We start from the raw sequence: 57,671 nt of genomic DNA, 5'->3' as shown, positions 1-57,671 counted from the left end.
TCGGGCTGGATATTGGTGGAGTCTGGCGTCATACTCATTGTTGCATGCCCGATAAGAGTACAAGTCAAAAGGCGTAGAATGCTATGAGCAGTGTAGAGTTGGTAAATAAGATTGATCACAAGGACGTCAAAGTCATTACGCGCCGGGCCGAAGAGCTCGGTGACAACGTCATGCTGGTGCAGACCTTCCCTCTGGAGCTGCGCTATATTCAGCCACATTACCCCATTGTGTTTCAAAAAGTCCGAGATTCCGACCGGTTTATTGTTGTCGCCCTTTTTGGCCTGGAGGACGGTGAAAACCTGTTTCTCGAAGAGGCCGGCTGGAACGCGGGTTACATCCCTTTGATGATGCAAAGACAACCCTTTCAGATAGGCTTTCAGAAAGGGCAGGACGGTGTCGTTCGCGTGCTGCATATCGACATGAGCAGCCCTCGCGTGAGCAAGACCGATGGTAGCAGCCTGTTCTCGGAGTTTGGTGAACAAACCGAATTTCTGGATTATATGGCCTCGGCACTCGAAACCATTCACTTGTGGGGCGAGCAGGGCGAGAATTTTGATAAGGTGTTGAACAAGTACAACTTGCTCGAACCCGTGACCTTTGACATCACGCTTGAAACAGGTCGTCAAGCCCAGCTCCTCGGCTTTCACACCATTAACGAGGAGGTCCTTGCCGGTTTGAGCGGCGAGGCTCTGGATGAGCTTAACAAGCTCGGTTACCTGCTGCCTATTTACATGGCGGTGGCCTCTCTGGCCAATGTGAAAAAGCTCATTAAGCTCAAGAGTCAGCGCGAAGCCATCGACTATCAGGAGGCTTGATCTTCAGGCGCTTGTTATGAATACAGTAAAGTCGGTGAGCGCATCTACCGCGGGTGTTATTCCTGACTGGGTGCTCTCGTCACGCGAGCCGGTATTGCTTCGGGGGCTGGTAAGTCACTGGCCCGTAGTTGAGGCTGGCTTGCAGTCGGACGCACAGGTGAGCGCATACCTTGAAAGGTTTTATCAGGGGCGGCCAGTTACTTACTACCAGTGTGATCCTTCGGCGCAGGGAAAAATATTTTATAACGATAACTACAGTGGTTTTAATTTCAAACGCTCAGAGGCAAACCTGTCACAAGTTTTGCGTTTGCTTGAGCAGGGTCGGGGTGCTGCTGAGGCACCTGTTTACTATATAGGCTCGACGCTTGTAGATGAGTGGTTGCCGGGTTTTCAGGAGGATAACCGACTCACGCTAGAAGGAGTCTCGGAACCTTTGGTCAGTGTTTGGCTGGGCAATCAAAGCGTGGTGTCTGCACACTATGACTGCCCCAACAATATTGTCTGCAATGTGGCGGGGCGGCGACGCTTCAGTTTGTTTCCACCCGATCAGCTGGAGAATCTATACGTTGGCCCCTTGGATGTTACGCCCTCAGGCCGGCCAATCAGCCTTGTGGATATCGACAATCCGGATTTGGAAAAATTTCCCAAATACCAAATAGCGGAGCAGCAAAAGCGAGTAGTGGAGCTCGGCGCGGGGGATGCGCTGTTTATTCCAGGTATGTGGTGGCATCACGTAAGGGCACTTGAAAACCTGAATGTGTTGGTGAACTACTGGTGGCGGAGTCAACCCGATTATATGAGCAATCCAGAGTATGTTTTGCACCATGCGCTGTTGAGCTTACGGGGCCTGCCGCAGGAGCAGCGCGAAATATGGAAAAATATTTTTAATCACTACATTTTTGACTATCAGGAAGACAATCACCGGCATATTCCGCCTCAAGTTCTCGGCGTCCTGGCGCCGGCGCATCGCAGTCTGGCAAAGAGAATCCGGGCCCATTTGGCGTCCATTTTCAACAGACCCTAGTATCCTGTAAAGCAGATTGTTGGGAGAGAGTTTTGAACAATACAAGAATAAAGAAAGTAGTCATCGCCGGTGGCGGAACGGCGGGGTGGATGGCTGCCGCCCTGATCTCCAAATCTTTGGGCCGGGGGGTTGAGCTGACCTTGGTTGAGTCCGATGCTATCCCCACCGTTGGGGTCGGCGAGGCGACGATTCCGCCCATTATCAACTTTCACAAAGTTCTTGATTTGGGAGAAAAAGAGTTCTTGTCCCGGGTCAACGGCACCTTCAAGCTGGGTATCTCGTTTGAGGGCTGGCACGATTTAGGCAAAGACTACGTACACTCGTTTGGTTTTGCGGGAAAGAGCAACTGGGCGGCCGAGTTTCATCACTTCTGGGTGGGAGCTAAAAAGCGCGGTATTGACGTGTCCCAATACGGTGACTACTGCGCCGAGCACCTCGCGGCCAGAATGAAGAAATTTGCCGTAGTGCCTAAAAACGGCGTTAACTATGCGTACCATTTGGACGCCGGCTTGTACGCGAAATTTCTTCGCGAAGTGAGTGAAAAGTACGGCGCTGTACGCAAAGAGGGCACCATCGCCAAAGTTAATCTCGATCAAGATGATGGCTCTATAAAGTCTATTCTTCTGGAGTCAGGGGAGACGGTAGAGGGCGATCTGTTCGTGGATTGTACCGGTTTTCGCGCACTCTTGATTGGTGAGGCGCTCGGTACCGGCTACGACGACTGGTCACACTGGCTGCCATGCAACAGCGCTGTTGCCGCGCAAACAGAACTAACGGCGCCTCCCTTACCCTACACACGCTCTATTGCCAGGCCCTTTGGCTGGCAGTGGCGAATCCCTTTGCAGAACCGTGCAGGCAACGGGCTAGTTTTCTCCAGTGATTATTTGTCTGACGAGGATGCCAAAACGTTTCTTGCCGAGAATGTGGATGGAAAGCTGTTAACCGACCCGAGGGTGATAAAATTCACCACCGGCTCGCGCAAAGTCCACTGGAAGAAAAACTGTGTCGCCATTGGTCTTTCCAGTGGTTTCCTGGAGCCTTTGGAGTCAACCAGCATTCACTTGATTCAGCGCTCAATCACCCGCCTTGTTCAGCTTTTCCCTTCCAATGGCATAAAGCAAAGCCAAGTGGATGAGTTTAACCAGCAGTGTCGTGATGAGATTGAGAGCATCAGAGACTTTATTATTTTGCACTATCATGTGACGGATCGGGATGACAGTGACTTTTGGCGCTATTGCCGCACCATGGATGTGCCGGATTCGCTAAGCCATCGCATTAAACTGTTCAAAGAAACCGGAAAGATTTTTAAAAAGGACCTAGATTTGTTTGCCGAGGAGTCCTGGGTGCAGGTGATGATGGGGCAGGGCCTAATGCCCGATGCCTATCACCCCGTGGTCGACACTATGGCCGACGATTCGCTGGGTGAGTTTTTAAAAGACACATTGATGTCGACAAAGCAAAAGGTAGAGCGCTTACCCGAGCATCATGAGTTTATCGAGTATTACTGTAAATCGACTGTGGTGTGACACGTGCTGGCAAGCAAGCCCTCGGCTAATGTGAAAGTCTATGGTATCGGATCAGATGATGCCAAAATTCTGGTTGTTGACGATTTTTCTGACAGCCTTGCCGACATACAGAAAGTCGCATGCGGCAATCTCGATTACAGACCGGATGGTAAGACCAGCTACCCAGGTCTTCGGGCTTGCCTGCCGGATGATTATGTCCATCACGTGCTCGCCTTTTGCGAGCCGTTGTTGAGAAGTGAGTTTTCTATTCCGCAAGCGCGTCGCCCGGAGGTTTCCATGGCTTACTTCTCCTTACTGACGACCAATGAGAGTGAGCTGTCGGTGATGCAGAGGCTGCCTCATTTTGATACCACCAAGCGGCATTACTACGCCGTTTTGCACTACCTGAACGAGGGCGAATTCGGAGGAACTGGATTTTTTCGACATTTGCCTACCGGATTCGAGGCGATTTCGACAGAGAAAAGGGAATTGTATCAACAGTCCGTATTGTCTTTTATGGCCGTAAAGGGATTTCCGCAGCCCGGTTATATGGGCGAGTCGTCGCGTCAGTTCCAGTGCTACGAAAAAGTTGATTACCGATGCAATCGGCTGGTGATGTATCCCGGCCGCTTACTTCACAGCGGTTTGGTGTCGCAGCAACGGGATGTCTGTAGTGATCCGGCGCGTGGCCGGCTGACCGCCAATGTATTTATTGATTTTGAAACAAGTTGAGTTTACCCGGGCATAAACGCTCGCAGATTAGGATAAAGAATAATGGCAGAGTTACTTTTTTATAACAAACCCGCGCCTCTGGCGCGGGATAAGCATCAGGCGCTGCGGTTTAATGCGCAGCAGGGGTATGGCTATGCCTCAGGCGTAAACGCGGTTCCACTGTCTGGCAACGAATTTTTCCCAGCCAGCCGTGATTATCCTGTGATGTTCACCGAGTCGGGCAGTAGTTTCCTGCCAGTTGCGCTCTTGTCCCTGACTTCGGGTGGCCATCAGCTGGGACAGTCGTGGCAGGGGTTTTACGTCCCGGAATTTGTCAAACGCTATCCTTTTGCGCTGGCAGAGGATAAAAGTGTGGTGATGATCGATGAGTCGGCGCCCCATTTTTCCGAGACAGAAGGTGATCGACTGTTCGATGATGCGGGTAATCCTTCAGAATTTCTTCAGGGCATACTGCAGTATTTAAATCAGCTCGAAACCATGCACCGTATGACCCTCGAGTATACCTTTGCACTAAAGGTGAAAGGCCTGCTGGTAAGATCCGACGTTGAAGTAAAAATGAAAGGTTCCAGCCTTAAGCTGGACGACTTTTTCGTTGTCGACACTAACGAGTTTCATAGTGCGCTGACCGAGGAAGAAATCGTCGATTGGTACCACAAAGGGTGGCTCGGCTGGACCTACGCTCATCTTCACTCTATTGGTGCGGTCAGTAATCTGGCCAGACGAATGGTGACCGCAAAAGGCTAAGCATGAACCCCATTGCAGAGCTTGACGCACTGGACGATGTCAAAAGTCTTCAAAGGGATAATCAGCCGGCGGTTATCCGCGGTATGGTGTCCGACTGGACGTTGGTTAAAAAGGCCGCTTCAGGCTTGCCAGCGCTGGCGGACTATCTTCGCTCGTTTGATGTTGGTCACCCATTTCAGGCGATGATCGCCCCCTCGTCCCAAGGCGGGAGACTGTTCTATAAGCCGGACTTAAGCGGCTTTAACTTTGATCGGTTAAACGGCGATCTCGCCGAGGCCCTTAAAATACTCGAGGCGCTGAGTGACAAGCCCAATCCGCCGACTTTTTATGTGGGTTCAAAAAAAATAGAAGAGTATTTGCCGGGCCTGGAAGTAGAAACGCCCATGCGGGTGCTGCCTTCCTCCGTCGCTCCCAGTATCTGGTTTGGCAATGCCTCCGTGGTGGCCACTCACAATGACGATTCTGAGAATCTTGCCTGTGTGGCGGCAGGAAGTAGAAAGTTTGTCCTGTTTCCCCCGGATGAAGAGGAAAATCTTTATCTAGGGCCACCAGATCTTACACCCGCTGGACGCGTAGTGAGCCTTGTGGATCTGCAGGCGCCGAATCTCAAAGCCTTTCCGCGTTTCGAGCGGGCCTTACGCAATGCCCAGTGCGCGACCTTGCGGCCGGGCGATGTAATTTACATTCCAACCAATTGGTGGCACAACGTTGAGGCGCTGGGCTCTGTCAACGTACTGGTGAATTTTTGGTGGCGAGACTGATCGCCATGGATTTGGTATTAGTTTTTATCCGATGCCGGGTATTGCGGCGGAAAAAGCTGGTCTGGTCGTCAGTGTTGCAAGCCGGACGCTGCCTTCGCGAAAGCGTGTGAGCCTGTAGGCATTTGCTTGCGACCCGTTTAATTACAATAGAAAAGGCAGGGCGCTTTTCTCCGGCACCGGTTGGCTGGATGCTCACGGATGGTTTCAATATGCCTTATTAATAATAAAGAGATGCATAGGTGGAAGATCGAATTTTTAACCTGCATGATCTGTTTTTGATCATCACCATTTTCGAAGTCTTACTCTTGGCTGCCTACCGCTCGGTGTTGACCGGCGCGAACAAAAGCGCTAATGGCTGGTTGGCGTTGTTTCTGCTGGTGGTGGCCATTGATATGCTTACTAATCTGATTATGTGGAATCCGGCGTTCCCGGTCAGTGGCTGGCCAAGGGAGCGATTGTTGGCCCTCACCTTTACTTTTAGCCATTTTGCCCGCGGTCCTTTGTTTTATCTGTATGTCTCCTCTTTGCTTCGTGGTTCATCTCCCAGAGGGTGGTGGCATTGGTGTCATGCCTTGCCTGCCGTGGTGGCAGTGGTCTTGGCTTGGTGGGTCGGTGTGAGCTCTGCCGATTTACAATCGCGCTTTGATGAAACCGCCCCCGACCGGTTGGCCAGCAACATCTGGTATCTGTCGAGTTTGGTTTCGGTGGGCTATGCGCTTTGGTCTGTGGTTGCGCTCAATCAGCATATGCGCCGGGCAAAGCAGCGCTTGTCATCTCTGCCTTCTTCGGAAATGACATGGTTGGCGGTGCTGAGCATTTGCTTTTTGGTGAGTTGGGCCTGGTCGTTTTTGGTGATTTTTGTGGCCGATACTGTGGGTGGGCCGGTCGCCGATCGTGTAGGAACTTCACACAATTTTATTCGGTTTTTATTGATGAACGGCCTGATTTTCTACAACTTGGCTTACACCTGGAGTCTTGGCGACGACGACAATGCCGAGGAAGACGCCCCCGACTTGCCGCTGGTTTCGGAGGATGTGCTCCAGGCCATCAGAACCGGCATAGATGTGCATAAGTTGCATTTGCAACCGAGTATTAATATCGACCAGTTTTCCGAGCGTGTCGGTGTGCCACCGCGCCTGGTCTCGCAAGCTATCAATCGGGAATTGGGGACCCGCTTTTTCGAGTTCATCAATCACCATCGAGTGGAACATGCCAAACAGCTTTTGGCTGATCCCAAGAGTGCAAGAATGACCATCCTCGATATATTGCTTGCCTCGGGCTTTAACAATAAGTCCTCTTTCCACCGTTTTTTCAACCGTATGGTCGGGCAGTCCCCTACTGAATACCGCCGGGAGAATATGCACAGTGATTGAGCATCCGCCAAAGGTTTGGCGGCCAACCCATTTTTTGCGTGTTCCACTTCTGTTATCCCAGTTTTTTTGACTCAAATAGCAAGGTGGGAAGGTGTGACTTTCGCTAATTGGCATCTATTTCTGCTGCTTCGCAGGCCACGCGCTGTCTGGCCTGCAGCCAAGTACGGTAAAAATGTCGGTCACAGATTGCGCCTTTCGCGAAAAGGTGACGAATTCTCAAGGCGTAAGCGCTAGCTTGTAATGCTCAAAGCAGGTGCGGGTGGCGGATTTGCTCCCCATAAAGCGTCATAAGTGAGTCCAGAGTACGCCCTGTGTTTGTGCATAAGGAAACGCAATCGCGCCCACGATGGTGGAGGCGCAACCCGATATCCCAAGGGAACTTTAAAAATAATCAACCCTGGAGTAGAGCTATGTTAACGCGCAAATCGCGTCATACTGGTCGGCACACGCTGATAGGTATTGCCGCATTCAGTGCAGCCGTAACAGCCGTACCTTCCCACGCCCAGCAAGTCGGCCAACTGCTGTGGGAAGACAACTTTAATTCACTCAATACCGAGCATTGGAACGTCATTGAAGGCAATGGTTGCCAGTTGGGCCCGAACCTGTGCGGTTGGGGTAACCAGGAGCTGGAATACTACCAGGGCGACAATGTTTCCATCGAAGCGGTACCCGGTGAGCCGGGTAACTCGGCTCTGGTGTTTGAGGCCCGCGCCGAAAACGTCGGCGGCAGCGCCTTTACTTCGGGCAAGCTGGATAGCCAGAACGCGGTGGCCGTGCAGTACGGTATGATCGAAACCCGCATACGCGTCCCCAACCTCGATACGGGCCTGTGGCCGGCTTTCTGGCTGCTGGGCACCAGCACCGCCAGCTGGCCTGCCAAGGGCGAGATCGATATGATGGAGATGGGGCACCGGCAGGAAGAGATTGACAAGCTCTACCCGGGCACCAGCGTCAATAACTTTGTCGGTGGTAATGCCATCTTTTACGCTGAGGGTGCCTGCGTTGAGGGCAACCCAACCTGTGCGGCCATGTCGGCCTGGGAGACGGATAACGCCTACGTTTCCTCAACCCCCATGAACGACCGCTTTATTACTTACCGCCTGTACTGGACGGAAGATTCCCTGCGCTTTACCGCGGTGGATAACGGTGTTGAGTACGATATGTACGACGCGCCTATCGGCATCACTGAAGAGTCCGAAGAGTTCCGCGCGCCTTTCTACCTGCTGATGAACCTGGCCGTGGGCGGTAACTTTACCGATGCGCTGCAAAACAGCCAGGTGACTGCGCCTTTACCGGCAAAAATGTACATCGACTATGTACGCGTCTACGAGTATGACGGCCAGGGCGAGGTGATCCTCGGCAACAGCTCCCAGCCTGAAGTGGGCACCTTTGGTGTCTTTACCGACAACACGCCCACCAGCAACAAACTGGAAGCTGGCTCCAGCTCAGACGTCTATATCTGGAGCACTGGCTCTCTGGTCGGTGGCAATGAAGCGCCCGCAGAGGGCGGCAATGTCATCAGCTGGGACTACACAGCGCCAGGCCAGTGGTTTGGCGGCGGTATCCAGGCGCGCCAAGCGGTAAACCTAAGCAACTTTGAAGACGGTCAGCTCAAGTTCCGCATCAAGGTGCCGGCCAATGTTTCCTTTAAAGTGGGCATTACCGATACCTACACCAACGAGCATTACATTAACTTCCCGGCCGGAGAGAGCAAGTATGGTCTGGTGCGCAACGGCGATTGGGGCACGGTTACCATTCCCGTGGCCGACCTTCGCGGTTCGCTGGTAGCCATGCAATCGCTCTCATACCCCTTTGTGATCCTCAACGGCGACGATGGCACACCCTCTGCCAACTTCTCCCTCGCCATTGATGACATCGTTTACGAAGGTGGTGGTGATGCGGCGGACGACGATGGCGACGGCGTGCCCAATCAGAACGACGCCTGCCCCAACACGCCTGCCGGCACCAGCGTGGATAGCAATGGCTGCGCGGTCAGCACACCCACCGACTCCGACAACGACGGTGTGCTCGATGCCAACGACGCCTGCCCCAACACCCCGGCAGGTACAAGTGTTAATGCCTTGGGCTGCGCCACCAACAGTGTGCGCCTGCAGGCTGAGGACTACGAGAGCTACTCCGACGCCGACGCCGGTAACAGTGGCGGCGCCTACCGCTCTGATAACGTGGATATTGAGGCGACCACCGATACCGATGGCGGTTACAACGTCGGCTGGACAGCCGCCGGCGAGTGGCTGGAGTATTCGGCGGATCTGGCGGCCGGAACCTACGAGATCACCGCTCGGGTGGCCTCGCAAGACGGTGGCGGCGCTTTAAGTGTTGGCATCAACGGCGCTTACACCGCCAGTGCACCGGTCAATAGCACCGGCGGCTGGCAGAGCTGGACCAGCGTCAGCCTCGGTACCCTCGATGTCGCAGCGGGCAATGCTGCTGTGCGTGTCAACGTGGATGCCGCGGGTTTCAATCTCAACTGGATCGGCCTCGAGCGAGTGGTCGTCGACACTGACGGCGACGGTATTGGCGATGCCAGTGACCTCTGCCCCGCGACCGCCGCTGGCAGCAGTGTCAATAGCGCTGGCTGCGCCACCGGTGGCGTACAGTTGCAGGCTGAGGACTACATCAACTACTACGACACCACCGCCGGCAACGACGGCAGTGCCTACCGCAGTGACGATGTGGACATCGAGGCGACCACCGACACCGGTGGCGGCTACAACGTCGGCTGGACGGCGCCCGGTGAGTGGCTCGAGTTCAGCGCTGAGCTGGCGGCCGGCACCTACGATGTCACCGCCCGAGTGGCCTCACAGGGCGCTGGCGGCAGCATCAGCGTGACCGCTGGCGGGGCCAGTACAGGCACGGCAGCCGTTGGTGATACTGGCGGTTGGCAGAGCTGGACGACCCGGAACCTGGGTACTCTTACCGTGGGTAACGGCACCGCGACCATCCGCCTGAACGCCGACAGTGTACCCTTCAACATCAACTGGTTGGCACTCTCACCCACAACCGGTGTGTCCGACAGCGACGGGGATGGCGTGGCCGATGGCCAGGATCAGTGCCCCGGTACCGCAGGTGGCACCCAGGTGGATGGCAACGGTTGCCCGGTAGTGCTGGACGGCGATAACGACGGTGTCAGCGACGGTGCCGATGCCTGCCCCAACACGCCTGCAGGCGCGAACGTCGATGCCAATGGCTGTCAGGTGTTTGGCGACAGTGACGGCGATGGCGTAAGCGATAATCTCGATCAGTGCCCCGGCACTGCCGCCGGTGCCCAGGTGGACGCCAACGGCTGTGCGCTTATCAGCAACAATGACGGCAGCTATGGCGTGACCGAAACCGGCGCCGGTAGTGTTGAGTTCTACCTGAACACCAGTGACTGGGCGGACCTCCACTACACCGTCAATGGCGGCGGCCAGGTGAATGTGGCCATGCTGCAAAATGCCGGCCGCAACACCTATAGCGTCAGCGGCCTGAGCAGTGGCGATGTGGTGGAGTACAGCTTCACTTACTGGAACGCTAATCTGGGCGGCGCCGTGGACTCTCCCTGGGCCAGCTATACCTTGGGTGGCGGCTCTAACCCGGATCCTGATCCGACCCCGACCGACAGTGATGGCGACGGTGTCAGCGATGCGCAGGATCAGTGCCCGGGCACTGCACCAGGCACGAACGTGGACGGCAATGGCTGCCCGGTCAGTGTTCCGCCCGGAGCCAATGTGGTGCCTTTGTACGATGAAAACACCGCTTTGGAGCCGGTCATTCAGTACGACCGCGGCGATGCGCTGGTGACGCGCTTTGCCGATCGTGCCCGCGATCGTCACGCCAAGGAAAACCACTTCCAGGCCTACGATCACTATCTGACCTTTTACTGGGAAGACCGTACCGCGGCCATCGAGATCATCGACTATGTGGCCAAAGGCGGCGACACCATTCGCATGAACGTGCGCACTGAGTTCAAGCTCTCAGACACCGAGGCGGAAAACCGCTGGTGGTACGAGGGCCTGAATACCCTGGCGCAGTACTGCGGCAACGGTGTGATGCAAACCAACGACAATGTGAACTACTGGAAAGAAGAGAGCTGGAACTGCCGTGAAGGTCGTCCGATTCAGGTGGGCGATAAGCTGGAGTTTGAGATCAGCCAGTTCCTCGACGGCTCGGTACCGCGTGGTCGTGCCAATTACTACGGCACCACCTACCTGTACATCGTCGGGCAGGGCATGGTGCCCTGGGATGTGACCGATAAGGTGGCCTTCCAGTCGGGCAACTATCTGCAGCGCGATTCTATCCCGGTACCGGAAAAAGCCCGCATGGGTGGTGATACCACCCTGCACGTGCAGATGACCGCCGAACCCGATGGTCACTTCCAGCAAATGGCGACCAACCTCGGTTACGAGAACGGCCAGCCGTTTGTGCTTGGTCGCCGGGTGCACCACACCTCCTTTGTCGATGGTTCTCACGACGAGAATCCCGAAAACGGGATCTTCGGACCCATGGTGGGCAAGTCGAGTACGCACTACATCAATGAGCGCTGCTCGGGCTGTCACGAGCGCAATGGTCGTGCCCCGGTCGCCCCCAATGGTGAGAATCTGGATCGCTGGGTGTTCAAAATTGGCGATGCCAATGGCAACCCGGATCCGCTGCGCGGTCGCGTTCTGCAGCCGGCGAACTCCGGTGGTGTGATCGGTGAAGGCAGCGTTGCGATCGACTTCTGGAGCGAAGCCAACGGTCTGCGCTCGCCCAACTACACCTTTGCAACCGGCACGCCCGAGACTTTCTCCGCGCGTCTGGCGCCCAACCTCAATGGTATCGGCTTGCTTGAAGCCATTCCCGAGGCCGCCATTCTCGCGCTGGAAGATCCCAACGACGCCGATGGCGATGGTATCTCCGGTCGTGCGAACCGTGTGACCGATCCGGAAACCGGCGCAACGCGTCTGGGGCGCTTTGGCTACAAAGCAGCGACTGCCAGTGTGAAGCATCAGGTGGTGCAGGCGTTTAACACCGATATGGGTGTAATGACCAACGCCATGCCCAACCCGGATTGCGGTCCCCAGCAAACCGATTGCGGCCCCTCGGGCGCCGAGATTGCGGACAGTGAAGTGGACCATCTGGTGAAATACGTCTCACTGCTGGGTGTGCGTCCGCAGCGTGATTACAACGATCCGGCCGTGTTGGCGGGCGAGCAAACCTTCAGCCAGATTGGTTGTGCCGACTGTCATACGCCCACGCATCAGACCAGTCAGTACCACCCGCTGGCGGAGCTGCGCGATCAGACCATTCGCCCCTATACCGATATGCTATTGCACGATATGGGTCCCGGTCTGGCCGACAACCTCGGTGAAGGCGAGGCCAGCGGCAGCGAGTGGCGCACCGCACCTCTGTGGGGCGTAGGGCTGTCTGCCTGTGTCACCGGTGGTGTGGCCGGTGGCCGCGGTTGGGATGCCTTTGGCCTGGATGGCTACGAGTACTGCACGCCAGATGCGAACTTCCTGCACGATGGGCGCGCGCGTACCATCGACGAGGCGATTCGCTGGCACGGCGGCGAGGCCCTGGCCTCCAAGCAGGCTTACGATGGTCTCTCCAGTGGGGCGCGCAACAACCTGCTGCGCTTTATCGAATCGCTCTAGCGGCTCATAGTTCCACTGAATCAACGGCGCCTGCGGGCGCCGTTTTTGTTGGTGCGCTAGCCAATCGCGGCGTGAGTCCCACTTCGCGAGCACGGGAAAGTGGTTCTTCTGCAAAAAGGCCTTAACGGACAGGGTTGTTTGCAGGCCAGTGCTGGCGTGGGTCGGGCAAAGCTCCCATCTTAAGGGATTTCAAGAACTGGGACGAAAGCGGCAAAACAGCAGGCCACACTCTATGCTGTGGGTGTAAGGGCAACCGGTTCTCCGGGTTACTCCCACGCTACAGGTGGCAGGTCAGGTGGCCGCCTGTATGAGTCTGGCGAATATGCAAATATTTAACTGACTCTCCTTAATTATGTGATTGGCCCCTCCCGCAAGGGAGGGGATTTTTTCACCGCGATAATAATAGCGACAGTCCATTCCTGATGTTCTCCGGGGTTCATATAATAATTGAGGTAAGAACCATGACCAGATATACCCAAGGCCTGCTTGTGCTGGCCGTCGCCGCGCTGTCCGGTTGCGGTGGCAGCGATAGCGATTCTTCTCCCTCCTCCTCTTCCAGCAGTTCCAGCTCATCCTCCTCCAGTGTCAGCTCCAGCAGCAGTTCAGTAGCGCTTAATGAAAACTGGGAGCTGATTTGGTCCGATGAGTTTGACGGCGATAGCATTGATAGCGAAAAGTGGAGCTTTGAGGTCAATTGCACCGGCGGTGGCAACAACGAGCTGCAGTGCTATACCGACCGCGAAGACAACGCCTATGTGGCCGACGGGCGCCTGCACATAGTGGCCCGCGAAGAGAGCTTTGCCGGCCCCAACACTTGGGACGACGACCCGAGCTACGACCCCAATGACACCTCCGCACAGCGCGATTACACCTCGGCGCGGCTGCGCAGTAAAAACAAAGGTGACTTCACCTACGGCCGTATGGAAATGCGGGCCAAGCTGCCTCAAGGCCAGGGTATATGGCCCGCCTTCTGGATGTTGCCCACCGAGAGCGTCTACGGTGGCTGGCCGCGCAGCGGCGAGATCGATATTCTCGAGGCCGTTAATAACAATGCCGCTGGTGAAAACCAGGTGCATGGCACTTTGCACTACGGCGCCGAATGGCCCGGTAACAAATTCACCGGCACCTCCTATACACCTACTGAGAACGTTTGGGAGACATTCCATACCTACGCGGTGGAGTGGAGTGAAGGTGCTATTCACTGGTTTGTGGACGATGTGCACTACGCCACCCAGACCTCCGATGGCTGGTACAACTACTACGATGCCGGTAACGGCGAGGGTTACAAAATCGGTGAGGGCGCAGCGCCTTTTGATCGGGCTTTTCACCTGATTATGAATCTCGCCGTGGGCGGCAACTGGCCGGGCAACCCCGATACTAGCACCGTGTTTCCGCAAACGCTGGAGGTGGAGTATGTGCGCGTGTATCAGTGCGCTCTCGACGTAGAGGCCGGCAAGGGTTGCTCCGATAACCTCAGCGATGACGTCGAGCCGCTCGATGGTGTGCCTGCGCCTGCCTTGCAGAGCGATTCGCTGTACAGCGATGGAGCGGCCAGCCTGACGCTGCAGGGCCCAGAGGGCGAGCTGCAGCACACACTGACCCCGGCTTTTTATCAGGCCACCCCCGGCAACCTGGTGGCGGACCCGGCCTTTATGCAAGATGGCAATACGCTTTGGCACGCCCAGTTTTTTGGTGTGGCCAACATCTTCTTGACGACCGATAGCATGGCTGGTGTCAGCGGGGTGGACGGCGGCTTGAACCTGTCCTCCATGGTCAATACCGGCCAATTGGCCTTTGATATCTTCGTGCAGAGTAAAGCCGAGAGCGCCGAGCTGCTTGTGAAGCTCGACAGTGGCTGGCCCAATGTCAGCTACGCGGAAATTGATCCGCCGGTTGGTGAGTGGACCCGCATCGCCGTGCCGCTGCGCAGCCTGCAGCCGAATAATATTGAAGCCGGCCAAGTGGATTTTGCCAAAGTCACCAACGCCTTTGTGCTGGAAGTCTCCGGTGGCGCTGCGGATATTCTGCTGAACAATATTGCCCTGGAATGCGCGGGCGATTGCGGCCCGCAGGCCATTCTCGCGGGTCAGTCGCCGGTGATAGAACCGCCCCATACCGTGTTTGACGATGCCATTGATGTGAACTGGGATTTTGGCCTCGGGATCTACGAGACCGCCGCGGGCCAGGTGACTGCCAGCATTATCGACAGCGACGAAGCCGAAAGGGGCCAGGTACTGGATGTACAGTTTGGTGATACCGGCGGCAGCGGCCTGGCGTTTATTCAGGCCACCAGCACCAAGGATATGTCAGCTTTTGCCGGCGGCACCCTGAACTTTGATGTCAAAGTGCTGGACTACGCCAGTGCCTCCGAGCTGATCATCAAGGCCGACTGTAACAATCCCTGCTCCTCCGGCAATATTCCCGTCGGTATGGTGGGCGTGGGCGAGTGGGAGAGTGTCAGCGTACCGGTGAATAATTTGGTTGCCGGGGGGCTGGACCTGTCCCGTGTGAACACCCCCTTCGTGATCCTCCCGCCTTGGGAGTCACAGGCCAATGTTCATTTGCAAGTGGACAACGTTCACTACCAGGGCCCCTGAGCGATCAGGCGGTCTTGCTTTGCTGGGCCGCCTGCTTGCGAAACTCCGACGGTGAGATACCCACCAGTCGCTTGAAGAAGCGGTGAAACGCCGATTTGCTGTTAAAGCCCGCCTGCAAAAGAATGTCCAAAATCGTCAAGTCGTTGCTGCCCGGATCGGCGAGCAGGCGCTTGGCTTCCTCCACCCGGTAGGAATTCATAAACTCGAAAAAGTTGGTGCCGAAGTGTTTGTTGATCACGCCGGACACATCCCGTACCGGCAGATCGATTCGGTTGGAAAACTCTTCGATATTGAGGTTGTGCTCCAGGTACAGCTTTTGTTCTTCCATGCCGTTGCGCACTTTGTCGATGGCTGTTTCGTCGGGCTGCTCAGCCATCACCTCTTTGGTGGCCACCGGCTTGGTGGTCAGTACGCGATGAGCGTAGGCGGCGCTGTATGCAAAGAGGGCGTTGATGAGCACGAACACCACATAGTTTTCCGCGATGCCCAGATAGTTGGACATTTCCTCCGAGATAAACTGCGCGCTGATGTGGACAAACAGTGAGAGCACCCAGTAGAAGGCGAAACCCAAAGCCAGGGCGGTGAGCCAGCCGGGCTCGCTGGTAGAGAAGGATGAATACTGATCTTTCAGCGAGGTGTAGTAGCGGTACACCAGAATCACCGAGGCAATACCGTAAAGAAAGGGCACGATTTTCGAGCAATGCCAGAGAAAGTTCACCGTGGACAATGACAGCTCGGTTTGCCCCTCGCCGCGCCAACGCATGGCGTCACTGTCGATGCCCATCAAAAGTAGCAGCACCCAACTGATCAGTATCGGCAACAAATGCAGTGCGTGCAGGCGCTTGAGGCTGAACTCCTGCTCGGTCAGCGAGGCGACGTAAAAATACAGCAGTGGCCCCTTGCCCAGGGTGGCCGCCAGCAGCAGATAGGGCACCACCTTGAGGTCGAAGAAATCCGCCGTGTGGACCATATCGTTCCACAGTAGCAGCACACAGATACTCTGCACGCTGGTGGTCAGCAAAAAGCCGATCAGCATGGTACTGGACAGGTGACGACCCGTTGGCAGTGCCCACTGGAAAAGCGCGAGCATGATGCATTCGATGATCGTCATAAACAGCACGACATCGTGGAAATTAAAGATATAGGCTTCCATAGGAACGGCTTATGGCTTGTCGTTATTGTGAGGGCTTTGGCGGTTATTATAGCGAAATAGCAGCCAGTATGTGCGAATCGAGTGTCCTGTCCGAGAAGTTCGCATATTTTCAGCGTGCCCTACAAGGGCTCTGGCAAGGCGCGGTTCGCAGCGAATGGCCGTAGCCCTTTGCAAGAAACGCAAAGCTTACCGCCTCCTGCACTCGCGCCTTACCTGCATCCCTGTAGGCAACACAGTCAGAGCCCTTGTAGGGCGCGCCCTGCGGGAGCGCCGGTGTGGCACTAGTACGGTGTTGCGCACCTTGCCAATAGAACCACTATTGGCGGCGGCACGCGCCTTGTCCTAGCACCACAACGGCGCTCTGAAATTAAGTGAACTTCTCGGACAGGACACTAGCCTTAGCAAACTCAGTGGTTAATGTCCGTAGGACTATCAGCTGTCTGGTCACTGTACAAATGAACCTGATTGCGACCGGCAGCCTTAGCCTGATACAGGGCCTCGTCGGCCCGCCGCATCATTTCCTGCACACTCGGCTGCCAGTGCTCGTTGAGCACCTCGGCAATGCCGCAGCTCAAGGTGTGGGGAATGCTCTGGTTGCGGTATTGCGTGGGGGTGTCGGCAAATTCGGCGCGGATTCGCTCGGCAATGTGTGCGGCGGTGTCCTGGTCGGGGGCGCGTACAAGCACCGCAAATTCTTCGCCGCCAAAGCGTGTGGTTACATCCTCATCGCGGCAGACTTTGCGCAGCAGCGCGCCTACCTCCTCCAGCACCTGATCGCCGGCGTCGTGGCCGTAGGTGTCGTTGATGGCCTTGAAGTAGTCCAAATCGATCATGATCAGGTAGGTGGGCCGCTTGTCCTGGGGCATGGTGAGCAAAATCTGTTCAAAGGCGCTCTGCAGGCGCCGCCGGTTACCGAGCCCCGTGAGCGGGTCCTCGTGGGCGAGGGTGATGGCGCGCTGGTGATCCAGCTCCAGCTGAACCAGCCACTTGGAAAGGCCGATCATTAAGAATAGTGTTTCCAGCAGGCAGGCCGCCTGGACAGTAATCAGCGGTGCCATGCCCCAGCTGGCGATGCTGGTGGCGGCGCTGATCAGGCTTGCCAGCAGTCCCAGGGCGTAGATGAGCCAGGCGAGCAGGCTCCACAGAGCGTAGTCCAGCCCGCGGCGCCAGGCGATGGCACTGGCGAGGGGAATCAGCAAGGCCAGGGCCGCGAGCAGCGTATAGGAGAGCACCAGTACCGGCAGATAGAGCCCGGCGATTCGCAAGGCAACCCCAGCCAGTGCGAGCAGCTGTAAAACGTTGATTAACGTATGGAGCCGCGGTGCGAGCCTCACAAGCTGCAAAAAGTGCTTACTGAATTGCAGCGCCGACACCACAAAGGCCAGGTAGACCAGGTGGAACCCCTCGTTGTGCCACCAGACCGCGTGCGGCCAGAGGTACTGGTAGCCTAGCCCGTTGAGCATCAGCCAGAACACCAGCGAACAAAGCAAGAAGAGCGCGTAGTAGAGCGCGTTGCGCTGTCTGAGGGATACGGCAAACACCAGTGCCATGATGATCATAATGGCCAGGGCGCCGTAGAAGACCCCAAACCACAAATACTCCATTTGTTGGCGGGCGCCAAAATCCGGCGGGGCTTCCAGCAAAAAGCGCAAGCTTACCGAGTCGGGTTTACTCTGGTGCGCGTGCAGGTAGACGTCAAGCGAGCCCATCGGCGGCACCGTCAGAGGTGTGGCGAGCGTGCGATAGAACAGCGCACGGGAGTCAAAGTTTTGCCGGTCGCTAAAGTGGTGCTCCTCTAAGGCATCCGAGTCACTCGCGCGCCAATAGACAGTCATTTGATCCAGGTAGCTGATTTCCGCACTGAGAATACGAAAAATTGGCTTGGCTTCGTCATTGATCAAAGTGAATTTGAGCCAGTAGTGTGCGTCGCTAATCCCCTGATTGACGTCCTCGCGGGTAAAGGGGCGCCAGCCGTCACTCGCGATAATCTCGCTAAGCGAATGCGGCTTGTCGCTGATGAAGATGTGCGCATCGTTTGCCCACAACGGCTGGGCGCTTGCAGAGTGCGCCATTGCGGCAAACAGCACAGTGAACGCGCAAAGCACCCACCATTTTGCGGGCATCTTGGTGGCCATGGTCATTCGGGCATACTGACTAAAGAGTGTGTTTTTTCTGAGTATAACGTTAAATCCGCCGGTAATGGCGCAATTATCCCATGTTTTGCTGAGTGGCTTGGGGGGCGTTCAGCAATAGGCTATGATGGCGTGACAAGCTCGCAGTCAAGAGGGATTTGTGACGTGCTGAATGTCCGACATCGTGAGGAGCTGTACCGTGTTTTGCCCCGCCGGCTAAAAGCCACAGCAGCTTTTCTTGCCTCTTTGTGTTTGCTCGCCTGCGCCAGCCCACCTGACTCATCGCGCTATGATGCCAACAGCTGGCAGGCAATGATTCCCGCCTCCTGCCGTCACTTTTTTGATGGTTGCAATACCTGCACTCGCGCACAAGGCGCAAGCCTTGCCGCCTGTACCCGCAAAGCCCGTGCAAGCTACGAGCGGCCCGAATGCCTGGATGAGCCGGCGTCGGTGAACGGTGTATCGAAGCAGCAATATCGCTGTGCCGGCGGCGAAGTTTTCACGGTGTTTGCGGGCGAATACCGCGCCGATGATATGCGGGTCAAACTTGCCCAAGACGAGCTCTGGTTGTCCGATGCTCAAACTCACACCGCGCATCGCCTATCCCGGGTGCGCTCAGCCTCGGGTGAGAAATACAGCGATGGCGAGCTGACTTACTGGACAAAAGGCGATGAAGCCCTGATACAGCAGGCGGGTCGTGTAATTTACTCCGCCTGTCGCCCTACTAACTGATTGGACCAACAAGTGTGATGGAGAGGGTTATGCGTAAGACAACTCAATGGATAGCGGTGTGCTCGCCGCTTCTGCTCGCGGGTAATCTGGTGCACGCGCAAGATGAGCCAAGCGCTGCCGAGCTGGCAAAAAAACTCAGCAACCCGGTAGCGGCCTTAATCAGTGTGCCCTTTCAGCTGAATTATGACACCGACATTGGTCCTGAGGATGCTGGCGATCGCGTTACCCTGAACATTCAGCCGGTCATTCCCGTTGACCTAAACGACGATTGGAACCTCATCTCACGCACGATACTGCCGGTGGTCGATCAACAGGATATTTTCCCGGGTGCCGGCAGTCAGTCGGGCATTGGTGATGTGGTGCAGAGCGTGTTTTTCTCGCCTAAAGCCCCAACGGCCAGTGGTTGGATTTGGGGGGCAGGCCCGGTCGCGCTGCTACCGACAGGGTCGGATGATTTACTCAGTGCAGAAAAGTGGGGGATCGGCCCGACGGCCGTTGCGCTGAAGCAGACCGGTCACTGGACCTACGGTGCCCTGGCCAATCATATTGAAAGTGTTGCCGGCGATTCTGACCGAGCCGATATAAGCTCGACTTTCCTGCAGCCGTTTTTAAGCTACAGCACCAGCACAGGCGTCAGCTATACGGTCAATAGCGAGACTACTTACGATTGGGAAACGGATGAAACAACCATGCCGATTAATTTTATGGTGAATAAAATCGGCAAAATTGGCGGGCAAATGATTCAGTACGGTGGCGGTATTCGCTACTGGGCCGATAGCCCCGAATCCGGCCCCGAAGGATTTGGCTTTCGGCTGAATTTTGTCTTGTTGTATCCGCGTTAGCGCACTCGCTCAGGCGTGCCTGAACTGCGGTTAGTGGGTGTCGTTTCTTAGCTTTTCCAATCGCAAGGCCATCTGTGCGAGATGGCCTTGTGGTTTTGGGTTTCGCCTTCAAGGGATGGTTGGTCACCTTTGTGGGAAATACCAAAAGATTACTCCGGCTTGAGATCTTCCATGTGCAGAAAACGTTTATTCTGCTCATAGGTGTTGTGCCAGAGGAACAACAACACGCAGGTCAGCAGTCCGAAGAACGCGAAACCTACCCCCAGGCCAATCTCAATCTTGGAGGGAAAGTACTCAAGAAAATGCCGCTGCGCATTGTTGAGAGTAGCAGGCCCTCTTTGCTGTAGGTCAAGTAGATGCCCCTGCAGAATTTTGAGGTTGAAGTAGATAACGCGAAAAATAAACAGGGAGAACAACAAATAAAGAATACTTACGGCTCCGACCAATAGCACATTCAGGTGGCGCCGGGCAATGTGAGACATGGCGATCAAGCCAAAGGTAATGCTGACCCAGAACTGAATAATATCCCACATTCGGTCCAGCTCTTCGCTTGTGAGGTAAGACATTTCAAACGCTGTCATAGAGAGGCCTTCGCGGGTGTTGAGATAAAAAATGCCCCGGCGTAGTTCCGGGGCATTTAAGAGGGGCAGGCGCTCTAACGCTTGAACGCTTTTATCTTAGTTGCGAGGTAGCGAGGCTTCGAGATCCTTAAGCCGTTGCATTGCGTCCTTTTGAGCGAAGGTTTTATAGCTAATGTCGCTCATGGACAAGCTCGACCCGGGCTGGAAAGGATACTCTGGAATAGTGGCCAGGAATTTGCTCACTTGCTGCTGAATGGGAACGAAAATCCACATGGTGTTTTCGGCGTACCACTTCAGATACATGGCAGATTCCAGGGCACCTTTTTGATAGGGATCAGCGCGCAGGTTAATCACCAGCGGCCAGGCGGGAGTTTCCCGGGTAGCCGTGTTGATACCACCTTTCAGTGTCGCAAAGTGAACCTTCCAGTCCTGATAGCGAACGGCGTTGAGCTCACCGGTAGCGCCAAAGTAAAAAATCTCTTTGCGTGGCGCTTCGGCTTCACCTTTAAAGTAAGGCATAAAGTTGTAGCCGTCCGGATGGATTTTCCACTTCTTACCATTAGCGCGATACCCTTTTTTCAGTTTGCTTACCAAGTCTGGTTCGCCAGCGGCGGCAGCAAAGGTGGGCATCCAGTCTTCGTGGGAAATAATATCGTTGATTTTTTGGCCGGGTTCAATCACGCCGGGCCAGCGAACCACCAACGGAATCCGGTGTCCGCCCTCCCAGGTGGTGCCTTTCTCGCCGTGGAAGGGCGTGGTGCCGCCATCGGGCCAGCTAATGGTTTCAGCGCCGTTGTCGGTTGAGTACATAACGATGGTATTGTCGGCGATATTCAGCTCGTCGAGTTTATCGAGAAGTACACCAACCGATTTGTCGTGCTCAACCATCCCGTCTGGGTAGAGCCCAATACCCGTCGTGCCAACCGATTCTTTCTTCAGGTGAGTCCACACATGCATACGAGTGGTATTCATCCAGACAAAGAAGGGCTTGTCCTGTTTGACGGCTCGCTCAATAAAATCAATGGCGGCAGATAGGAATTCTTCGTCTGCGGTTTCCATACGCTTTTTAGTCAGCGGGCCAGTATCTTCAATTTTCCCGTCCGCCGTGGCATGCAGAACGCCGCGAGGGCCGAATTTTTTACGAAACTCGGGATCTTTCGGGTAGTAGTAGCCCTCAGGCTCTTCTTCCGCGTTAAGGTGGTAGAGGTTACCGAAGAACTCGTCAAAACCGTGGTTGGTGGGCAGGTGCTTGTCGCGGTCACCCAGGTGGTTTTTACCGAACTGGCCGGTGGTGTATCCCTGTTCTTTAAGAATATCGCCGATGGTTGGCGTCCAGTCGGGAATGCCGTGGTCTGAGCCGGGCATACCAATGGTTAACAGGCCTGTGCGGAACGGATGCTGCCCGAGAATAAAGGACGCTCGACCGGCGGTACAGGATTGCTGGGCATAGGCGTCGGTGAACATCGCGCCCTCTTTGGCGATACGATCAATGTTGGGGGTCTGATAACCCATAACGCCGTGGTTGTAAGCACTGACATTGTGCACGCCAATGTCGTCGCCCCAGATAACAAGAATATTGGGTTTGTCAGCGGCGTGAACGCTGGTTGCAATGACGGCCAACGCCGAGAGCGCAACGAGTTTTTTCCAGCTGGATTTCAAAGTGAACACGGTCTAACTCCTTCTAGTAACATCAGTGGGGATGTCGGTGGCTGCCGAGATCTGATGGTGTCTTGAATAGTCTGCAGGCAGAAGTGCTGCGCAAACCTGATTAATACTAATCAAAGGAGAGGGGTTTATCTATTTATTAAGGTAAAAAAGACCACCGGGAAGAAGCTATTTTTTTTAATGGAAATTAATGCGACATTTTTGTTTCTTTTTAGGCTTATAGATTTTATTTTTATTTCTAAATGAAAGTGAAGATGACGATATTGTCATATTTGGGAGAGGCTTAATGTCGTTTGGTCTCTTTATTGAGACGAGAAAAGCCCCGTATTTTCCCAAAGAGCAGTGATCTCGATTGCTAGGAAATGCGTTCAAAGCGGTATACCATGACGCATCTATCCTTGTTTCCTCCTCGTGTAGTTTTAGTTGGAATATTGTCGGCAGCGGTGTTGTGTGGGAGTGGCTGTGAAGAAAAATGGAGTTGGCAGGCTGTGTTCACTGGCGGTGGTGAGTCTGCTGTTATTAATGGGCACAGGGCCTGGAGCCTGGGCTGAAGCTGAACAATGCGCCAGTTGCCATCAAGTTCAGGTAAACGATTGGCAGCAGTCGCACCATTTTCATGCAATGGGCGTTGCGACAGCCGATTCCGTATTGGGCAATTTCAACCAGCAAGCTCTGCCGTATCAGGACGCTGAAGCAACCTTTGCTCGCCGTGACCAGGCGCTCTTTATTACTATGCCTGATCTAGATGGAAAGCCGACCGAGTACCGGGTGACCCACAGTTTCGGTTATCACCCTCTGCAGCAATACATGTTTGAGATGTCGCCAGGAAAGTTTCAGTTTTTCCCCTTCGCTTGGGACTCACGAGAGAAAGCCGCTGGTGGTCAGCGTTGGTTTGTGTTGCACCCAGAGCAGGGCCCTACGGATGAGTTTCACTGGTCGCAAATGGGGCAGAACTGGAACCATATGTGCGCCGACTGTCACTCTACCGATTTCCGCAAGGGCTTTGACAGCGAGAGTCATAGTTACCAGTCGCAGTATTCGGCGATTAACGTCAGCTGCGCGGCCTGTCACGGTGACAGCGGTGCGCATCTGCAATGGGCGGGGGGTGACAAAAGCGTGCCGAACAAGGGCTACAAGACGTTTATCGGCGCAAAGACCCCGCTGTTTCTTCAGGATGACCAGGGGTTGATGCGCAGCATTGCTGAGCTTAAGCCCAGCCGGCAAATTGAAGTCTGCGCCGGCTGTCATGCCAGACGTACTCAGCTGGAAGATCGCGGCGCGCCGGACGATTTCCAGCACACCTTTCAGCCGGCACTGATTACGGCCGAGCTGTATCACGCCGATGGCCAGATCTGGGATGAAGACTATGTCTGGGGGTCTTTCCTGCAGAGCAAAATGCACGAGGCGGGGGTGACCTGTACTAACTGTCACAACCCCCACTCCGGCCAGCTCAAGTTGCCGGGTAATCAGGTGTGCACGCAATGCCACCAGAGCGAGCGCTATGATGCGCCAGCGCATCACGGCCACAAACTCTCGGGTGCCGGCAGCTTTTGTGTCGATTGTCATATGCCAGCGACCACCTACATGCAGGTTGACGATCGGCGCGATCACGCCTTTAAAGTCCCGCGCCCTGACTTGACGCAGAGCCTCGGTGTACCCAACGCCTGTAATGGCTGCCATACCGATAAAACCCCGGCTTGGGCCGAGCAGCAAATGCGGCAGTGGCACCCTGACAGTCAGTACCTTGGCCGAGAGCATTTTGCCAGTGCTTTTCACGGCGCGGACACCGGGCAAGACCTTGGCACTGTGGGCCAGGAGCTGACCAAAATTGCGCAGGACATGAATTACCCGGATATTATTCGCGCCTCAGCGCTCTACCGAATGGATCGGACGCCGGGGCGCAATGCGGTGGTTGCCATTGCCCGCGCCCTGCGCGATGACGATCCGCTCAAGCGCCAGGGGGCAATCACTGCCGCGTCTGTTTATCCAGTGCCGGATCAGTGGCGTTTATTGGAGAGCTTGTTGGATGATCCGCACAAGCCGATACGCGCAGAGGCCGGCCGCGCCCTGGCGCGCATGTTGGTACAGCCACCGGAGACCAGCCTCGCCGATAGCGACAAGGCAAGATTAAAAAATGCGCTGCAGGAGTACCGCGATGGGCAGCGGTATCAGGCGGACCGAGGTTTTTCCCACACCAACCTCGGTAACCTCGAGCAGCAACTGGGGCGTTTAAAAAACGCCGAGAAGCACTACCAGAAAGCCATAGACATCGAGCCGGTGTTTATTCCCGCCTATGTGAATCTGGCGGATTTGTACCGGCTGCGCGGCGATGAAGCCAAGGCGCGCGGCGTGCTGGATAAGGCTCTGGCGATTAACCCCAATGCCGACAGTGCGCATTACGCCAAGGCCATGAGCTTTGTTCGTAGCGGCGACAAGGAGGCGGCGCTTGTGCACCTGCAAAAAGCCGCACAGGGAGCGCCGCCGAACAGCCGCTTTATTTACACCTATGCGCTGCTGCTGCAGGATCTAGGGAAAATGGATCAGGCGCTGTCGCAGTTGCAAAAGGCCTACGCACTCTCGCCTAATGACCCGGATATAAGCTACAGTTTATCGCAGAGCTATCAGGCCAGCGGTGACGACGAGCGCGCATTGTTTTACGCCAAACGACTTGGCGAGCTGGTCCCGGGCAACGCCCAGATTGAACAGATGATCAAACAACTCGAACGCCAGACCGCTGCCGACTGAGTCCTAATTGACAGTGCTGGTGGGGAAGCACATTAACGGAGCCCCGTATGAACACATTGGAAGAGGTGATGGCGCTTAAGGCTCGTGTGGCCGCCAGTATTATCGGTCAGGAGGCGGTGGTTGATCGATTGCTGATTGGCCTGCTGGCCAACGGCAACCTGCTGATTGAGGGCTTGCCGGGGCTTGCAAAAACCCGCGCCATAAAAGCCCTGGCCGGCAATCTCGTGAGCCGTTTCAGTCGCGTGCAGTTTACCCCCGATCTTTTGCCCTCTGACATTACCGGCTCAGAGGTTTTTCACCAGACGCCAAGTGGCGGCGAGTTTCACTTCGATCCCGGCCCTATCTTTGCCAACATTGTCCTGGCGGATGAAATCAACCGGGCGCCGGCCAAGGTTCAATCGGCCTTGCTGGAGGCCATGGAAGAGCGGCAGATCACAGTGGCAGGTAAAAGCCACAAAATGGAGCCCTTGTTTATGGTGCTCGCCACGCAAAATCCGGTTGAGCAAGAGGGTACCTACCCACTGCCCGAGGCGCAGCTCGATCGCTTTTTGATGAAGGTCACCATCGATTACCCAAGCGTCGAAGACGAGGTCAGCGTTATCGAATTGGTGCGCGCTGAAGAGCAGGCGGCCCATACCGATAAGCCTTCCGGCGAGCACAGCCTCACCGAGCAGAGTGTGATCTTTCAGGCGCGCACCGAAATTGCGCAGATCGGTGTTGACCCTGCCATGGCTCGCTATATGGCGGACTTGGTCTATGCCACCCGAACGCCGGCTAACTACAGCAGTGATTTGGCGCAGTGGATTGAAATAGGCGTTTCCCCTCGGGCGTCTATTGCGCTGGATAAATGCTCGCGCACCTATGCTTGGCTCAACGGCCGCGATCAAGTCCTGCCCGAAGACATCCGCGCGATTGCCAAAGATGTGATGCGTCACCGTCTGGCACTGAGCTATCAGGCGCAAGGAGCGGGGCTCGATGCCGATGGGGTGATTGAAAAAATCATCCAGCTGGTGGCGCTGCCATAGGAGTTGATCATGGCCAAGCCCACGGCGCTTGATTCGCCCCTCGATCCGCGCATTCATACCGACTTTTCCTATTTAAAAAGTCTACAGAGAAAAGCGCGGCAGCTGAGCTTTTTGCCGCGTCAGCGCAGTAAAAGTTTGCTGGCCGGGCGCCACGGTTCGCGGATGCGCGGGCGCGGTTTAAACTTTGAAGAGCTGCGGGACTACCGCGTTGGCGATGACATTCGCGCTATCGACTGGCGGGTGACGGCGCGCATGGGGCGCCCCCATGTGCGGGTGTACGCCGAGGAAAAGGACCGCTCGGCACTGCTGATTGTCGATCAGCGTATGAGCATGTTTTTCGGCTCGCGCAGAAACATGAAATCGGTCACCGCCAGCGAAGCAGCCGCTTTGTGTGCCTATGGGATTTTTGCCCGCGGCGACCGTGTCGGTGCGGTGGTCTTTAACGATACCGAGGTAAAAGCCTTCCGGCCGAGCAAACGCCCACAACTGTTGGAGCAGGTGGTGCGCTGCATCTCACAGTACAACTTAGCGTTGCACTGTGATCTTGAGAGCCCGGCCACATCCATGCATCTGAACCGGCCGCTAAAGGCGGCCACCGAGCAAGTGGGCCACGATCACCTGGTGGTGGTGATCAGCGATTTCGACGCCGTTGACGACGCCACCGAGCAGCACCTGGGTCAGCTGTGCGCTCACAATGATGTCATTCTGGTCGCGGTTCAGGATCCGCTGGCCCAGACCCTACCCAAAGACTTACAAATGGTGGTCAGCGATGGCCAGTCGCAAATGACCATCGATACCCGCAGCGATAAAACCCATGCGCGTTTGCAGCAGGCGTTTTCCCAGCGCCTTGCCACTTTGGATGAGTGGCAGCAGCGATTGCCGCTAACGGTGATGCGGCTCACCACTGAACGCGATACCTTTGATCAAATTGCCGAGGCCCTGGCGGTGCGGAGGCGCTGATGGACAATAACGACTTGCAGGGCCTGGAGGTCTATCAGCTGTACGAGTTAATGGAGCCGCTGGCGGACCCCGAGCCTGTGTCCATGATGCCCCAGGGCCCCGGCTGGTGGCTAGTGGTGGCGGCGGTGCTGGTCCCCGTGCTGGCGGCGTTGACGTTCTGGCTTTACCGGCGGCACAAAAACCGCTTTCGTCACTACGCGATACTTGAAATTGACGCTCTGCCGCCCGACTACAACCCGTTGCAGGTGAGCGCCATTCTCAAACGCTGTCTTATGACCCAGGTGCCAAGGCAGCAAGTGGCCTCACTGACCGGGCAGCAATGGTGTGATTATCTGAATAATTGCGTCGCGAACAAAGTGCAGTTCCACGACTTCTACTTTTTGACGGACGCGTTTGATCGCGAGCAATTGCGCCGCGATGCCAAGTACTGGTTGACGCATTACAAGGTGGCGGCATGATCGTCTTTAAACACCTCTGGTTGCTCGCCCTGCTACCCCTACCGCTTTTGATTTTTTGGGCGCTGCCGGCGTTGCGCCAGCGCACCCTGGCCATCAGGATTCCGTTCTTTTCCCTGGCGGCGCAGGCCTCGGGTGCCCGTGTGGGGTCGGGCAGTCAGATCTATGCTAAGCCACTTATGGATGTGCTCTTGGCTGCGTTGGTCTGGCTGGCACTGGTGGTCGCTGTGGCTAAGCCTGTGAAGCTGGGCGAGCCGGTCATCGAGGATATTGTCAGCCGCGACATTATGCTGGCGATTGATCTGTCGGGCTCCATGGAAGAGCCTGATTTTCCCGACAGCAGCGGCAACAAAATTGCCCGCTTGGAAGCGGTTAAGCAGGTGGTCTCGCAATACATTCGTGAGCGCCAGCAGGATCGCATCGGCCTGATTGTCTTTGGCACGCGCGCCTATCTGCAGGTGCCCTTTACTCAGGATTTGGCCAGCGCCGAGCAAATCCTGGATGATATGTCAGTGTCCATGGCCGGGCCCCATACCGCGATTGGCGATGCGATTGGCCTGGCGATACAGCACTTTGAGTCGTCCAAGGTGGAAAGCCGCCTGCTGATTTTACTGACCGATGGCGCGGATACCGGCTCGCGTATGTCACCCAAAAATGCGGCCCACATCGCCGCCGATGAAGCGTTGAGAATTTTCACCATCGGTATAGGTGATGAAAACGGCGAAGGCCAGTACCGCGTCGATTTTAAAACACTGCGTGATATTGCCGAGATCACCGGCGGCGAGTTCTATTCGGCCGAAGACAGTCAAACGTTGGAAAAAGTCTACGCGCAAATTGATCAGGTTGCCGCGAGCCAACTGCAAAAGCCCGTGGTGCGCGCCGAAACCTCGCTGGTGCCGGGGCTTTTGGTTGTGGCGCTTGTCTTGGTGGTGTTAGCCATGGCGCTGCGCGCCGCTCGCTCTCTGCTCGGGAGGCGCTATGTTTGAACTTCACTTTCTGCGGCCCGAGTGGTTACTGTCTCTGCCGGTACTGGTACTGAGCTATTGGTGTGTGCGCCGCCGACTGGGTAAGCGCCAACATCTGCAAAGCGCCATCGCGCCGCATTTGGTGGCAGCGCTGACACCGCGCCAGCGTCTGGCGGACAAGTTCAAGCCTGTCGATCTGGTGCTGGCAGTCGGTTGCTTGCTGGCGCTGGCGGCGGCGGGCCCGGCGTGGGAGCGCGAGATGAGCGACCGGGGCGCGAAAGCACCGATCGTGCTGGTGCTAAAGGTCAGCGAGAGTATGCTCGCCAACGATTTTCAGCCGAGTCGTCTGGAGCTGGCGAAGCAAAAAATTCGCGATTTGCTGAGCTTTCGCGCCGGCGCCAAAACGGCGTTGATTGCCTATGCCAGCACGAGTCATAAAGTCTTGCCCATGACCGAAGACCATCGCGTTTTTCTCCCTTTTATTGAAGCGCTTGTGCCGGGCGTTATGCCGGGTAATAGTGTCTTGGCCGACGATGCGGCCGATGCGCTCGCGCTGGCGCAGCAGGAGCTTGAGCGCGCCGGTGGTGGCAGTGTGGTGGTGCTGGCCGACGATATTCGAGCCTCAGAGGTGATTAAGCTTAAATCGCAAAGTTTGCCTTTTATCTGGTGGCAGTTCGCTACGCCGGAGGGCGGTATGATCGTATCTGGGGCAGGCGACTTTGTCACAGACAGTGCAGGTCAGGCTTTGTCACTCAAACTCAACGAAACCATCGCCGGCGAGCTCGCGCAGATGCAGACGCAAAAAGTCGCCCTCGGCAATCAGGATATCGTCGCCATCGATCGCGCTGCCAGTCAGCAGCGGCGCCAGGCTTTGCAGGGCAACACCGATGCACCCTACCGGGATATGGGGTGGTACTTTTGCTGGCCAGCGCTTGTTTTGGTGGCGCTATGGTTCAGAAAAGGTTTCACCACCGCCGAAGGTAAAAAGCAACGGGCGTCCGTTTCGGGTGTGTGCCTGCTGGTGTGCGCAGCCGCGCTGCTTGCGCCCACCCCCTCTGCCCGGGCCGATGCGGTGGACTGGTTTTTTACCGCGGATCAACAGGGCTGGATGGCCTTTAAAAACAATCAGCTTGATCGCTCTGCAGAGCTGTTTGTCGACCCCATGTGGCGCGGTACGGCACTGTACGAGAACGGCAAGTACGAGCTGGCGGCACAGGTGTTTGCCACGGTTGGTACTCTGGATGCCATGTACAACCGCGCCAATGCCCTGTTAAAGGCGCATCAGTATCCTCAGGCCATTGCCGCCTATGAGCAGGTGCTGGCGCAAGAGCCGGGGTATGAAAAGGCTGCCCGCAACCAAGCCATTGCCGAGCAGATCATGAAGCTACTGATTGCCGAAGGTGGAAACATTGATGCCGAGCAAAGCGTCTCGCTCGAAGTCGATGACCGCACCGTAAAACACGTCGACGACAATACCAAGACGCTGGACTATCAGGTAGGTGACAATTTGTCGGTGGATGCGAAAGAGCAGTGGATGCGGAGTGTGAATTCGGATATGAGCGACTTTCTCTCCGCCAAATTTTCCAACGAGGCCGCCCATCAGGAGCAAAGCCCATGACCCGCTGGCTGCCTGTTCGCGCGCTCGGCTGTCTGGCCTGGCTGCTTGTCTGCCCGGTGGCGCTAAGCGCCGCCCCCAAGGTTGAAGTGGTGGCGCCGCAAGAGCCGGTCGAGGTGGGGCGGGCGGTCGTGATTGATGTGACGGTGCTGGTACCTAGCTGGTTTACCAAGCCGGTGTACTTTGACCCGATCGAAGGGCTCAACTTGATCAATGTGCAAACCGAAAAGAGCACTTATCCGACATCGCGTTCCATTAATGGCGAAACCTGGACGGGGGTGGGCAAGGAATACACGCTGGTGCCAATGGTTGAGGGCCTCTACCAAGTAGAGATTCCCGGGCTGACGGTTCACTACCCGGATGAAAACGGAAAGCCTGCAACCGAACGCGTAACCTCTGAGCCCGTCACGCTAAGGGCGCAGGTGCCGGCCGCCGCGAGAGCGCTCGACCCGCTGATTATTGCCGATAACATCGACATTGAGCAGACCTTTGATATGCCTGAAACCGTGCAGGTGGGTGACCATATTGCGCGGACTATCACCGTGACTGTGTCGGGTACGTCGGCACTGTTTATCCCGCCGCTTCTCACGGACATCGATAATGACGCACTGAAAACCTATCTGCAAAGTCCGGTCGTCAAAGATGATATGGTCGGTAGCGATTTAGCACTCGGCGGGCGGCGCAGCGAGCAACAAAGCATTCGCGTGCTGGCGCCGGGTCAGTGGCAACTGCCTGAGCTTACCTTGCGCTATTATCAAAACAGCACTGAGCAAATAGTCGAGGTCAGTGTGCCGGGAAAAACGCTCAATGTTGCGCGTCCGCCTTTGAGCCGCTGGCAATGGGCGGCGTTAGTGGTGGCGGCGCTCGTGCTCTTGGCGCTCTGCTATGCACTGGGCCGGTATCTGGTAACGCTTTTTCACCGGTTTTGGCAGACAGAGCCCATGCAGTACCGTCGCCTGCGCTGGCAGGCGCATAGACCCAGCCGGCAATTTTTGCGTGCTCTGGCGACTTGGCAGGATCACTGGCGGCACGTCTATAGCGTTAACGACGCCTTGAGCCGGCAGTATCACGCTCTGGTGATCCAGGCTGAAAGCCGTATCTATCTGTCGGCCGCCACCTCTACCTCGCTCGCCAGGGCGCTGCGTGAGCATCGCCATGCGCTGAAAACGCACTCGCACAGGCGCCACCAGCAGTTGCAGCCGCTCAATCCGTAGTAACGGCTAATTCATTCTTCGATTCAGGACCATCGGTTTGTGCGTCAGGTCTTCAGCGAGGCGAGTTGCTCGTCCAGCCGCAGCATAATATTTTCCAGCTCCAGACCGGCGGCATCCGACTCGTGGGCCATATCCGCCAGGCGGCTGGCGGCATCGCCGATGATGGTCAGGTTGCGGCTAATCTCTTCGCTCACGGCACTTTGCTCTTCGGCGGCAGTGGCGACCTGGGTGATGTTATCGGCAATCGCATTGACATCGGACACCACCGTCGACAGAGACTCAAAAGAGGATTGAGTATTGAGTTTGGTGTCTTCGGCTTTTTCGGTGCTGCTGGCAATCACCGCCACCGAGCGATCGACACCCGCTTTCAGGCTTGAGATCAATTCGTTGATCTCATCGGTGCTGTTTTGGGTTTTGCTGGCAAGATTGCGCACTTCGTCCGCCACCACGGCAAACCCCCGACCCTGTTCTCCGGCGCGGGCCGCTTCGATGGCGGCATTGAGCGCGAGCAGGTTGGTTTGCTCGGCAATGGCGCGAATGACATCTAGAATCCGGTTAATGTCTTCGGTACGCGTTGCCACCTCGCGAATGCTATTGCTCGCCTCCAGCATTTCCTCGGTGAGCTTGCCGACTTGTTGCACTGAGCCGGACAGTGCCTCGCGCGATTGAATCACGGTATCGAGAGAGCTGGTGGCATTGTCTGATACCTGCGCGGCCAGCTGCGAGACGCTGGCGGCGGTTTGCGACATCTCGTTGGTGGCGGTCACCACACTGTCAATTTCCCGCTGTTGTTCGGAGGTCGCCTGGGCGGCGCGGGCGTTGACGGATTTGATAGTGGCGGCGGACTCGCGCGCATTGGTGCCTATGTGCTTGAGCTCGATCACCATATGACGCAACTTGGCGATAAAGTCATTAAAGCCCTCGCTCAGCGACATCAACTCCGCGTGGGTGTGTATTTCAATTCCCTTGCTCAAATCTCCATCGCGGCTGGCGAGATTGTGAACCCGCTCGTCCAACTGGCGAATCGGGCGGACGATGGATTGCACCAGCAGCAGCAAAACAAACATCACCGCAATCGTCGCCACCAGTGCGGTGATGATCTCGGTACGCAGCATGGTGGCGATGTTGTCGTCCACGGTTTGCGTCAGCGCACTGGTCGATGCCAGCACCACTTCTTCCGGCAGCTCCAGCAGTAGCGACCAGGTGGTGTTGGACGCTTCAATGGTCATGGGGTAGGCCACGAAATAAACACCACCGTTGAGCCAGGTGCGGTCGCTGCGCTCGTGCAAAGAGGTCAGTTGTCCGCCGTAGGTGTCGCGGGCCTCTTTCAGCGGGCGGGTCAGTTCGCCGGTGTATTCGCTGGAGCCGACAATCAGGCCGATGTCGCTGAGCAAGGTGACGCGGCTGCGGCCGTGGTAGAGCTCGCTTTGCAAGTTGTCGATCAGCTTTTGAATCACCGGCAAGTTGACGTCAATGCCCACCACTCCGCGAAACTCGCCATTGGTGACAATGGGGCTGGTGAGGCTGGTCATCAGCTCGCTGTAACCCTCGCGGATTTCATAAAAGTAGGGCTCGAGAATACAGGGGGCTTTTTTGTCCTTTGAGCAGAGAAACCACTCGGCCTCACGCTGACCGAACTCGCCGCGCTCGTCCAGATACTTTTCGGTGGAGTCCTCCACCCGCTCCTGCTCGAGCTGCCCGCTGCTGTTGCGCACCCAGTAGATTTCCAGAGCGCCGGAGTTGGCCACGGTGTGAATGGCTTCGGTCCCCAACAGGCTCTGGTCGGCGCCGTCGTAGGCGCCCGCTTCAAACTGGGCGTAGAGGGCGCTGATGTCTTTGTGGCTGGCGAGTGTAGTGCGGATCAGTTCATTGACTTGTGTGCGGCTCAGACGCGCCGCTTCGCTGCCCGCGCTCCAGGCCAGCGATTGCGCCAGGCCATTGGAGACCCTGAAAAGACTGTTGAGGTAGCCGGATACTTCATGGCCAAGGCTGGCCGCCTCGCTCTCGAGCCGGCCCAGGACTTCCGATTCCATGGTGGATTGGGTTTGCCCCACCAGTTGATCTTTCATGTCGCCGAGCTTGAGGGTCAGCTGGGTGACCAGTACCGCCAGCAAGAGGATAAAAGCGGCGGCAATAACGCCGAGGAGTTTGGCTTTGAGGGTTCGGAACATGGCGGGTTTCCCGTCTGCAGGCGTTCATCACCCCTGAGTATAGGTGAGTTTTTCGCCAGGTTTATTACGATGCCAAAGAGTTATCGGGAAAAGCGGCATTTCTTTTAGGATTCATTCATTTTGCAACATTTCGGTGCAATATCGCTGCAATAGGTGGTCAGCCTTCGGCCCCGAGACGTCACTGCGTGCAGGCGCGGGGCAGCTGCTCTTCCAGATGATGCACCAGCAGGCGAACCTTGGGGGAGAGTCGGCGGGTCGGCGGGTAGAGCGCCCAGATACCTTCGCGCTCGGGTGTGTAGGCTTCCAGTACCGGAATCAGGCGGCGCTCGGCGATGTCGTCGCGCACATAGTAATCGGGCAGCTGAACCAAGCCCAGACCCTTGCGGGCGGCGTCGAGCAAGCTGGGGCCATTGTTACAGCGCAAACTGCCGTGGACGCGAATGGTGCGCGATTTCTCGCCCTCGCGGAAACGCCAGTAGTCCAAGGTGCCGAGCAGGCAATTGTGGTGGCTCAGCTCGCCCAGGGTGTGGGGTTGGCCGAAATGGGCGAGGTAGCTCGGGGCGGCGCAGACGATGGGGATTCTCTCGGCCAGCTGCCGGGCAATCAGTCGGCTGTCCTCCAGTGGCCCAAGGCGAATCGCCAGATCAAGGCCCTCGTCCATCAAATCCAGGCGGCGGTTATTGAGGCGCAGGTCGAGCGTCAGTCTCGGATGCTGCAGGGCAAAGTCATTGATCAAAGGCGCGATGTATTTTTCCCCAAAGGACACCGGAGCGGTAATGCGCAAGATACCCGAGGGGCTGGCCTGCAAATCGGCCAGGGTGTTTTCAGCGCTCGCCAGGGCATCGAGAATCTGGCGGCAGTGCTGGTAAAACATCTGCCCCTCTTCGGTTAGCGTGACCTTGCGGGTGGTGCGGTGCAGCAGGCGCGTATTCATGCGGCTTTCGCGGGCCTTGATACGGCGGCTGACGTGCGCAATAGACAAGCCCAGCCGGTGGGCGGCGGCGGTAAAGCTGCCGGTCTCGCTCACGGCGACAAACTCGTTAATGCCCTCCCAGTCCACCATATTGTTACCTGTATGAAAAAATGTTTTACCTTGGAGCCATATTATTAACCCTGGGGTGATAATTACAATGGCCGCTGTCGAATGAACAGCAATGGAGTCCGTCATGATCAAATCCCGAGCAGCCGTGGCCTGGGGCCCCGGCAAACCCCTGAGTATTGAAGTGGTGGATGTGATGCCGCCCCAGGCCGGCGAAGTGTTGGTGCGGGTGGTGGCCAGCGGTGTCTGCCATACCGATGCCTTCACCCTTTCGGGCGACGATCCGGAGGGCAACTGGCCGGCCATTCTCGGGCACGAGGGCGGCGGCATTGTCGAGCAAGTGGGCGAAGGGGTCACCAGTGTTCAGGTGGGTGACCATGTGATTCCGCTCTACACGCCCGAGTGCGGCGAGTGTAAGTTTTGTCTCTCGGGTAAAACCAACCTCTGCCAGCAAATTCGCGAAACCCAAGGCAAAGGCCTGATGCCCGATGGCACCACCCGTTTCTACAAAGACGGCCAGCCAATCTATCACTACATGGGCTGCTCCACGTTTTCGGAGTACACCGTGCTGCCGGAGATTGCTCTGGCCAAGGTCAACAAGTCCGCGCCACTGGAAGAGGTGTGCCTGCTCGGTTGCGGCGTTACCACCGGTATGGGCGCGGTGCTCAATACCGCGAAGGTAGAAGAGGGGGCCACAGTGGCGATTTTTGGCCTCGGCGGTATTGGCCTGTCGGCGATCATCGGTGCCACCATGGCCGGCGCCGGGCGAATTCTTGCGATCGACATTAACGAGCGCAAATTTGAGCTGGCGAAAAAGCTGGGCGCGACCGACTGCATCAACCCCCAAGACTACGACAAACCCATTCAGGAAGTGATTGTCGAACTCACCGATGGCGGTGTTGACTATTCCTTCGAGTGCATCGGCAATGTCAATGTCATGCGTTCGGCGCTGGAGTGCTGTCACAAAGGCTGGGGAGAATCTGTGATTATTGGTGTGGCCGGCTCGGGCCAGGAAATCAGCACCCGTCCCTTCCAGTTGGTCACCGGCCGGGTCTGGCGCGGCACGGCCTTTGGCGGTGTGAAAGGCCGCTCGCAACTGCCGGGCATTGTCGAGGATTACCTGGCAGGCAAGTTCAAACTGGATGATTTTATCACCCACACCATGGGTCTCGACGACATCAACAAGGCCTTTGATTTAATGCACTCAGGCGAGAGCATCCGCAGCGTGATTCACTTTCAACAGGAGTCGGCATGAGCATTGAATCGGTCAGCAGCAACAAGTGTTTCGGCGGCTGGCACAAGCGCTACGCACACGAGTCCGATCTGCTGAACTGCAAAATGCAGTTTGCGGTTTACCTGCCGCCGGTGGTCTCGGAAGGCAAGAGCGTGCCTGTGGTTTACTGGCTCTCGGGCCTGACCTGCACCGACGAGAACTTTATGCAAAAAGCCGGTGCCCAGCGCATTGCCGCCGAGTTGGGGGTGGCGCTGGTGGCACCGGACACCAGCCCGCGCGGCGAGGGTGTGGCAGACGATGAAAATGGCGCTTACGATTTAGGGTTGGGCGCGGGCTTTTACGTGAACGCCACCGAAGAGCCCTGGGCGCGGCACTATCAGATGTACGACTACATCGTCAGTGAACTGCCATCGCTGATTGAGCAGTACTTCCCGGTGACCGGGCAAAGGGCGATCAGTGGTCACTCCATGGGGGGGCACGGCGCGCTCACCATCGGCTTGAAAAACCCTGGCCGCTACAGCTCTATTTCAGCGTTTAGTCCAATCAGCAATCCGGTGAATTGCCCCTGGGGGCAAAAAGCCTTTGGCGCTTATCTCGGCGACGATAAAGACGCTTGGCAGGAGCACGACGCCAGTGTGCTTATGGCGCGCGGCGGGAAGATACCGGTGTTGGTGGATCAGGGCGAGAGCGATAATTTTCTCACGGACCAGCTGATGCCCCAGGCGCTGCAACAAGCCGCCCAGAGCAGCGGTTACCCACTGGATCTGCGTATGCAGCCGGGCTACGACCACAGCTACTTTTTTATCGCCACTTTTATTGAAGAGCATCTGCGCTTTCACGCGGAACACTTCTGATTTACCCAGTGGTGTTGAACGCTGGCCGCACACAGTTGCGGCCTGCACGCTTGGCCTCATAGAGCGCTTGGTCGGCCCTGGCAATCCACTCATCCCAACTTTCGCCGTGCTGGTAGGCAGCGCAGCCAAAGGATGCGGTTACCTCCAGCTGTTCTTCGATGGTCAGCCGCAAGTGCTCCGCCACGTTGCAGGCGCCTTGGAGGTCAGTGTTGTTCAGCAGGATCAGAAACTCTTCGCCACCGTAGCGAAACACCTCGTCACTGCCAGCGCGCAGCCGCCCCTGTAGTAATACCGTGAGTGTTTGCAGTGTGTTGTCTCCAGCCTCGTGACCGAGCTGGTCGTTAATCGCTTTAAAGTGGTCGATGTCCATCAGCAACACCGCCGCGTTTGAGCTTTGCTGCAACTTGCCTTTTTGCGAATCGAGACTGGAAAACAGTTTGCGCCGGTTACCGATGCCGGTGAGCGGATCGATGTGGGCAAGGTTTTCCAGTTGCTGGCGTTGGTCTTCGGTTTTCCAGGAAAAAACCCCGGCAAAGGCACAGACCAGGGCCAATGAAACCAGCATATCCACAAACTCCAGCTGCTGGGCAAAGTGGCCGGCAAGCGGGGTGAGCGCCAGCATAATCAGCACATTGATGGCGATGGCCTGACGCAGAGACAGAACAAAAAAATTGGCCACCGCAACCGGGTACACCCAGTAGATCATCGGCTGGGGGTTGAGGTAGGTCATGCCCAGGGCCGCCAGGGTGTAAAAGCCGGCGCTGGCAAGGTTGGCCGCCGTCGAGCGCCCGCGGCGCAAGGTGGTGTAGAGAATCAGCCCCATGCCCAGCACAATGGCCGTATCCAGTGCGGCTAGCAGCCACTCGCCGGTAAGTGCGCGGACAATGGCCAGCGGCGCAATGGCGAGAATCGCGCAGCTCGACAGCAAGATGGCCATCGCCAGCCGGAAATCCTCACGCAGTGTTTTAATCATAAACCGTCGTTCCCGGTGGGTCGGTGCGTGTGCACCTAATGAGAACATAGCAGTCAATTCGGTGAGCGGCTAGCGGAAGAGGCTAATGAAGCAGACGCTGCGCACGGCTTTGCGCCGTACGCAGCAGATATGGTTTAAGGCGTGATTTTAAAGATCACGCTGATGCGTTTATTCAGGGTAATGGTCTGAGGGGCAAAGAGGTCAAAGGCGGGGCCCGCATCGGCTGCACTGACCCGTCCAAACGCCTGCTCCTGCACACCAAACTTGGCCATGGGGTTTTCAAAGCCCTGATCTTCGGAAATGGCGTACACTGACTTGATCTTCACGTCCAAGCCGGAGGCCAGATTCTCGGCGCGGCTGCGGGCATCGCGGCCGGCCTGCGCGGTCAGCTCGCGCATCAATGATTCGCGCTCGAGCACATCAAAGCTGGCGTTTATGCCTGAGGTGTTGGGCATGCGCAGCAGCTCGGTAATGATCGCCTGATAGCTGTCGAGCCCGTCTATTTCAAAGCGAAAGCGCTGCGTGACCTCGTAGCCGATGATCTCCATGGTGCCGCCCATGTGCTGGCGGTCGCGCCGTACCTGTTTGTCCACCGCGTAGGATTCAATATCCTCGTGGGTAAGCCCCTGCGCCTTGGCCAGCTCGATCACCGCCTTGCCGCGCTCGGCCACGGTATCCATGGCCTGGGCGGCGTCCTTGTGAAACTCCATCACCTGAAAGTCGACAGTGACCGTATTGGGCGCAACCTCCATCTCGGCCTCGCCGGTCACTGTGATGTAGGGAAACTCCGGCATGGCAGCGCCAAAGGCCAGTTGGTGGCAGCTAAACAGCGCCAGTGCAGAAAGCGCGAACAGAATTTTCTTCATAGGGTTCATACCTCTGAATCGTTGAACATCGGATACCATCGAGACGGCGAGTAGCGGGATTAGTTCCCGCACTCAAAGCCGAGCAAATAGTGAACTCTACAATAGCATTGTGCTATAACGAGCGGCGCTGGATTAACAATTTCGCACAAGGAGGGCCAGCTTGAGCAACGTGTTTCTCGCGATCTTGGGATGGATTCGAACCAATGGGTCAGCCGTTCTTGGCGTTTTGCTGTTGACCGCTTGTGTTCGCGCCGAGACCATCACCCTGGTGGCGGATCAGTGGTGCCCCTATAACTGCGATCCGGCTGCGGAGCGCCCCGGATTTATGGTGGAGATTGCCCAGCGCGCCTTTGCCGCCGAGGGCATTGAAGTAGTCTATCTCACCCTGCCCTGGCTGCGCGCCCTGCAGGCCACGGCTCATGGCAGCTACGATGCCGTGATCGGCGCCTCGGTGATTGAAGCGCGCGGTTTTGTCTTCCCGGATATCGAGCAGGCGAGAATGCGCAACGGCATTTGGGCCTTGCAAGGCCGCGCCTGGCAGTACGCGGGGGTCGATTCTCTCAAGCAAGTGCGCCTTGGCGCCACGGGCGGCTACAGCTACGGCCCTGCTGTTGAGCGCTATCTGAACCACCCAGACAACGCTGCGGGCGTCACCTTGCTGTTTGGCGATGAACCGCTCAGCCGCGGTATCAGTATGCTCAAACGCGGCCGTCTGGATGCCCTGCTTGAAGATGAGCAGGTCATGCGTTACGCGCTCAGACAAAGCGGTGAAGAAAATGCCCTGGTGCTCGCCGGCCTGGTGGAAAACACCGACGAATTCAGCAAAATTTATATCGCCTTTTCCAGTGCGCGGGAGAACTCTGACAAATACGCCCGCATCCTGTCCGAACAGACGCGCCGCCTGCGTCAAAGCGGCGAGCTGCACGATATCCTCGCCCACTACAACCTGACCGATTGGCAGCCCAGTCCCATGCCGCACTAAGCAGGCTGCAACCCTTGTAGGTTAACTGACGTATTGCAAGTGCCGGGTGCTCGTTTTAGGGTCTGTTGCATTCATTGAATACAGCCTGTTGCGCCTAAAAAATTGCCAAACAAGGCGCGAGGAGAGTAGTTTGGTGATTCCAAATGAACGACGAGCAAAGCTTAACGCCTCCTGCTCTCGCGCCTCACCTGCATCCATGCAGGCGACGCCCAGTGGCGAATTTTTAGGCGCAACCCGAAGGGCTGGAGCCAGTTTACCCCCAGCGTTGTTGCCGAGACCTAAAACACTCGCTGCCCTCATGGGGCGCGCTTTCGCTTTTTTGGAATGACCAAACTTCGCTCACGGCGCTTGGCTAAAAGCAAAACTGGCTTCCAGCAGGCGGATTCAATGAGTGTTAGCAGGCCCTAGCTGGGGCAATTGTTTGCAGGTATAGACGATGATCGATTCAAAAGCCGACACCAACACCAACACCAACACCAACACCGACGCCGAGCATGGCACCGTTAACATTGTTGGCGGCGGTCCGAAAAAAGTGCTCTATACCCTCAAAACCCTGCACCGCATCGGCTTGCTCAATTCTGCCAAAGCCCTGAAAAGCCGCAACGCCTGCAAAGCCTGTGGGCTGGGTATGGGCGGACAGCGCGGCGGCATGACCAATGAGTTGGATGAATTCCCCTCGGTGTGCAACAAAAGCATCCAGGCGCAATCTACCGACATCCAGCCGCCTATACCCGAGGCGCTGTTTGACCATACCCTGGCCGAGTTTAACGAGCTGAGCGCCCACGAGCTTGAACACCTGGGCCGTCTGAATACGCCCCTGTACAAACCCGCCGGCAGTGATCGCTACCAAGTGATGGGCTGGGATGAGGCGATCCATCTGGCGGTTAAACGCTTCGCCGCCACCGCGCCCGAGCGCAGTTTTTTTTACTCCTCCGGCCGCTCCTCCAACGAGGCGGGTTTTGTTCTGCAATTGCTGGCGCGCCTGTTCGGCACCAATAACGTCAATAACTGCTCTTACTACTGCCACCAGGCCACCGGCGTCGGGCTGACCAACGTCATCGGCACAGGCACAGCCACTATTGGCCTGGACGATCTGGCGCTGGCGGACACCATTTTTGTGATAGGCGCCAATCCGGCCTCGAACCACCCGCGCTTTGTCCATCAGCTGAAAAACTGCCGCGACCGCGGCGGCCAGGTGATTGTGATTAACCCGGCAAAAGAGCCCGGCCTGGTGCGCTTTGCCGTGCCCAAAAGCGCCAGCTCCATGCTCAAGGGCGGCACCTGGATTGCCTCGCGCTATCTGCAGCCGGCCATAGGCTCGGATCTGGCGCTGCTCAAGGGGATCGGCAAGGCGCTGCTGGCCAGCGGCGCTATTGATGATGCGTTTATCGCCGAGCACACCGAGGGTTTTGAAGCCTACATCGCCGATATTGGGAGTCTTGGTTGGGAAGAAATCACCGCCGCTTGCTTGATTTCGCAGGGCGACATTGAGGCGCTGGCTGCCGACTACGCCCGTTCCGAGAATACGGTGTTTGCCTGGGGCATGGGCATCACCCACCACTTAAACGGGGTGGAGAATGTGGAGGCCATTGCCAACCTGGCTCTGCTGCGCGGCATGGTGGGCAAGCCGGGCGCCGGCCTTTTGCCACTGCGCGGTCACAGCAATGTGCAAGGCATTGGCACCATCGGGGTAAAACCCGTATTGGCCGATGATGTTCTCCAGGCGCTGGAAACGCAAATGGGCAGGTCGTTGCCCCGCGCCAAGGGCATGGATACCCTCGCCTGCCTGAACGCCGCCGAGCGCGGCGAGATGGATGCGGCCTTGCTGATGGGCGGCAACCTCTTTTCGGCCACACCCGACTCTGACTTTGCCCGCCGCGCGCTGGATGCCGTGGGCTTCAAGCTCTACCTGACCACCACGCTCAACCGCGGTCATGTGATGGGCATGGAAAACAGCGAGGCTCTGATACTGCCGTTGGCTGCCCGTGACGAGGAGCCGCAGCCAACCACTCAGGAGTCCATGTTCAACTATGTGCGCCTGAGCGATGGCGGCGTCTATCGCCTGGGGAATGTGCGCTCCGAAGTGGCCATTCTGGCCGAGCTGGGCAGTCGCCTGTTGACCGATGCCCCTGTGGATTTTGCCCGTTTTAAGTCCCACAAGGCCGTGCGCCAAGCCATTGCCGAGAGCGTGCCGGGCATGGCGGAGCTGGCGGCCATCGATGCTGAGGGCGGGGAATTTACCGTTGCCAGGCGGCTCCTGCATCGCCCCGAATTTGCCCGCGCGAGCGGCAAGGCAAGGTTTCAGGCTTACGCGGCAAGACGCCAAGCCTCCGACGCCCGCTACCCCTACACCCTGGCGAGTATCCGCAGCGAGGGTCAGTTTAACTCGATCATCTATGAAGAGTCGGACAGCTATCGCGGCACCGAAGAGCGCTGGTGCGTGCTGGTGCCCTATGCGGACTGCCAGCGCTTGAATCTGGCGAAAGGTGACAAGGCGACGCTGCGCTCGGCCCACGGGATCATGGAGGGTTTAAAGGTCTATCCGTTTGACCTGCCCGCCGGCAGTCTGATGGCCTATTACCCCGAGGCCAATGTCCTGATTGGCACCGATCATGATCCACGCAGTAAAACCCCCGCCTTTAAGTCTGTGCCGGTGGATTTGATTCGGGCCTAGAGGAGTCGATCAGCCCTAACTCCTCCAGGCAGGTCTCGATGCCCGGCAGCATATCCAGGGCGTCGAGAAAGCGCTGCCCGCTTTGGCAGCCCTCGATACCGGCCAGCCAGCAGGCGAGCTTGGCTGCACTGAGATTAACCTCGGGCTTATCCTCGTGAAGCTTCTCTACGGCCCGACACACGTTTTTGATGCCGCCGTCGTTGGGCGGGAAGTTTGACCCCAGCACATCCAGCCCCCACTGCCCCCACTGGAGCGCGAGAAACGTGTGCTCACTCATCTGCACGATCGTGTGGTAGTTGAGCGACGGGTTGGTGATCACCAAAGGCAGCTTGGACAGCAACGTGCGTATCTCCGGCAGAGCGCGGTTGAGCTTTGCAATCAACTGGCGCTGCTCGGTGTTGGCGGTAATCGTGAGTGTGTCCAGAAAGTCGTTTTGCAGTTTTTGCCAGAGCAGCGGGCGGGAGCGGCAGTAGGCGGTGACGAGCTCTTGTGGCGGTGTCCAGAAACACAAAGCGATACCAATCTGGTTGATGCCATAGCCGAGCTTCAGCCGGTCCTCCATCGCGGTGGCCGCCTTGGGCAGCGCCAAAAGATGCACCTGGTAGCCATTGAGCACCGTGCTGTGCACCAATCTCGGTGCCGGCAGGGCGGCGGCATTGGGCGAGCTCAGCAAGCTGGTCTCATGCAGCGCCAGGGAGGTGCGGCTGGTGTCGTAGATTTTAATGATCCAGGCATCCTCACTGGCCAGGTCGCTGGCTCTGAACACAAACACATTGGGAATGGTTGACTGCAGCCAGTCGATGCGCAGGTTATCGGCGTTCAGGTTTGTGTGGCCGGCCTGCTGAATCACTTCACTCACCCAGTGGGGCAGCTCTTGCGGCGAAAGTTCGGCCCAGATACCGGAGCTGTCGGTGGCCGGCGGTATGCTCAGCAAATGTTCCTGAAAAAACAGGGCGGAGAGTTTGTCTCTAAGGCGCAGCACTTCGGCCAAATCCATCATGCTGGTGGCGATTTTTGATGAGGCCTGCCGTGAGAGAATCAGGGCGACGATAATAAACAGCACCGAGGGCGCCACCGAGTAGAGGTGATCGACAATCGCCACTGCAAAAGTCAGCAAAAAGCTGATATTGCCCAGATGGTTCAGCGTCTGGTTAAACAGTTGCGGGTTGGCCTGCTTGATGCTCTGCCGGTATTTTCCATGGGCAAAAGGAATACAGAGCAGGGTAAAGACGATCAGCGCCAAGCTCAGCTCGGGGTAAATGAGACCGAGCAGCGCCAGAACCGCCAAGGCAAATAAAATGCCTGCCAGGGAGTTAACCACTTTTTTGTAGCCGTTGGCGGCCATGTGATTTTGATTTTCAAAGAGCACCACCTTGCCCGCCTGACGGACCATATCCGCAGCCGATGAGTCAACGGCGATATTGGCCACTCGTTCTCCCAGGCTGTAGATGCCGTAGAACACCACCGCGAGGCCACTGAGCAACAATATAAGCGTGTTCAAAGCCATCTGCTCCAGCGGCGCTGGCATATAGCTCGGCACAGCATCCATGCCCAGCAGCATAATCACCTTGATGGGCAGGAGCATGCCCACCATCAGGGCGCCCTGGCTGACCAAGGTGGCGCCGGTGGCAAGGGCCGAGCGCACCGGTGTGGCCTGAATCAAACGCTTGGCGAGCTGTGCAAGCCAGCGCAGGTTGGAAGTGTCGTTGGCCAAGGCCTACCTCTTAGAGTTACCCGTTATTTATCGGAGGCTACTATACATATTCTCCGGCGCAATACCCACTGGCCCAGGCCCACTGAAAGTTGTACCCCCCAAGCCAGCCAGTCACGTCCAGTACCTCGCCGATAAAATACAGCCCCGGTGTGTTTTTCGCTTCAAAGGTTTTTGAGGAGACACCATCGGTGTCGATACCGCCGCGGGTGACCTCAGCGGTGCGGTAGCCCTCTGTGCCGGTCGGTTGCATAGGCCAGCGGTGCAGCGTATCGGCCACTTGGCCGATGTCCTCATTGCGCCAGTCTGCCAGGGGCTTTTCTTTCAGGTGCGCCAACCCAAAGTGATCGAGCCAGGCGGTGATAAAGCGTTTGGGCAAATGCTCCGCTAACAGTGTGACCGGCTGCGCTTTGCTGGCGGCGGATCGCCAGCGCGCCAGCTGCTCGTCGATCTTAAGCTGTGGTAGCCAATCCACGCTGATGCTGTCGCCGGGGTACCAGTAATTGGATATTTGCAGTGCGGCGGGCCCGCTGATGCCCTTGTGGGTAAACAGCAAGGCCTCGGCAAAGCTCTGGCCGTTACAGGTAACGCGCGCGGCCAGGGCAACACCGGCGAGCGATTGTGCCAGTGCCAGCCACGGGCCCTTAAACGTAAAAGGCACCAGCGCGGCGTCGCGCCGGGTGACTTTCAGGCCGAATTGTTTGGCGATGTCGTAGCCAAAGCCCGTGGCGCCCATGGTGGGAATGGACAGCCCGCCGGTGGCCACCACCAGGGATTGGCATTGATAAACACCGAGGCCGGTGGTCAGTGTGTAGAGGCCGGTGTCCGGATGGCGTTCAATACTCAGTATGTCGCAGTGGGTGCGAATCTCGGCGCCGGCGCTCTCGCATTCGGCCAGTAAAATATTCAGCAGGTCTTTGGCTTTGTGATCGCAAAACAGCTGGCCGAGGGTTTTTTCGTGATAGGCCAGACCGTGCTTTTCCACCAGAGCAATAAAATCCCACTGGGTGTAGCGCGACAGTGCCGATTTGCAAAAGTGCGGGTTGGCCGACAGGTAGTTGCCGGGTTCTATTTCATAGTTGGTGAAGTTGCAGCGCCCGCCGCCGGACATTAGAATTTTTTTGCCGACTTTGTTAGCGTGATCAAGCACCACCACTTTGCGGCCGCGCTGCCCGGCGGTGGCGGCGCACATCAAACCGGCGGCGCCGGCGCCGATAATCACACAGTCGTAGTTTTGCATACCGGCAGGGAAACCTCAGTGGGCGGCGCGTCTTGCCCGCAAAAGCGCGCATGATACTGCACTAGTGTCCAGTCCGAGAAGTTCGCTGTATGTCAGAGCGTCGCTTCACCCGACAATCTTCCTTGCCGGGTGAATGATTGCTGGCAGGGGTCAATCGGCGACGGCCAGATACCGCAAGTGCGGCTGCAGGGGGGCGTCAAAGGTGCCGATGCTGTAGCCCGGATAAGTCTGGGTGATGTTCAGGGTCACCTGGGTGGCGTCGAGCTTTTTGTAAGCGGTGGGTGCCAGGGCCATGGTGCCGTAGGCGGGTATATTGGCAAAGGGCGCTTCGCCCTCGGCGTAGACGCTGAAGCTGTCACCCACATTGACCCCGTTATTGGCCCCGGCCAGCACATAGACGCTGCGATCGCGGGCGGAAATTTTCAAAGGGGCCATAAAGGGCTGGCACAGAGCCTTCTGGCCGATGTCGGCCACCGCCTCGTCGATCAGCTTGCTGGCTTTATGGCCGTAGTCGGTCTGCCAGAACTCGGGCGTGGCAAAGCCGGTACGCGCCGTGTAATCGGCCGTCCACAGTCCCTGGGTGGCATAGGATTTGTCGAAGATTCGCGAGCCGGTGACCCCGTCGTGCAGCATCAGGCGAAAGCGAAAGTGCCGCTCGCGTATGTCACCGCCCTCGGCGCCCACCCAGCCCTTCACCGCACTGGCCACACGGTTGGAGGCGCGGCCCAGGGAATTGCTGCGGTAGTAGCCGTGGGCATCGACCATGGACATGTCTTCGATGTAGCCGGTCATCACGTACTGGGTCTGGTACTGGCTGGCCACCTGCTGCACGGCGTTAAACAGCTCGTAGTGGTTGCTCAACAGGCGCGTGTCGCTGGCAAGCACCAGCTCGGGTTGACTCTGGACCTGCAGGTTGTACTCCGGGTAGAGGCGCTCGGCCATGGTGAGCGCCAGGGCGCCCTCTGCGTTGTTGAGCTCACCCACCCGGGTGCTGGCCGGGCGCTGCATATGAAAGGCAGTGACCAGCATGGATTTTTGATAGCGGTGGGCGGGGCACTGGGCCGCGCTCTCGGGGTTGATCTGCGCCCGAATGGTCACGCTGTAGATGCCCTCGCGCTTGCGCTCATCAATCACTTCTATGGCATCGATATGGCCATTGGTACTGACATGAATCTGATCGTCCACCTCGGTGGCGTTCACCACCAGCGTTGAGCTGTTTACCTTTACCCCGGCTTGCAGGAGCGCGGTGCGCGCAGCATCGGCAATGGCTTGCTGGCGCGCGCCGGACAGGTCGTCGCCCAGGGCGCTTTTACCCTCGGCAATCACGGTGGCGGCGCTGGCCAGCCCGGCCGCACTCATCAGTGCGGCGGTGGCGAGTAGTGTTGCGATCTTTGACCAGTTCATAGGGCTCACCTCTGGGCTCAGTGTGTATGAACGCCGGTGTCGTAGTGGACTTCGGTGGTGGAATGCGTGCGGACGACCTCGCGGTGGTCCGTGTGGTATTTGTCCCGCGCCGGTTTGTAGACATAGGCTTCCATGGTCTGTACCGGCTCGCGCAAAAAGTGCTCGTTGAGGGTCAGCGACAGGGTGGTCTCGTAGTAGCCCTCGGCGTTATAGCCCTGGGAGCTGATGCGCGAGCGCCTGAGTACGTAGGCATCCACCAAAGCGCTCATGCGGTCGGCGTCGGTCAAGAAGTCGCTCACTTGCGAGTTGGCCGAAATCTCTACGCCTTTGACGCGCTCGGCGAGGCTCCGGTAGGCCTCCACTTCCGAGGCGCGCAGGGCCATGAGTTTCTGCTGTGCCAGGTTGGCCGCCAGCGCCGGGTCCAGGGCGCCGTAGCCAGTGACAGTGATGGTGACCGGCTCTACCTCGGTGTAAACCACGCGCTCACCGGCGCCGCAGATACGGCACTCTATGATTTCGCAGCCCGCGAGCATGGCGCCCAGGGCGAGCGCGGCCAGGCTCCTGAAAAGGTTTGTTGTCATTCTGGCGATCCTTATTGAAATCTTCTTGGGTATAAGGCGGTATCGGCCAGTGTTGGGGATTATTTAGGTGCTGTTTGCCAGGTGGGCCAGCAGATCGTTAAGCAGCTGTTCGCCGGGGAGGGTAAACAACAGCGAAAAGAGTGCCGTGTTGGCAATAACGCACAACCAGAAAAGGGTGCGGAAGGGTTGTTTGCGGGTTTTATGGCGAAACAGATGACGCGCCAAGAGCGCGCCGGGCCAGCCGCCCGCCAAGGTCAACAGCAGTAGCTGCGCTTCGCTGATACGCGAGTAGTCGCGGGTGGCTTTGTACTTATCCAGAGCAAAGATGGCAAAGCTCAGGCCGCTTACCGTCAGATACCACCAACCGCTGTAGGCGTTGGCAAGAGCGGCTTCGGCCAGGCTGAACACAGCCGCGATGGCGCTCAGGCAGATCAAGCCGGCGAACCAGGCTCGGGGCAGCTGAAAGCCAGTGGCGCGAATGTTGGCCGCGCGGATCTTGCCCTCGCCGGTTACCTCGCGGGTGTAGCGATAGCGCTGGCCCGTGCGCGGACGCCCGGCAGCCTTGAACTCACCAATATGCGCAAAGACGCGCGGGCCGGTGCCCGGGTCGAGAAAGCCAAAACCGCGCTCGTCGTTCCACTGCACCAAGGTGCCCAAATGGTCTGTTTTACCCACGGCCATTACCAGTTCGAGCCGGCCTGAATGTAGTAGGCGGTTTCTTCCGGGCCGCGGGCGACATCCAGCCCCATGGTAAAGCCGTAGCGCCGCGCCAGCAGGTAGCGCAAACCCGCGCCGTAGCTCTCTACTTGCTCGGCTGAGTCGGTCAGCTCGCTCCACGACGGCGCGGTAAAACCGGCGCCGGTAAAGCCTTTAACGTGCCACCGGGGCGTAATTTTATAGGTGGCCTCCAGTTCGGTGATGGCGACCTGCTGGTCCTGATAGCGGGCCTTGGCAATGCCCCGCAGATTGACGCCGGGCAGGGCGTAGGGTGGCAGCGGCTTGCCGCCGCGCGGCTCAACGCCCTGGTAATCGAGCCTTAGCCCGAGGTTAAAGGTGTCGCTGAGAATCCAGTAGTTGAGGCCGGTGAGCTGGTACTGGGTAAACTCCAGGTCGCTGCCGATGGCATCGTCAAAACTGACGGCGCGGGCGCGGTAGTTAAAGCCCGCTTCGGGATTCATGGGGTTGTCGCGCGAGTCGTACTCCAGCACCAGCCCCAGGCCCGAGGTGGTTTCGCTGATGTTAAAGCGGTTCTGTATAAACTGCTCCAAATGCTCGTTTAATTCATCGCTCGGCAGGCGGGTGATGTCCACCTCATTGGCGAGGCGCGTTTTCATTTTCTGGTAGGTTTGGTAGGCGCCGATAAACCAGGCGCTCTGGCCGAGCCTGAACGAGAGCTTCTGCAGCACGGCCGGGCCGCTGACGTTTAACTGCACGGGTTCGCTCAGCGGTTGATTGCCAATTCGGTAGAAATCCAGATTCATATCCGGGTAACCCAGCCCGCCTTTGTAACGGACGGTGTCGTTGCGCCAGAAGCCCATATGGCCCAAGCCGCCAAACTTACTACCGTTTTCTGTGCCAAAGCCGCCGGCAATGGTGATGTTTTCGGGGATAACGCCAACGGTCTTGGTGCCGCTTTTCTGCGCCTCTGACTCGTGAAAGAACACCCCGAACACACCCAACCCGTTTCCCACGGCCGGCTCGGTAATGACCATAGGCACCGGCAGAAACCCGAGCATTTTTTGGCTCAGGTAGGCGCTCGCATCGAGCATGCCGTCTTCCGGGTCGATAAACAGGTCGTTGATGGCCCAGCTGGCCGGCGAGTAACTGGCCGTTGCCAGCGCCAGGGCGCCGATTCCATAAAAGGTGGGTAGCCGCATGCTCAATCCCTATGCTGTTCGCTGTCAGATTAGCCTAGCGGATAGTGCGCCAATCAGGTAGCACTTTGTCTAGCGCCCGAACCTGTAAAGAGAGCAATTGTCGATTTTGGCGGAATAAACGTCCCGGAAGACACCTTCCGGGACGTTTCATGGGTAGAGGGTGAGCCAGACGCTTTTGGCTTACTGTGGCAGGGTTTTGAGTTTGATGTTGCGAAACCAGACTTTGTCGCCGTGGTCCTGCAATACAATTTGCCCGCCCGGTGTTTTCGCAAAGCTGTTCCAGTCCCCGAATTTACTGGCGGCGACCAGCGCATCCCACTCGGGGGTGAACATTTCAGTGCTCACCAGCCGGTAGCCGTTGAGCCAGTGCTCGACATGGCCGTTGTTCACCACCAGACGCGTGCGATTCCACTCACCCGCCGGCAAGACGGTGACAAACTTGGCTTTGATCAGGTCGTACAAATCGCCGGCGCGGTGCTTTTCAATCTTGCCGTCCGGGTGGCCGGGGTTATCCAGCAGCTGATACTCGGGCCCGCTTAAATAGGCGTGCTCAAGTTCGGGCTTTTCTTTGACGTTGTAGATAATCCCGCTGTTGCCTTTGTCGGCGACTTTCCACTCCAGGCGCAGCTCAAAATTCTCTACCGCCTCGGGGGTAATCACCACATCGCCACCGCCGGGCGTGGTCCAGCCGTCCTCATCGGGGTTGCGGCCCTGCAGGTGCAGGGTGCCTTCATCCACCACCCAACGCTCGCCCAGGCTATTATTGTCAAAGTTGTAGTTGCGAAGCCCCGCCAGGCTTTCGCCGTCAAACAACAGTTGCCAGCCGTCTGCCTGTTCCGCCGGCGTCAGGGCATTGTGGCTCACCGAGTAGTCTTCATTAATGCTCACCGGCTTATCGGTGGGCAGGGCATTGAGGGTGTACCAGGCCTCGGTGGTCCACAGCTCCTGGTCGCTGGCGCTGACAAAGGGACGCTTGATACGAAAATACACCATGTGATTTTCTTTGAGCCCGGCCAGCTTAAACTGGGCGCGCGTGCGATCGGGCGAGAGCGAAAAGGTCTCCACCTCAAGCGGACCTTTATCGAGCTTGGGGCCGCCGTATTCGCCGGTGGGTTCATAGCGCCACTGAACAATTTCAAAGTCTTCGGCGGTAATGTTCTGCCCCGCTTTCACAGGCTCCGTAAAGGTGATTTCAAAGCCGTCGCTGCGGGCGCTGACGCTGAGCATTTCAAAGGTGGTTTCGCCGTTGTAGCTCAGCCGCTGCAGGCCGTACCACTTGCCGCCGGCGTGGGCCCAGTTACCCGGGTTGCCCACACCGCCCACGATCAGCGAGCCATCCGGCGCCCATTCCAGGCGATTGACACCGGCTTCCAGCCCCTGGGTAAAACGAAACACCGCGCCCTGCAGGCGGCCGTTAATGCGCTCGGCAAACACCCGCTTGATACCACCGTGGGTGACCTCGCCGTGAATCATCTGGTTTTGATAAGGGCCGATGTTCAGCGGCGCCGGCTCGGCCGGTGAGTTGCCAATTTCATCCTGCGGTAGCCAGACCACCGGCAGGGTTTCGGTTAGGTTGGCGGTGCCCTCAAAATCCACCGAGCGCGAGCCGTACCAGGCGCCCTCGGTCAGCTCAATGATTTTGCTGGAGGGCAGCCAGTCGCCCTGGTTATCGGCGATAAACAGTTCGCCGTCAATGCCAAAGCCAATGCCGTTGGGGGTGCGCAGGCCCGAGGCCACCATGCTGACCTCGCCCGTGTCTTTGTGCACTTTAAACGCGTGGCCGCGATCCGGTGCCTGCGGATCGGCGCTGGCGCCGCCCGGTAAAATCGCGGTGGCCAGGGCACCGTAAAAATACCCGTCCCGGTACTCCAGGCCAAAGGCAAACTCGTGAAAGTTGGCTGTTGCCGACCAGTCGTTGGCGAGCAGGCGGTACTCGTCGATGATTTCATCGCCGTTCAAATCCACCAGCCGGGTCAGCTCCTGTTTTTGCAGCACGTAAATGTCGCCGTCCACCACTTTTACACCGAGCGGTTCGGCCAGGCCGCGGGCAATGCGCTTGACCTCAATCTGTTCGGCGGGCGCCTCCCAGTTGGAGACAATGTACACCGAGCCCTCCGGGTCCCAGGTGGAAACCACCAGCCGGCCGTCGGGCAAAAAGTCCAGCCCGCCCACCATGGGCTCAAAGGCCTCGGGGCGCGCCTGGTGCACATCAAACGAGGGATGAACACCGGCCACTTCGCGCTGATCCCCCGGCACGGTTTTCACAATGTCCGGGTCGGTGACTACGGGTTCTACGGTTCGCACGTCATTGGGGGTGGCCAGCAGCATGGACTCGGGCACCAGTTCAAACTCGCCGGTTTGCGGATTTTTCCATTGCAGTGACAGCGCCGCACCCGAGGTGCCCTGGAAGAAAATAATCTCCAGCGGGTGTAGCCCAGCTTCGAGGGAGATCTCGGTATCCTTGGGGTCGGGGCCGTGAAAGCCCCAGTGGTTAATGGCCAGCTCGCCGTTCAGGTACAAATAGGAGCCGTCGTCGCTCACCAGCCGCAAGGTGGTGGTCAGGGGTTTATCCAGTTTTAAATTCGTTTTCACCTGATAGGCGAAGCGCTCTTTGATCGGCTCAAAGGCATCAATGCTGGGCAAATGAATTTGCCTACTGAGTGCGCCCAGCGCCGGCGGTGTGGTGCGCAGCACCTCAACATTGGGCTGGTCGCCGGAAAAGTAATGCAGGTAAAACAGCGCGCCCGGGGTGTTCTCATCCAGCAGGGGCGTTTCGTCTTTCAGGTTCACCGCCACCGCCGGTTGCGCCATGGGGCCTTCACCGGTGGCCGCTGCCGGGGCGGCGGGTTTTAGTGAAAGAATATACTCGGCCATGGCCGAAGCATCTTCCTGCGCCAGATTCGGGTGCGGCGACATGGGCACCTGGCCCCAGTTACCCGCGCCGCCATCAATGATTTTTTGCGCGAGCATGGCGGCGGCATCGGCCTCATTGGCGTAGCGCTGGGCAATGGCCTGGTAAGACGGGCCGACGGTTTTCACCTCAGCGTTGTGGCAGGCCGCGCAGTCGCTGCCTGCGATTTGCGCTTCACCGGGGTGCAGAGCGGCGGCCTCAGGCTCGGCGTCGCGCTGCTCGGGCAGCGGCGGGTAGTGGAGCGTCAGCGTCGTCTCGCCCTCGTTCAGCGTCAGGGTATCGCCACTGATCGCGCCGCTGCCGCTCACGTTGTATTGCTCCGGCAGCTCAAGAGCGCTCAGCGCCGCGCTGCCGCCTTTCACGTGAAAGCGGCGGGTGAATACCGCCGTCTCGCCCTGCCACTCATAACTCGGGGTTTCTTCAATGCTGAGGGTGTCATTGCCGTAGAGCAGTACCGGCGTATCGCCATTTAAACGGTGGCCGAGATAGCGGATGCCGCCTTGCCATTTAGCGGTTTCACTGCGCAGGTAATCGCGCCCCGGCGTTGCCGGTTGCGGCCCGTGCTTTTGATCGTAGACCGCGCCGGAAAACGCCACCTGGCCGTCCCATACCTTGTACAGCGTACCGGCCGCGGTATCGTAAGCGGCACTTAAGTCATCGCCGAGGCGCAGTGTTAATACGCGCGGCTTGTCGTCCAGCACCGAGCGAAAGGCGATCATCTCACCCGTCATCGAGGGGCTGGTCACCTGAGTTTGGTCAGAGGGTTGCTCTGGCTGGCAGGCGCTCAGCAGTGGGCCTGCGGCCAGCAAGGCCGCCAGGGCCGTGCGGCGAAAAGTCGGTTGCATGAGTCTCTCCGGTTATTATTGGTGTGCTCTGATAATAGACTCAGTTTGCCACAGCGGACGAGGGATGCGGAGGCATTGAATACGTTTTCATAAACGCGAAAAGGTGAATTAACGTTTCTTGATGGTGGGGGTTGTGGTGGATGCTTCCAATTAAGAGCCGCTTTTCACAATGAATGCGCCGGCAGAAATTACCTTCTGCCTTTGTAATTGGCTAGGGAGTTTTGGCGTAGAGACATTCGTACAATCGATTGCCTGTCAGTTGGGTAAACATTCTTTCCAGGTTTGATGCGACAACACCGAGTTTCTTATACGCCTCCTGAGCGGGACAGTTGCCTTTAATGCGCCATAGTTCATCGATGTTAAATTCCGCCTAGGGGAGGTTGCGATTGCTCGCTTGCCAAGGCTTGAGCTGATGGTCATCCGCCAGTCTCATCTTCCATATGAGTCATCTTTTATTTTCTGGGCTTTTTGTCGATCAATACATCCTGTTGCCATTTGCCAGGCTTTTTGTCGGTGCGGTGAATGCAGCCAGGCCAGCAGCACGGCCTTTTCTTTCCTTCAAGCAGCTCTTCCATGGCGCGGTGAATACGCTTTACCCGAGTCTTCTCCTGCTTGGCGTCTTCTATCCAGCAGATAAACTCATTCCGGCCAATAGGTGTCAGGCTTTCCCAAAGGTCTCTGGTGTGTTCTGACTCGGTTAGGGCGTCGGCCAAGTCTGCGGGTACTTGGTGTACAAGGCCGCCCGATAATGTCGTCATACACTGAATCCTGTATTGTTGGGTTTTCAGCGAAAGAAAATGTTCGCTGCTTTGAATTTAACGCTATCGATCATTCTTTTGTCCAATGGCTAAGCGCTGTGCACCATCACGGACGTCTTTTACTTCGCTTAATAAATGGCCCTTCTGGCGCATAAGATATCATTTTTGAACTGAGTGTTTGTACAGGTATATTAAGATGGCGTGGCTCAAGGCGCGCGCTTTGCCCGATGGGCGCGCACGCTTTACAGTTTTCAATATACAAAAAAACGTTTATAGTCAAACGCTTAACCAGATCGGAAGGTTAGATAACAAGACCGCCGTGCGCGAGATAATGCGCACGCACGCTTTGCTTCCCCTTCCCAGAACTTAAATACCGATTAAATAGCTGAAAAGTCAAAAGCTTGCGCTATATTCCTGAGGCATTTTCAAGGATTGATATTGCGCATGCGCGATATACAAAGGTTATTTGCCAGATGAAACGCGGTGGGTAAAGTAAGCTTAGCACAAGAATTTAATAATGCTGTATATAAAAACAGTATAAGTGTGCTAATCGACATTCGGAAAAAATATTGGAAATGGAATTGACAGCCTATTACTCTGTTTTAGACCTTAAGACTAAGTGCCTGCCACTGTGCAAGTCCGTGGTTTGCATCAGGGGACAGGCACTTAGTCTTAAGGTAAAGAAAGAGTCATCAATACTCTCTTCGTTCCGCGTTTCCTCCAGTTCCGTTCACGGGTTAATGCAGCTTCTTCGTATTCTCAGAAGTGCTTTATATTCCGTGCCCGCAAATAACAAGGCCAAGCATTGCGACAACTTTTTCGCTACGGCTTTGCCTTCACAAAAAAGTCGCGAATGTTGGCGACGTTAGCGCTCCAAGTTCCCCAGATAGCATGGAAAATAATTAGCCAAAATAGGATCAAGCGATGCTAAAAAGACGTGACTTTTTGATTACATCTATAGCGGTTAGCTCACTGCTGTCCGTGCCTGCTGCGGCAAAACCCGCTAAGCGTCGCTTCGATGCTGCCGAGCGGCTTCGGGCTTTAGAAGTGGGTCACGCGCGCCTCGGCGTTTGTTTTCTTGACACAGTCACAGGCGAAATCAGCGGCAACCGCATCGAGGAACGCTTTGCTATGTGCTCAACATTCAAACTAGCAATGGTTGCCGTATGTCTGCGCGAATCAGACAACGGGCGCTTGAACCTAGAGGAGATATTGCAGTATTCAGAAACAGATCTTCTTCCTTGGGCGCCAGTTACCCGTAAAAATCTCGGCAAGGGCGGTCTGAGTATCGCCACTCTGGCGCAGGCGGCTCAAGAAATGAGTGATGGTGTTGCCGCCAATCTTTTGGTTAAGCGCCTAGGTGGCCCGAAAGCGGTCACCGTGAAGTTCCGGGAAATGGGCGATACGGTGACCCGCCTTGATCGCTATGAGCCGGATCTTGGTTTGGTTCTCTCCGCCGATACACGCGACACCACCTCACCTCTCGCTTATGCACAACTTGTCAGCGGAATTCTGACGGGCGATATTTTAAGAAACAATTCGCGCGAACGACTTCTGGGGTGGACGCGAAATACAACCACCGGTGCGAGGCGGCTACGAGCCGGCCTCCCCATTGAATGGCGTACTGGGAACAAGACTGGTACTGGGCGCGACGAGGGGACGACCAACAAGTGCAATGACGTCGCTATCACTTTTCCGCCCGGCAAGAACCCAATTATCATTGCAGCGTATTTTGACAGCGGTGAATACACAGAAAAGGTAGAGGCGAGGCATGAAGCTGTGCTTGCTGAAGTGGGGAAGATTGCTGCCGAATGGGCTGTAAGTTAGTGAACAAATTAACTTTTCGGTGATTCTAAACTCGAAAAAATGCCTAAAAAAACGCCATCAGGGCGACGGCTTTACGTTGTGGCTGCTGCGCTCTAACCCAGCCTAAAATGCGGGCGTTAGACGGCCAAGTTACCAAATTGACTTAAGAAAAGTACGAATATGCGATAGACACATATCACGGCAACCCGACTTAGCGAGGCTGTACGTTTAGACTCTACGGATGCGTATTGGTACTGAAGAGGTGATGAATGAAGCATCTATCCCTGATAATGATCTCGATACTTCTCTATTTGGCTGTGGGCACGGCAAGGTCGAACAGCATTGACGAGGCCTCAACTGCCCAAAGGATAGTCGTGCTCAACGAATCGGAGGGAATTGTCTACGCACATTTTTGTGCGTTCTACGAGCTGCGCGCGCTGATTGCGGATGGCCTTAGCGGGGCGAAGGAAGATGAGGTTGGTTTGTCCAGCCCGATGTATGAGTTGAGGATGCTGAGTCGATCTGGAGAAAGCACAGTTTATATAGGGGATCACTGGATACAATCAAGTGACGGTATGTTCTCGCTCTCCAGTGAGGTTTTCGAAAGAATCGTCGAACTTGTCTCTAGCCGAGAAGGGCGCGGGATTCCGCTGTCAAAGGTTGAGGCTTATAACGCAAAAGCAATTCGGCAGTTTAGGCGTCCAGATTACAAAGAAGATAATCGTTGTCTGAGATCAGTCAGGTAATGCCGCCTAACAATGCGCCGCGCCCGCAGTTGACCCAGTCCACCTTAGGCTGCCGCTTCAGGCGGTCTGCGTGAAGTGCGGATGAGCTTAAGCGTTAGCCAATATTATGGATTCCATTTTCACTAAAATTATTCGGATGGAAGAATAGGCTCATGTGGTTTGGAACTCGAATCGCATCATAGCCATTCTTGATATTTGCCCGATTAACCCCGGCCACCTACTTGTCATTCCCTACGAGCAGGTGCCGGATATTGATGAGCTAACTGATGAGCGCTATCACGAGTTATGGCAAGCTGTAAAACATCTTCGCCGTGGGTTGAAGAACGCGTTTGGCGCGCCGAAAGTTGGCATAGCTGTTGAGGGCTTCGGTGTCGATCATGCCCATGTTCACTTGGTCCCTGTATACTCCGGGAACGAGCTAAATCCGGAGAGAGCCAAGCCAGCTAGTCTTAAGGATCTTGATTTGACCCAGAAAAAGATTCTGGCTGAAGTCCAAAATGGCTAACAAACACAGCCACTGAAGATAAAGCTCGCAGGGCTACAAGACTCCAAGAGCCTATGAAGATCAATATTCGCATATGTGCGCTTCAACCAGTGTCCGGTTTTAGTGGGGAATATTATTTTCGAAGTGAGATCGTAGTAATTCTTTGAATTTGGTACTTAAAATATGTTTTTTGATGTCGAATCACTTAGCTCCCAGGAAATATATCGCTTTCTTGTTGGAGGAGTCACACCGAGACCAATAGCGTGGATTAGCACATTAAGTAAGAATGGAGTCGCTAACATTGCCCCGTATTCATTTTTCAATGTTGCAAGCTGTAGCCCACCTGTACTGTGGTTTTCTCAGGTAAACCCTATGGAAGGTGGAGATAAGAATACATTGGCGAATATATTAGAAACGAAGGAGTGTGTGATTCATGTGGTTAATGAAAAGTTACTCGAGAAAATGAATCTATCTTGCGCGTCGCTTCCGGCAAGCCAGAGTGAATTTGAATTCGCAGATATTGAGTATTGTATGAGCCATTCTGTAAAGCCGTTGTCTGTGAAAGAAGCTCCTGTTAGATACGAATGCAACCTTCGTGAAGTGCTTAGAATTAGCAGTCTTCCTTCGGGTGGTAGTGTTGTGCTTATGAACGTATCTCACATCTATATAGATGACTCTATCCTGGAGGGCATGAAAATCAATCAAGGGAAGCTTGATAGTGTGGGCAAGATGGGTGCTGATTTTTATAGTTTGACCACGAGCTTGTTGGAAATGCCCAGGCCGTGATCATCTAACGTAGATGAGGGGCAGGCCTTACAATTCATACGCATAAGTGGGGGAGATGAAAATAAATGGAAAAATCATCGTGCCCCAATTTTCTCGAGAAAGAAAAAGAAGCTAGAGTCCGGCACCCATTTCCCCTGAGAACGAGCCGAATGGAGGCCTATTTTTGTGGGTAAGTGAGCAGGACGCTCACGCAAGTATCGCCGCGCAAGGGACAAGGTGAATTGCACAGCAAGAGAGGGCGGCCTGGGCCGAGGCGCGTCGATACGGCCCTCAAAAATTGGCCGGAAGGAGGGAGCCCGACGGGCCGTGAACCGGGGTGTACGTACCCATTCATAGGTTACACCTTTGTCTACATACATAGGTAACAGTTTTTAAACTGATAGGCACTGCCATGTGGAGGTGCCTATGCCTTGGAAAGAGACAACGCCTATGAACCAGAAACTTACATTTATTGCCGA

General features: G+C 56.6%; 42 protein-coding genes. 26 read left to right on the top strand and 16 right to left on the bottom strand.

Going from position 1 to position 57,671, the window contains the following annotated elements; translation table 11 throughout:
• Window positions 1-83: 83 nt before the first annotated feature.
• The 9 genes from QWI16_RS03825 (at window position 84) to QWI16_RS03785 (ending at window position 15,187) form a co-directional block, all read left to right on the top strand.
• Window positions 84-815: a SapC family protein gene (locus QWI16_RS03825; protein ID WP_302711419.1), complete on the top strand. Its 732-nt coding sequence runs from the start codon at window positions 84-86 to the stop codon at window positions 813-815.
• A gap of 16 nt (window positions 816-831) precedes the next feature.
• Window positions 832-1,839 (top strand): cupin-like domain-containing protein, encoded by a 1,008-nt coding sequence (locus QWI16_RS03820; protein WP_302711418.1) that lies wholly within the window; start codon window positions 832-834, stop codon window positions 1,837-1,839.
• A gap of 32 nt (window positions 1,840-1,871) precedes the next feature.
• Window positions 1,872-3,365, top strand: coding sequence for a tryptophan halogenase family protein (locus QWI16_RS03815; protein ID WP_302711417.1), 1,494 nt, complete (start codon window positions 1,872-1,874; stop codon window positions 3,363-3,365).
• Window positions 3,366-3,368: 3 nt separating this feature from the next.
• Entirely contained in the window at window positions 3,369-4,076 is a 708-nt protein-coding gene (locus tag QWI16_RS03810; protein ID WP_302711416.1) for a DUF6445 family protein, read from the top strand.
• 42 nt (window positions 4,077-4,118) lie between these two features.
• The gene (locus QWI16_RS03805; RefSeq protein WP_302711415.1) at window positions 4,119-4,820 is read left to right on the top strand and encodes a SapC family protein; all 702 of its coding nucleotides are present in this window, start codon (window positions 4,119-4,121) and stop codon (window positions 4,818-4,820) included.
• A gap of 2 nt (window positions 4,821-4,822) precedes the next feature.
• Window positions 4,823-5,581, top strand: coding sequence for a cupin-like domain-containing protein (locus tag QWI16_RS03800; RefSeq protein WP_302711414.1), 759 nt, complete (start codon window positions 4,823-4,825; stop codon window positions 5,579-5,581).
• A gap of 239 nt (window positions 5,582-5,820) precedes the next feature.
• Entirely contained in the window at window positions 5,821-6,954 is a 1,134-nt protein-coding gene (locus tag QWI16_RS03795) for a helix-turn-helix domain-containing protein (RefSeq protein ID WP_302711413.1), read from the top strand.
• A gap of 410 nt (window positions 6,955-7,364) precedes the next feature.
• Window positions 7,365-12,590, top strand: coding sequence for a di-heme oxidoredictase family protein (locus QWI16_RS03790; protein WP_302711412.1), 5,226 nt, complete (start codon window positions 7,365-7,367; stop codon window positions 12,588-12,590).
• A 461-nt stretch (window positions 12,591-13,051) separates the two neighbouring features.
• Window positions 13,052-15,187, top strand: coding sequence for a glycoside hydrolase family 16 protein (locus QWI16_RS03785; RefSeq protein WP_302711411.1), 2,136 nt, complete (start codon window positions 13,052-13,054; stop codon window positions 15,185-15,187).
• 4 nt (window positions 15,188-15,191) lie between these two features.
• On the opposite strand, the gene QWI16_RS03780 is transcribed toward QWI16_RS03785, so the two are convergent.
• Both QWI16_RS03780 and QWI16_RS03775 read right to left on the bottom strand, forming a co-directional pair.
• Window positions 15,192-16,340: a helix-turn-helix domain-containing protein gene (locus QWI16_RS03780; protein ID WP_302711410.1), complete on the bottom strand. Its 1,149-nt coding sequence runs from the start codon at window positions 16,338-16,340 to the stop codon at window positions 15,192-15,194.
• 407 nt (window positions 16,341-16,747) lie between these two features.
• Entirely contained in the window at window positions 16,748-18,481 is a 1,734-nt protein-coding gene (locus QWI16_RS03775) for a sensor domain-containing diguanylate cyclase (protein WP_302711409.1), read from the bottom strand.
• Between the two features lie 156 nt (window positions 18,482-18,637).
• On the opposite strand from QWI16_RS03775, the gene QWI16_RS03770 reads away from it, so the two are divergent.
• The gene (locus tag QWI16_RS03770) at window positions 18,638-19,204 is read left to right on the top strand and encodes an MliC family protein (protein WP_302711408.1); all 567 of its coding nucleotides are present in this window, start codon (window positions 18,638-18,640) and stop codon (window positions 19,202-19,204) included.
• Window positions 19,205-19,233: 29 nt separating this feature from the next.
• Complete coding sequence (locus QWI16_RS03765) at window positions 19,234-20,046, top strand: transporter (protein ID WP_302711407.1); 813 nt, start codon at window positions 19,234-19,236, stop codon at window positions 20,044-20,046.
• Between the two features lie 149 nt (window positions 20,047-20,195).
• On the opposite strand, the gene QWI16_RS03760 is transcribed toward QWI16_RS03765, so the two are convergent.
• Together QWI16_RS03760 and QWI16_RS03755 are read right to left on the bottom strand one after the other, a co-directional pair.
• Complete coding sequence (locus tag QWI16_RS03760; RefSeq protein ID WP_302711406.1) at window positions 20,196-20,627, bottom strand: hypothetical protein; 432 nt, start codon at window positions 20,625-20,627, stop codon at window positions 20,196-20,198.
• A 96-nt stretch (window positions 20,628-20,723) separates the two neighbouring features.
• The gene (locus QWI16_RS03755; RefSeq protein WP_302711405.1) at window positions 20,724-22,295 is read right to left on the bottom strand and encodes a sulfatase-like hydrolase/transferase; all 1,572 of its coding nucleotides are present in this window, start codon (window positions 22,293-22,295) and stop codon (window positions 20,724-20,726) included.
• A gap of 459 nt (window positions 22,296-22,754) precedes the next feature.
• Between QWI16_RS03755 and QWI16_RS03750 the strand changes: the two genes are divergently transcribed.
• The 7 genes from QWI16_RS03750 to QWI16_RS03720 are packed head-to-tail and all read left to right on the top strand — an operon-like array spanning window position 22,755 to window position 31,271.
• A complete protein-coding gene (locus QWI16_RS03750; protein ID WP_302711404.1) occupies window positions 22,755-25,037 on the top strand; it encodes a tetratricopeptide repeat protein in 2,283 nt (760 codons plus the stop codon).
• A gap of 47 nt (window positions 25,038-25,084) precedes the next feature.
• The gene (locus tag QWI16_RS03745; protein ID WP_302711403.1) at window positions 25,085-26,062 is read left to right on the top strand and encodes an AAA family ATPase; all 978 of its coding nucleotides are present in this window, start codon (window positions 25,085-25,087) and stop codon (window positions 26,060-26,062) included.
• 9 nt (window positions 26,063-26,071) lie between these two features.
• On the top strand, window positions 26,072-27,022 hold the full coding sequence (locus tag QWI16_RS03740) for a DUF58 domain-containing protein (protein WP_302711402.1): 951 nt from the start codon (window positions 26,072-26,074) through the stop codon (window positions 27,020-27,022).
• A complete protein-coding gene (locus QWI16_RS03735) occupies window positions 27,022-27,480 on the top strand; it encodes a DUF4381 domain-containing protein (RefSeq protein ID WP_302711401.1) in 459 nt (152 codons plus the stop codon). The genes QWI16_RS03740 and QWI16_RS03735 overlap by 1 nt, the downstream gene beginning before the upstream one ends.
• Window positions 27,477-28,463 (top strand): VWA domain-containing protein, encoded by a 987-nt coding sequence (locus QWI16_RS03730; protein WP_302711400.1) that lies wholly within the window; start codon window positions 27,477-27,479, stop codon window positions 28,461-28,463. Before QWI16_RS03735 ends, QWI16_RS03730 begins: the two co-directional genes overlap by 4 nt.
• Window positions 28,456-30,060, top strand: coding sequence for a vWA domain-containing protein (locus tag QWI16_RS03725; protein ID WP_302711399.1), 1,605 nt, complete (start codon window positions 28,456-28,458; stop codon window positions 30,058-30,060). The genes QWI16_RS03730 and QWI16_RS03725 overlap by 8 nt, the downstream gene beginning before the upstream one ends.
• On the top strand, window positions 30,057-31,271 hold the full coding sequence (locus QWI16_RS03720; protein ID WP_302711398.1) for a BatD family protein: 1,215 nt from the start codon (window positions 30,057-30,059) through the stop codon (window positions 31,269-31,271). Before QWI16_RS03725 ends, QWI16_RS03720 begins: the two co-directional genes overlap by 4 nt.
• Window positions 31,272-31,315: 44 nt before the next feature.
• Here QWI16_RS03720 and QWI16_RS03715 read toward each other — a convergent pair whose 3' ends face one another.
• The gene (locus QWI16_RS03715) at window positions 31,316-33,442 is read right to left on the bottom strand and encodes a methyl-accepting chemotaxis protein (RefSeq protein ID WP_302711397.1); all 2,127 of its coding nucleotides are present in this window, start codon (window positions 33,440-33,442) and stop codon (window positions 31,316-31,318) included.
• 178 nt (window positions 33,443-33,620) lie between these two features.
• On the bottom strand, window positions 33,621-34,505 hold the full coding sequence (locus QWI16_RS03710; protein WP_302711396.1) for a LysR family transcriptional regulator: 885 nt from the start codon (window positions 34,503-34,505) through the stop codon (window positions 33,621-33,623).
• Window positions 34,506-34,596: 91 nt separating this feature from the next.
• On the opposite strand from QWI16_RS03710, the gene QWI16_RS03705 reads away from it, so the two are divergent.
• Both QWI16_RS03705 and fghA read left to right on the top strand, forming a co-directional pair.
• Window positions 34,597-35,736 (top strand): S-(hydroxymethyl)glutathione dehydrogenase/class III alcohol dehydrogenase, encoded by a 1,140-nt coding sequence (locus tag QWI16_RS03705; RefSeq protein ID WP_441294554.1) that lies wholly within the window; start codon window positions 34,597-34,599, stop codon window positions 35,734-35,736.
• Window positions 35,733-36,569, top strand: coding sequence for an S-formylglutathione hydrolase (gene fghA / locus QWI16_RS03700; RefSeq protein ID WP_302711394.1), 837 nt, complete (start codon window positions 35,733-35,735; stop codon window positions 36,567-36,569). Before QWI16_RS03705 ends, fghA begins: the two co-directional genes overlap by 4 nt.
• 1 nt (window position 36,570) lies before the next feature.
• Here fghA and QWI16_RS03695 read toward each other — a convergent pair whose 3' ends face one another.
• Complete coding sequence (locus QWI16_RS03695) at window positions 36,571-37,542, bottom strand: GGDEF domain-containing protein (protein ID WP_302711393.1); 972 nt, start codon at window positions 37,540-37,542, stop codon at window positions 36,571-36,573.
• Between the two features lie 134 nt (window positions 37,543-37,676).
• Window positions 37,677-38,408, bottom strand: coding sequence for an SIMPL domain-containing protein (locus QWI16_RS03690; protein WP_302711392.1), 732 nt, complete (start codon window positions 38,406-38,408; stop codon window positions 37,677-37,679).
• Between the two features lie 169 nt (window positions 38,409-38,577).
• Between QWI16_RS03690 and QWI16_RS03685 the strand changes: the two genes are divergently transcribed.
• Together QWI16_RS03685 and QWI16_RS03680 are read left to right on the top strand one after the other, a co-directional pair.
• Complete coding sequence (locus QWI16_RS03685; RefSeq protein WP_302711892.1) at window positions 38,578-39,390, top strand: substrate-binding periplasmic protein; 813 nt, start codon at window positions 38,578-38,580, stop codon at window positions 39,388-39,390.
• A 436-nt stretch (window positions 39,391-39,826) separates the two neighbouring features.
• Complete coding sequence (locus QWI16_RS03680; RefSeq protein WP_302711391.1) at window positions 39,827-42,064, top strand: FdhF/YdeP family oxidoreductase; 2,238 nt, start codon at window positions 39,827-39,829, stop codon at window positions 42,062-42,064.
• Here the strand turns inward: QWI16_RS03680 and QWI16_RS03675 are convergent.
• The 8 genes from QWI16_RS03675 to QWI16_RS03640 form a co-directional block, all read right to left on the bottom strand.
• Window positions 42,030-43,778 (bottom strand): hypothetical protein, encoded by a 1,749-nt coding sequence (locus tag QWI16_RS03675; RefSeq protein WP_302711390.1) that lies wholly within the window; start codon window positions 43,776-43,778, stop codon window positions 42,030-42,032. The genes QWI16_RS03680 and QWI16_RS03675 overlap by 35 nt on opposite strands.
• A 40-nt stretch (window positions 43,779-43,818) precedes the next feature.
• On the bottom strand, window positions 43,819-45,015 hold the full coding sequence (locus QWI16_RS03670; protein WP_302711389.1) for a BaiN/RdsA family NAD(P)/FAD-dependent oxidoreductase: 1,197 nt from the start codon (window positions 45,013-45,015) through the stop codon (window positions 43,819-43,821).
• Window positions 45,016-45,165: 150 nt separating this feature from the next.
• Window positions 45,166-46,419: a flagellar assembly protein T N-terminal domain-containing protein gene (locus QWI16_RS03665; RefSeq protein WP_302711388.1), complete on the bottom strand. Its 1,254-nt coding sequence runs from the start codon at window positions 46,417-46,419 to the stop codon at window positions 45,166-45,168.
• 17 nt (window positions 46,420-46,436) lie between these two features.
• Window positions 46,437-47,000, bottom strand: a complete 564-nt coding sequence (locus QWI16_RS03660; protein ID WP_302711387.1) for an LPP20 family lipoprotein — start codon at window positions 46,998-47,000, stop codon at window positions 46,437-46,439.
• A gap of 63 nt (window positions 47,001-47,063) precedes the next feature.
• Entirely contained in the window at window positions 47,064-47,675 is a 612-nt protein-coding gene (locus QWI16_RS03655; protein WP_302711386.1) for a DUF1294 domain-containing protein, read from the bottom strand.
• Window positions 47,676-47,680: 5 nt separating this feature from the next.
• Entirely contained in the window at window positions 47,681-48,877 is a 1,197-nt protein-coding gene (locus tag QWI16_RS03650) for a BamA/TamA family outer membrane protein (RefSeq protein ID WP_302711385.1), read from the bottom strand.
• Window positions 48,878-49,057: 180 nt separating this feature from the next.
• On the bottom strand, window positions 49,058-52,633 hold the full coding sequence (locus QWI16_RS03645) for a 3-keto-alpha-glucoside-1,2-lyase-like domain-containing protein (protein ID WP_302711384.1): 3,576 nt from the start codon (window positions 52,631-52,633) through the stop codon (window positions 49,058-49,060).
• Between the two features lie 452 nt (window positions 52,634-53,085).
• Complete coding sequence (locus QWI16_RS03640) at window positions 53,086-53,391, bottom strand: YdeI/OmpD-associated family protein (RefSeq protein ID WP_302711382.1); 306 nt, start codon at window positions 53,389-53,391, stop codon at window positions 53,086-53,088.
• A 924-nt stretch (window positions 53,392-54,315) separates the two neighbouring features.
• Here QWI16_RS03640 and bla point away from each other — a divergent pair.
• From bla to QWI16_RS03620, 4 genes are all read left to right on the top strand, one after another.
• Entirely contained in the window at window positions 54,316-55,218 is a 903-nt protein-coding gene (bla, locus tag QWI16_RS03635) for a class A beta-lactamase (RefSeq protein ID WP_302711381.1), read from the top strand.
• Window positions 55,219-55,466: 248 nt separating this feature from the next.
• Window positions 55,467-55,943 (top strand): hypothetical protein, encoded by a 477-nt coding sequence (locus QWI16_RS03630; protein ID WP_302711380.1) that lies wholly within the window; start codon window positions 55,467-55,469, stop codon window positions 55,941-55,943.
• Window positions 55,944-56,097: 154 nt separating this feature from the next.
• Window positions 56,098-56,448 (top strand): HIT family protein, encoded by a 351-nt coding sequence (locus QWI16_RS03625; protein WP_302711379.1) that lies wholly within the window; start codon window positions 56,098-56,100, stop codon window positions 56,446-56,448.
• A 162-nt stretch (window positions 56,449-56,610) separates the two neighbouring features.
• On the top strand, window positions 56,611-57,213 hold the full coding sequence (locus QWI16_RS03620; RefSeq protein ID WP_302711378.1) for a flavin reductase family protein: 603 nt from the start codon (window positions 56,611-56,613) through the stop codon (window positions 57,211-57,213).
• Window positions 57,214-57,671 lie beyond the last annotated feature (458 nt).

The sequence above is a fragment of the Gilvimarinus algae genome (assembly GCF_030518215.1).
Classification (GTDB): Bacteria; Pseudomonadota; Gammaproteobacteria; order Pseudomonadales; family Cellvibrionaceae; genus Gilvimarinus; species Gilvimarinus algae.
The sequence above is the reverse complement of the archived record's forward strand: the minus strand, read 5'-3'. Positions and strand labels throughout refer to the sequence as shown.

Excerpts from the sequence above, each read along its gene's own strand:
- QWI16_RS03735 (WP_302711401.1), top strand. The coding sequence starts at position 27,022 with ATGGACAATAACGACTTGCAGGGCCTGGAGGTCTATCAGCTGTACGAG.
- QWI16_RS03720 (WP_302711398.1), top strand. The coding sequence starts at position 30,057 with ATGACCCGCTGGCTGCCTGTTCGCGCGCTCGGCTGTCTGGCCTGGCTG.
- QWI16_RS03660 (WP_302711387.1), bottom strand. The coding sequence starts at position 47,000 with ATGACAACAAACCTTTTCAGGAGCCTGGCCGCGCTCGCCCTGGGCGCC.
- QWI16_RS03825 (WP_302711419.1), top strand. The coding sequence starts at position 84 with ATGAGCAGTGTAGAGTTGGTAAATAAGATTGATCACAAGGACGTCAAA.
- QWI16_RS03800 (WP_302711414.1), top strand. The coding sequence starts at position 4,823 with ATGAACCCCATTGCAGAGCTTGACGCACTGGACGATGTCAAAAGTCTT.
- QWI16_RS03630 (WP_302711380.1), top strand. The coding sequence starts at position 55,467 with ATGAAGCATCTATCCCTGATAATGATCTCGATACTTCTCTATTTGGCT.
- QWI16_RS03765 (WP_302711407.1), top strand. The coding sequence starts at position 19,234 with ATGCGTAAGACAACTCAATGGATAGCGGTGTGCTCGCCGCTTCTGCTC.
- QWI16_RS03680 (WP_302711391.1), top strand. The coding sequence starts at position 39,827 with ATGATCGATTCAAAAGCCGACACCAACACCAACACCAACACCAACACC.
- QWI16_RS03725 (WP_302711399.1), top strand. The coding sequence starts at position 28,456 with ATGTTTGAACTTCACTTTCTGCGGCCCGAGTGGTTACTGTCTCTGCCG.
- QWI16_RS03710 (WP_302711396.1), bottom strand. The coding sequence starts at position 34,505 with ATGGTGGACTGGGAGGGCATTAACGAGTTTGTCGCCGTGAGCGAGACC.
- QWI16_RS03665 (WP_302711388.1), bottom strand. The coding sequence starts at position 46,419 with ATGAACTGGTCAAAGATCGCAACACTACTCGCCACCGCCGCACTGATG.
- QWI16_RS03705 (WP_441294554.1), top strand. The coding sequence starts at position 34,597 with ATGGAGTCCGTCATGATCAAATCCCGAGCAGCCGTGGCCTGGGGCCCC.
- QWI16_RS03670 (WP_302711389.1), bottom strand. The coding sequence starts at position 45,015 with ATGCAAAACTACGACTGTGTGATTATCGGCGCCGGCGCCGCCGGTTTG.
- QWI16_RS03745 (WP_302711403.1), top strand. The coding sequence starts at position 25,085 with ATGAACACATTGGAAGAGGTGATGGCGCTTAAGGCTCGTGTGGCCGCC.
- QWI16_RS03690 (WP_302711392.1), bottom strand. The coding sequence starts at position 38,408 with ATGAAGAAAATTCTGTTCGCGCTTTCTGCACTGGCGCTGTTTAGCTGC.
- fghA (WP_302711394.1), top strand. The coding sequence starts at position 35,733 with ATGAGCATTGAATCGGTCAGCAGCAACAAGTGTTTCGGCGGCTGGCAC.
- QWI16_RS03645 (WP_302711384.1), bottom strand. The coding sequence starts at position 52,633 with ATGCAACCGACTTTTCGCCGCACGGCCCTGGCGGCCTTGCTGGCCGCA.
- bla (WP_302711381.1), top strand. The coding sequence starts at position 54,316 with ATGCTAAAAAGACGTGACTTTTTGATTACATCTATAGCGGTTAGCTCA.
- QWI16_RS03805 (WP_302711415.1), top strand. The coding sequence starts at position 4,119 with ATGGCAGAGTTACTTTTTTATAACAAACCCGCGCCTCTGGCGCGGGAT.
- QWI16_RS03780 (WP_302711410.1), bottom strand. The coding sequence starts at position 16,340 with ATGGAAGCCTATATCTTTAATTTCCACGATGTCGTGCTGTTTATGACG.
- QWI16_RS03790 (WP_302711412.1), top strand. The coding sequence starts at position 7,365 with ATGTTAACGCGCAAATCGCGTCATACTGGTCGGCACACGCTGATAGGT.
- QWI16_RS03715 (WP_302711397.1), bottom strand. The coding sequence starts at position 33,442 with ATGTTCCGAACCCTCAAAGCCAAACTCCTCGGCGTTATTGCCGCCGCT.
- QWI16_RS03740 (WP_302711402.1), top strand. The coding sequence starts at position 26,072 with ATGGCCAAGCCCACGGCGCTTGATTCGCCCCTCGATCCGCGCATTCAT.
- QWI16_RS03640 (WP_302711382.1), bottom strand. The coding sequence starts at position 53,391 with ATGACGACATTATCGGGCGGCCTTGTACACCAAGTACCCGCAGACTTG.
- QWI16_RS03820 (WP_302711418.1), top strand. The coding sequence starts at position 832 with ATGAATACAGTAAAGTCGGTGAGCGCATCTACCGCGGGTGTTATTCCT.
- QWI16_RS03730 (WP_302711400.1), top strand. The coding sequence starts at position 27,477 with ATGATCGTCTTTAAACACCTCTGGTTGCTCGCCCTGCTACCCCTACCG.
- QWI16_RS03785 (WP_302711411.1), top strand. The coding sequence starts at position 13,052 with ATGACCAGATATACCCAAGGCCTGCTTGTGCTGGCCGTCGCCGCGCTG.
- QWI16_RS03620 (WP_302711378.1), top strand. The coding sequence starts at position 56,611 with ATGTTTTTTGATGTCGAATCACTTAGCTCCCAGGAAATATATCGCTTT.
- QWI16_RS03650 (WP_302711385.1), bottom strand. The coding sequence starts at position 48,877 with ATGCGGCTACCCACCTTTTATGGAATCGGCGCCCTGGCGCTGGCAACG.
- QWI16_RS03695 (WP_302711393.1), bottom strand. The coding sequence starts at position 37,542 with ATGATTAAAACACTGCGTGAGGATTTCCGGCTGGCGATGGCCATCTTG.
- QWI16_RS03760 (WP_302711406.1), bottom strand. The coding sequence starts at position 20,627 with ATGACAGCGTTTGAAATGTCTTACCTCACAAGCGAAGAGCTGGACCGA.
- QWI16_RS03775 (WP_302711409.1), bottom strand. The coding sequence starts at position 18,481 with ATGACCATGGCCACCAAGATGCCCGCAAAATGGTGGGTGCTTTGCGCG.